59 protein-coding genes and 1 tRNA gene (1 of these 60 only partly in view) are annotated in these 55,917 nt (G+C 68.1%); 39 read left to right on the top strand and 21 right to left on the bottom strand.

Translation table 11 applies throughout. From position 1 onward, the window contains the following. Positions 1-476, bottom strand: the 5' portion of a protein-coding gene (locus tag MOQ72_RS04295; protein WP_242180655.1) for a cation:dicarboxylate symporter family transporter. Its footprint begins 868 nt before the window's first position; the window shows 476 of its 1,344 coding nt (coding positions 1-476); it begins with the start codon at positions 474-476; its stop codon lies beyond the left edge, outside the window. A gap of 93 nt (positions 477-569) precedes the next feature. Beyond that, positions 570-1,736 (bottom strand): mandelate racemase/muconate lactonizing enzyme family protein, encoded by a 1,167-nt coding sequence (locus MOQ72_RS04290; RefSeq protein ID WP_242180654.1) that lies wholly within the window; start codon positions 1,734-1,736, stop codon positions 570-572. Positions 1,737-1,846: 110 nt separating this feature from the next. On the opposite strand from MOQ72_RS04290, the gene MOQ72_RS04285 reads away from it, so the two are divergent. Both MOQ72_RS04285 and MOQ72_RS04280 read left to right on the top strand, forming a co-directional pair. Further along, positions 1,847-2,554, top strand: coding sequence for a GntR family transcriptional regulator (locus MOQ72_RS04285; protein ID WP_242180653.1), 708 nt, complete (start codon positions 1,847-1,849; stop codon positions 2,552-2,554). A 34-nt stretch (positions 2,555-2,588) separates the two neighbouring features. Continuing rightward, complete coding sequence (locus tag MOQ72_RS04280; protein ID WP_242180652.1) at positions 2,589-2,882, top strand: YciI family protein; 294 nt, start codon at positions 2,589-2,591, stop codon at positions 2,880-2,882. A 46-nt stretch (positions 2,883-2,928) separates the two neighbouring features. On the opposite strand, the gene MOQ72_RS04275 is transcribed toward MOQ72_RS04280, so the two are convergent. The 4 genes from MOQ72_RS04275 to MOQ72_RS04260 form a co-directional block, all read right to left on the bottom strand. Further along, positions 2,929-3,750 (bottom strand): ABC transporter permease, encoded by an 822-nt coding sequence (locus MOQ72_RS04275; protein WP_242180651.1) that lies wholly within the window; start codon positions 3,748-3,750, stop codon positions 2,929-2,931. Next, the gene (locus MOQ72_RS04270) at positions 3,710-4,519 is read right to left on the bottom strand and encodes an ABC transporter ATP-binding protein (protein WP_242180650.1); all 810 of its coding nucleotides are present in this window, start codon (positions 4,517-4,519) and stop codon (positions 3,710-3,712) included. Before MOQ72_RS04270 ends, MOQ72_RS04275 begins: the two co-directional genes overlap by 41 nt. Further along, positions 4,443-4,976: a MarR family winged helix-turn-helix transcriptional regulator gene (locus MOQ72_RS04265; RefSeq protein WP_242180649.1), complete on the bottom strand. Its 534-nt coding sequence runs from the start codon at positions 4,974-4,976 to the stop codon at positions 4,443-4,445. Before MOQ72_RS04265 ends, MOQ72_RS04270 begins: the two co-directional genes overlap by 77 nt. Positions 4,977-5,084: 108 nt before the next feature. Beyond that, positions 5,085-6,005 (bottom strand): LysR family transcriptional regulator, encoded by a 921-nt coding sequence (locus tag MOQ72_RS04260; RefSeq protein WP_242180648.1) that lies wholly within the window; start codon positions 6,003-6,005, stop codon positions 5,085-5,087. A 79-nt stretch (positions 6,006-6,084) separates the two neighbouring features. Here MOQ72_RS04260 and MOQ72_RS04255 point away from each other — a divergent pair, with 79 nt between their 5' ends. Both MOQ72_RS04255 and MOQ72_RS04250 read left to right on the top strand, forming a co-directional pair. After that, complete coding sequence (locus tag MOQ72_RS04255; protein WP_242180647.1) at positions 6,085-7,317, top strand: MFS transporter; 1,233 nt, start codon at positions 6,085-6,087, stop codon at positions 7,315-7,317. Between the two features lie 132 nt (positions 7,318-7,449). After that, a complete protein-coding gene (locus MOQ72_RS04250) occupies positions 7,450-8,295 on the top strand; it encodes an NmrA/HSCARG family protein (RefSeq protein WP_242180646.1) in 846 nt (281 codons plus the stop codon). A gap of 236 nt (positions 8,296-8,531) precedes the next feature. Here the strand turns inward: MOQ72_RS04250 and MOQ72_RS04245 are convergent, their stop codons facing one another. After that, the gene (locus MOQ72_RS04245; RefSeq protein ID WP_242180645.1) at positions 8,532-9,017 is read right to left on the bottom strand and encodes a carboxymuconolactone decarboxylase family protein; all 486 of its coding nucleotides are present in this window, start codon (positions 9,015-9,017) and stop codon (positions 8,532-8,534) included. Positions 9,018-9,250: 233 nt separating this feature from the next. Between MOQ72_RS04245 and MOQ72_RS04240 the strand changes: the two genes are divergently transcribed. After that, positions 9,251-10,192 carry an RNA polymerase sigma-70 factor gene (locus MOQ72_RS04240; protein WP_242180644.1) on the top strand — a complete coding sequence of 314 codons (942 nt, stop codon included), beginning with the start codon at positions 9,251-9,253 and terminating at the stop codon, positions 10,190-10,192. A 350-nt stretch (positions 10,193-10,542) separates the two neighbouring features. Here the strand turns inward: MOQ72_RS04240 and MOQ72_RS04235 are convergent, their stop codons facing one another. The 3 genes from MOQ72_RS04235 to MOQ72_RS04225 all read right to left on the bottom strand — a co-directional run bounded on the left by MOQ72_RS04235 (position 10,543) and on the right by MOQ72_RS04225 (position 12,703). After that, positions 10,543-10,890, bottom strand: a complete 348-nt coding sequence (locus MOQ72_RS04235; RefSeq protein ID WP_242180643.1) for a hypothetical protein — start codon at positions 10,888-10,890, stop codon at positions 10,543-10,545. A gap of 240 nt (positions 10,891-11,130) precedes the next feature. Then, positions 11,131-12,057, bottom strand: a complete 927-nt coding sequence (locus MOQ72_RS04230; RefSeq protein WP_242180642.1) for a carotenoid biosynthesis protein — start codon at positions 12,055-12,057, stop codon at positions 11,131-11,133. A 13-nt stretch (positions 12,058-12,070) separates the two neighbouring features. Continuing rightward, the gene (locus MOQ72_RS04225; protein WP_242180641.1) at positions 12,071-12,703 is read right to left on the bottom strand and encodes a TetR/AcrR family transcriptional regulator; all 633 of its coding nucleotides are present in this window, start codon (positions 12,701-12,703) and stop codon (positions 12,071-12,073) included. 79 nt (positions 12,704-12,782) lie between these two features. On the opposite strand from MOQ72_RS04225, the gene MOQ72_RS04220 reads away from it, so the two are divergent. Further along, complete coding sequence (locus MOQ72_RS04220; RefSeq protein WP_242180640.1) at positions 12,783-13,868, top strand: lipocalin-like domain-containing protein; 1,086 nt, start codon at positions 12,783-12,785, stop codon at positions 13,866-13,868. Between the two features lie 164 nt (positions 13,869-14,032). Here the strand turns inward: MOQ72_RS04220 and MOQ72_RS04215 are convergent. After that, positions 14,033-14,105 (bottom strand) — tRNA-Arg (locus MOQ72_RS04215). A gap of 238 nt (positions 14,106-14,343) precedes the next feature. Between MOQ72_RS04215 and MOQ72_RS04210 the strand changes: the two genes are divergently transcribed. Next, positions 14,344-15,261, top strand: coding sequence for a cation diffusion facilitator family transporter (locus MOQ72_RS04210; RefSeq protein WP_242180639.1), 918 nt, complete (start codon positions 14,344-14,346; stop codon positions 15,259-15,261). 94 nt (positions 15,262-15,355) lie between these two features. Here MOQ72_RS04210 and MOQ72_RS04205 read toward each other — a convergent pair whose 3' ends face one another. Together MOQ72_RS04205 and MOQ72_RS04200 are read right to left on the bottom strand one after the other, a co-directional pair. Beyond that, entirely contained in the window at positions 15,356-16,033 is a 678-nt protein-coding gene (locus MOQ72_RS04205) for a DUF305 domain-containing protein (protein ID WP_242180638.1), read from the bottom strand. Between the two features lie 3 nt (positions 16,034-16,036). Further along, positions 16,037-16,822: a thioredoxin-like domain-containing protein gene (locus MOQ72_RS04200; protein WP_242180637.1), complete on the bottom strand. Its 786-nt coding sequence runs from the start codon at positions 16,820-16,822 to the stop codon at positions 16,037-16,039. A gap of 214 nt (positions 16,823-17,036) precedes the next feature. On the opposite strand from MOQ72_RS04200, the gene argS reads away from it, so the two are divergent. The 6 genes from argS to rho all read left to right on the top strand — a co-directional run bounded on the left by argS (position 17,037) and on the right by rho (position 26,053). Then, positions 17,037-18,698 carry an arginine--tRNA ligase gene (gene argS, locus MOQ72_RS04195; protein WP_242180636.1) on the top strand — a complete coding sequence of 554 codons (1,662 nt, stop codon included), beginning with the start codon at positions 17,037-17,039 and terminating at the stop codon, positions 18,696-18,698. A gap of 64 nt (positions 18,699-18,762) precedes the next feature. After that, complete coding sequence (lysA, locus tag MOQ72_RS04190) at positions 18,763-20,181, top strand: diaminopimelate decarboxylase (protein WP_242180635.1); 1,419 nt, start codon at positions 18,763-18,765, stop codon at positions 20,179-20,181. Then, positions 20,182-21,486, top strand: a complete 1,305-nt coding sequence (locus tag MOQ72_RS04185) for a homoserine dehydrogenase (RefSeq protein WP_242180634.1) — start codon at positions 20,182-20,184, stop codon at positions 21,484-21,486. 20 nt (positions 21,487-21,506) lie between these two features. Further along, positions 21,507-22,571 carry a threonine synthase gene (gene thrC, locus MOQ72_RS04180; RefSeq protein WP_242180878.1) on the top strand — a complete coding sequence of 355 codons (1,065 nt, stop codon included), beginning with the start codon at positions 21,507-21,509 and terminating at the stop codon, positions 22,569-22,571. Further along, positions 22,568-23,482, top strand: a complete 915-nt coding sequence (gene thrB / locus MOQ72_RS04175; RefSeq protein ID WP_242180633.1) for a homoserine kinase — start codon at positions 22,568-22,570, stop codon at positions 23,480-23,482. The genes thrC and thrB overlap by 4 nt, the downstream gene beginning before the upstream one ends. A gap of 882 nt (positions 23,483-24,364) precedes the next feature. After that, positions 24,365-26,053, top strand: coding sequence for a transcription termination factor Rho (gene rho / locus MOQ72_RS04170; protein ID WP_277953548.1), 1,689 nt, complete (start codon positions 24,365-24,367; stop codon positions 26,051-26,053). A 174-nt stretch (positions 26,054-26,227) separates the two neighbouring features. Here the strand turns inward: rho and MOQ72_RS04165 are convergent, their stop codons facing one another. After that, a complete protein-coding gene (locus MOQ72_RS04165) occupies positions 26,228-26,791 on the bottom strand; it encodes a hypothetical protein (protein WP_242180631.1) in 564 nt (187 codons plus the stop codon). Between the two features lie 97 nt (positions 26,792-26,888). Here MOQ72_RS04165 and rpmE point away from each other — a divergent pair, with 97 nt between their 5' ends. From rpmE to prmC, 3 genes are all read left to right on the top strand, one after another. Continuing rightward, complete coding sequence (gene rpmE / locus MOQ72_RS04160) at positions 26,889-27,110, top strand: 50S ribosomal protein L31 (protein ID WP_242180630.1); 222 nt, start codon at positions 26,889-26,891, stop codon at positions 27,108-27,110. Positions 27,111-27,205: 95 nt separating this feature from the next. Next, positions 27,206-28,273, top strand: coding sequence for a peptide chain release factor 1 (gene prfA, locus MOQ72_RS04155; RefSeq protein ID WP_242180629.1), 1,068 nt, complete (start codon positions 27,206-27,208; stop codon positions 28,271-28,273). A 215-nt stretch (positions 28,274-28,488) separates the two neighbouring features. Then, positions 28,489-29,370, top strand: a complete 882-nt coding sequence (gene prmC / locus MOQ72_RS04150) for a peptide chain release factor N(5)-glutamine methyltransferase (RefSeq protein WP_242180628.1) — start codon at positions 28,489-28,491, stop codon at positions 29,368-29,370. Positions 29,371-29,669: 299 nt separating this feature from the next. On the opposite strand, the gene MOQ72_RS04145 is transcribed toward prmC, so the two are convergent. Continuing rightward, positions 29,670-30,539 (bottom strand): alpha/beta fold hydrolase, encoded by an 870-nt coding sequence (locus MOQ72_RS04145; RefSeq protein WP_242180627.1) that lies wholly within the window; start codon positions 30,537-30,539, stop codon positions 29,670-29,672. A gap of 196 nt (positions 30,540-30,735) precedes the next feature. On the opposite strand from MOQ72_RS04145, the gene MOQ72_RS04140 reads away from it, so the two are divergent. The 12 genes from MOQ72_RS04140 (at position 30,736) to MOQ72_RS04085 (ending at position 41,132) form a co-directional block, all read left to right on the top strand. Continuing rightward, the gene (locus MOQ72_RS04140; protein WP_242180626.1) at positions 30,736-31,386 is read left to right on the top strand and encodes an L-threonylcarbamoyladenylate synthase; all 651 of its coding nucleotides are present in this window, start codon (positions 30,736-30,738) and stop codon (positions 31,384-31,386) included. A gap of 145 nt (positions 31,387-31,531) precedes the next feature. Then, on the top strand, positions 31,532-32,698 hold the full coding sequence (locus tag MOQ72_RS04135; protein WP_242180625.1) for a glycosyltransferase family 4 protein: 1,167 nt from the start codon (positions 31,532-31,534) through the stop codon (positions 32,696-32,698). Further along, on the top strand, positions 32,698-33,177 hold the full coding sequence (locus MOQ72_RS04130; RefSeq protein ID WP_242180624.1) for a Cg1360 family ATP-synthase-associated protein: 480 nt from the start codon (positions 32,698-32,700) through the stop codon (positions 33,175-33,177). Before MOQ72_RS04135 ends, MOQ72_RS04130 begins: the two co-directional genes overlap by 1 nt. Before the next feature lie 274 nt (positions 33,178-33,451). After that, positions 33,452-34,231: a F0F1 ATP synthase subunit A gene (atpB, locus tag MOQ72_RS04125; protein ID WP_242180623.1), complete on the top strand. Its 780-nt coding sequence runs from the start codon at positions 33,452-33,454 to the stop codon at positions 34,229-34,231. Positions 34,232-34,288: 57 nt separating this feature from the next. Next, positions 34,289-34,546, top strand: coding sequence for an ATP synthase subunit C-like protein (locus tag MOQ72_RS04120; protein WP_242180622.1), 258 nt, complete (start codon positions 34,289-34,291; stop codon positions 34,544-34,546). A 32-nt stretch (positions 34,547-34,578) separates the two neighbouring features. Beyond that, entirely contained in the window at positions 34,579-35,142 is a 564-nt protein-coding gene (locus MOQ72_RS04115; RefSeq protein ID WP_308197846.1) for a F0F1 ATP synthase subunit B, read from the top strand. Between the two features lie 31 nt (positions 35,143-35,173). Beyond that, entirely contained in the window at positions 35,174-36,004 is an 831-nt protein-coding gene (locus MOQ72_RS04110) for a F0F1 ATP synthase subunit delta (protein ID WP_242180621.1), read from the top strand. A 67-nt stretch (positions 36,005-36,071) separates the two neighbouring features. Continuing rightward, positions 36,072-37,718, top strand: coding sequence for a F0F1 ATP synthase subunit alpha (gene atpA, locus MOQ72_RS04105; protein WP_242180620.1), 1,647 nt, complete (start codon positions 36,072-36,074; stop codon positions 37,716-37,718). A gap of 10 nt (positions 37,719-37,728) precedes the next feature. After that, on the top strand, positions 37,729-38,655 hold the full coding sequence (locus MOQ72_RS04100) for a F0F1 ATP synthase subunit gamma (RefSeq protein ID WP_242180619.1): 927 nt from the start codon (positions 37,729-37,731) through the stop codon (positions 38,653-38,655). 1 nt (position 38,656) lies between these two features. After that, the gene (gene atpD / locus MOQ72_RS04095) at positions 38,657-40,090 is read left to right on the top strand and encodes a F0F1 ATP synthase subunit beta (protein ID WP_242180618.1); all 1,434 of its coding nucleotides are present in this window, start codon (positions 38,657-38,659) and stop codon (positions 40,088-40,090) included. 226 nt (positions 40,091-40,316) lie between these two features. Beyond that, positions 40,317-40,682: a F0F1 ATP synthase subunit epsilon gene (locus MOQ72_RS04090; protein ID WP_242180617.1), complete on the top strand. Its 366-nt coding sequence runs from the start codon at positions 40,317-40,319 to the stop codon at positions 40,680-40,682. 12 nt (positions 40,683-40,694) lie between these two features. Beyond that, on the top strand, positions 40,695-41,132 hold the full coding sequence (locus tag MOQ72_RS04085; RefSeq protein ID WP_242180616.1) for a DUF2550 domain-containing protein: 438 nt from the start codon (positions 40,695-40,697) through the stop codon (positions 41,130-41,132). Positions 41,133-41,228: 96 nt separating this feature from the next. Here MOQ72_RS04085 and MOQ72_RS04080 read toward each other — a convergent pair whose 3' ends face one another. Further along, entirely contained in the window at positions 41,229-42,134 is a 906-nt protein-coding gene (locus tag MOQ72_RS04080; protein WP_242180615.1) for a LysR family transcriptional regulator, read from the bottom strand. Between the two features lie 71 nt (positions 42,135-42,205). Here MOQ72_RS04080 and MOQ72_RS04075 point away from each other — a divergent pair, with 71 nt between their 5' ends. Next, the gene (locus MOQ72_RS04075; RefSeq protein ID WP_242180614.1) at positions 42,206-42,682 is read left to right on the top strand and encodes a GNAT family N-acetyltransferase; all 477 of its coding nucleotides are present in this window, start codon (positions 42,206-42,208) and stop codon (positions 42,680-42,682) included. Between the two features lie 29 nt (positions 42,683-42,711). After that, positions 42,712-43,182: a GNAT family N-acetyltransferase gene (locus MOQ72_RS04070; RefSeq protein ID WP_242180613.1), complete on the top strand. Its 471-nt coding sequence runs from the start codon at positions 42,712-42,714 to the stop codon at positions 43,180-43,182. Here the strand turns inward: MOQ72_RS04070 and MOQ72_RS04065 are convergent. Next, a complete protein-coding gene (locus MOQ72_RS04065) occupies positions 43,179-43,751 on the bottom strand; it encodes a cob(I)yrinic acid a,c-diamide adenosyltransferase (RefSeq protein ID WP_242180876.1) in 573 nt (190 codons plus the stop codon). The two genes, MOQ72_RS04070 and MOQ72_RS04065, sit on opposite strands and share 4 nt — an antisense overlap. Positions 43,752-43,934: 183 nt before the next feature. Between MOQ72_RS04065 and murA the strand changes: the two genes are divergently transcribed. The 6 genes from murA to MOQ72_RS04035 all read left to right on the top strand — a co-directional run bounded on the left by murA (position 43,935) and on the right by MOQ72_RS04035 (position 48,708). Next, the gene (gene murA / locus MOQ72_RS04060; protein ID WP_242180612.1) at positions 43,935-45,191 is read left to right on the top strand and encodes a UDP-N-acetylglucosamine 1-carboxyvinyltransferase; all 1,257 of its coding nucleotides are present in this window, start codon (positions 43,935-43,937) and stop codon (positions 45,189-45,191) included. 91 nt (positions 45,192-45,282) lie between these two features. Further along, positions 45,283-46,191, top strand: a complete 909-nt coding sequence (gene ehuB / locus MOQ72_RS04055) for an ectoine/hydroxyectoine ABC transporter substrate-binding protein EhuB (RefSeq protein ID WP_242180611.1) — start codon at positions 45,283-45,285, stop codon at positions 46,189-46,191. 22 nt (positions 46,192-46,213) lie between these two features. Then, positions 46,214-46,927 (top strand): ectoine/hydroxyectoine ABC transporter permease subunit EhuC, encoded by a 714-nt coding sequence (gene ehuC / locus MOQ72_RS04050; protein WP_242180875.1) that lies wholly within the window; start codon positions 46,214-46,216, stop codon positions 46,925-46,927. Continuing rightward, complete coding sequence (gene ehuD, locus MOQ72_RS04045; RefSeq protein WP_242180610.1) at positions 46,928-47,578, top strand: ectoine/hydroxyectoine ABC transporter permease subunit EhuD; 651 nt, start codon at positions 46,928-46,930, stop codon at positions 47,576-47,578. It abuts the gene before it with no gap. Between the two features lie 13 nt (positions 47,579-47,591). Then, complete coding sequence (ehuA, locus tag MOQ72_RS04040; RefSeq protein WP_242180874.1) at positions 47,592-48,356, top strand: ectoine/hydroxyectoine ABC transporter ATP-binding protein EhuA; 765 nt, start codon at positions 47,592-47,594, stop codon at positions 48,354-48,356. Positions 48,357-48,390: 34 nt separating this feature from the next. Further along, positions 48,391-48,708 carry a putative quinol monooxygenase gene (locus tag MOQ72_RS04035; RefSeq protein WP_242180609.1) on the top strand — a complete coding sequence of 106 codons (318 nt, stop codon included), beginning with the start codon at positions 48,391-48,393 and terminating at the stop codon, positions 48,706-48,708. On the opposite strand, the gene MOQ72_RS04030 is transcribed toward MOQ72_RS04035, so the two are convergent. Then, on the bottom strand, positions 48,709-49,248 hold the full coding sequence (locus MOQ72_RS04030) for an NUDIX domain-containing protein (protein WP_242180608.1): 540 nt from the start codon (positions 49,246-49,248) through the stop codon (positions 48,709-48,711). It abuts the gene before it with no gap. 521 nt (positions 49,249-49,769) lie between these two features. Here MOQ72_RS04030 and MOQ72_RS04025 point away from each other — a divergent pair. Further along, positions 49,770-51,401, top strand: coding sequence for a glycoside hydrolase family 13 protein (locus tag MOQ72_RS04025; RefSeq protein WP_242180607.1), 1,632 nt, complete (start codon positions 49,770-49,772; stop codon positions 51,399-51,401). Positions 51,402-51,405: 4 nt separating this feature from the next. Here the strand turns inward: MOQ72_RS04025 and MOQ72_RS04020 are convergent, their stop codons facing one another. After that, positions 51,406-52,818, bottom strand: coding sequence for an amino acid permease (locus MOQ72_RS04020; RefSeq protein ID WP_242180606.1), 1,413 nt, complete (start codon positions 52,816-52,818; stop codon positions 51,406-51,408). A 121-nt stretch (positions 52,819-52,939) separates the two neighbouring features. On the opposite strand from MOQ72_RS04020, the gene nucS reads away from it, so the two are divergent. Next, positions 52,940-53,599 (top strand): endonuclease NucS, encoded by a 660-nt coding sequence (gene nucS / locus MOQ72_RS04015; protein WP_242180873.1) that lies wholly within the window; start codon positions 52,940-52,942, stop codon positions 53,597-53,599. A 280-nt stretch (positions 53,600-53,879) separates the two neighbouring features. Here nucS and MOQ72_RS04010 read toward each other — a convergent pair whose 3' ends face one another. Beyond that, positions 53,880-54,662 carry an SDR family NAD(P)-dependent oxidoreductase gene (locus MOQ72_RS04010; protein WP_242180605.1) on the bottom strand — a complete coding sequence of 261 codons (783 nt, stop codon included), beginning with the start codon at positions 54,660-54,662 and terminating at the stop codon, positions 53,880-53,882. 121 nt (positions 54,663-54,783) lie between these two features. Between MOQ72_RS04010 and MOQ72_RS04005 the strand changes: the two genes are divergently transcribed. Then, complete coding sequence (locus tag MOQ72_RS04005; protein ID WP_242180604.1) at positions 54,784-55,335, top strand: TetR/AcrR family transcriptional regulator; 552 nt, start codon at positions 54,784-54,786, stop codon at positions 55,333-55,335. Positions 55,336-55,345: 10 nt separating this feature from the next. Here the strand turns inward: MOQ72_RS04005 and MOQ72_RS04000 are convergent, their stop codons facing one another. Further along, a complete protein-coding gene (locus MOQ72_RS04000; protein ID WP_242180603.1) occupies positions 55,346-55,537 on the bottom strand; it encodes a hypothetical protein in 192 nt (63 codons plus the stop codon). Positions 55,538-55,917: the final 380 nt, after the last annotated feature.

Raw genomic sequence — 55,917 nt, 5'->3', positions numbered from 1 at the left:
CTGGTGATCGCGCCGAAGAGGGTGTCGGGGATCAGGCTCGAAACGAATCCGGTGAAGGTCGCGTGCTGCTCGGTGGCCTCCGAGGGAACCGCCCCGGCATCGAGGGTCGCCGGGTCGATGTGCATCCCGGCGCCGGGCTTGAAGATGTTGGCGACCACCAGCCCGATCAGCATGGACACCAGCGACAGCACCAGGAAGTAGCCGATCGCCTTGACCCCGATGCGGCCAGCTTTGCGGAGGTTGTCCATGGACGCGATGCCGGTGGTCACCACGCAGAACACGACCGGGATCACGATCATCTTGACCAGTGCGATGAACCAGTCGTTGAGCGGTTTGAGGGCGGCTCCGACATCGGGCAGCAGGAGGCCGACGGCAACGCCGAGGACCGCTGCCAGCACGACCTGGAACCACAACTCGCGGAGAAGTTTGCCGAACCGGGACCGTTGCGGGCGGTCGGCGGCAATCGTGGACGACATCGCGGATGCTCCCTTGGCACGACGTTGTGAGAGTTGAAGCGGGACGAAGAAGTTGGAACCTCAGCGGCGGTGTTGCGGGGGAAGAACGGACGCTCAGCTGTGCAGCTCGCGCAGCACCCGGTGGAACGCTGCCTTGCCCTCCAATCCGATTCCGGGCATCTCGGTCAGCCCCACGTAGCTGTCGCGGACGACCGCGTCGTCGGCGAAACCGCCGGTGGGCTGGAACTCACCGGGGTAGGACTCGTTGCCGCCGAGCTTGAGCGCCGCGGCGATGTGCAGCGAGAACTGGTGCCCGCCGTGCGGGATGCAGCGGCGCGAGGACCAGCCGTGCGCGCGCAGCATGTCCTGGATCCGGAGGTATTCGACCAGCCCGTAGCTCAGCGCCGGGTCGACCTGGATGAAGTCGCGGTCGGGGCGCAGACCCCCGTAGCGGATCAGGTTGCGCGCGTCCTGCAGCGAGAACAGGTTCTCGCCGGTGGCCAGCGGCCCGCCGTAGTGCTCGGCGAGGATCGCGTTGAGCTGGTAGTCCAGCGGGTCGCCGACCTCCTCGTACCAGAACAGGCCGTACTGCTCGATCGCGCTGCCGTACTCAAGCGCGGTCGCCAGGTCGAACCGGCCGTTGACGTCGACGGCGAGCCGGGAACCATCGCCGTCGAGAACTTCGAGCACCGCTTCGATCCGCTTGAGGTCCTCGGCGAGGTCGGCCCCGCCGATCTTCATCTTGACGACCCGGTAGCCCTGGTCGAGGAAGCCCCGCATCTCGTCCTGCAGGTCGCGCAGGCCCTTGCCGGGGGCGTAGTAGCCGCCAGCGGCGTAGACGAACACCGAGTCGTCGGGCTGGCCGTCGCCGTAGCGCTCGGAGAGCCAGCGGTAGAGGGGCTGACCGGCGATCTTGGCGGCGAGGTCGAACAGCGCCATGTCGAGGACACCGACTGCCACGGACCGTTCGCCGTGACCGCCCGGCTTCTCGTTGCGCATCATCACGTCCCACGCGCGGGTCGGGTCGAGTTGACCGTCTTCGGCGAGCAGCGTCTCCGGTTCGGCGCCGAGCAGGCGGGGGATCATCCGGCGACGGAGGATCTCACCGGCGCTGTAGCGGCCGTTGGAGTTGAAGCCGTAGCCGACCACCGGTTCGCCGTCGCGCACCACGTCGCTGACGATCGCCACGATCGAGCAGTCCATCGCGCTGAAGTCGATCCAGGCGTTGCGGATCGAGGAGCTGATCGGGACGACGCCCTCGTGGACAGAGACGATCTTCATCGAACGATCTCCTCGTAATTTATAATCTGTTTTATAAGATGCGACGGATGCTACGATCGCGCCGACCGTGAACACAAGCCCCAGTTCGGAGACGGAGGCGGCCGGAGGCGATGACCAGCACGAACGTCTTCTCCAGCAAGAGCGACGTCGCCTACGTCGAGCTCCGCAAGCTGATCCTCACCGGTGTCCTGCTGCCCGGTTCACGGCTGGCCCAGCACGAGCTCGCCGGATCGCTGGACATGAGCATCACTCCGCTGCGCGAGGCGATCCGCAGGCTCAGCAGCGAAGGTCTGGTCGACCTCGACGCCCACCGGGACGCCCGGGTCGCCCGGATGAGCGCCACCGAGGCCCGCCAGTTGTTCGAGGTCCGCCTCTCCCTCGACCCGAGCGCCGCCGAGCTCGCCGCGACCCGCCGCACGGACGAAGACGTCGCCGCGATGCGAACCGCCGTCAAGCGACTGCTGCCCGTCACGCGCACCTGGGGTGAGGAGGCGCTCACCGCGCACCGGGAGTTCCACCGCGCCCTCTACCTCGCCTCGCACAACGACGTGCTGATCCGGCTGCTGGACGACCTGTGGGACAAGTCCGACCGCTACCGCCGCGTCGGACTGGAACTCCCGCCCGGCGACGAGCCCCGCACCAGGGATCTTGAGGAACACCACCAGATCCTCGAACTCGTCCTCGCCGGAGACGGACCCGGCGCCGCGCAGCTGATGCGCGACCACATCACGAGGAGCCTGACCGCCTCGGCGATAAATGAGCTGGAACAGCGCGAGAACACGCCGAGCTACGCCTACTTCCACCCGGCGCCGGACTGAAAACCCACCAACACCAGGTCGAAAGGACTCACCCGTGACCGTCTTCGCCGTGACCTACCGCTACACCGACGACCCCGCCGCCCGCGACGAGTTCCGCCCGGAACACCGCGACTACCTGCGCGGCCTCGCGGACCGCGGCATCGTCGCGGTCTCCGGTCCCTACGGCGCCGACGAGCAGGCCGGTGCCCTGCTGGTGTTCAAAGCCAGCAGCAAGGACGAGGTCTTCGCGCTGGTCGAGAAGGATCCGTTCAAGATCCGGGGCCTGATCGCGGAGGTCGCCGTCACCGAGTGGGAGCCGGTGATCGGGCCGCTGGCGAAGGAGTTCTAGTCGTGAGTGGTAATGGCTGCTAGAGCGACCATTGCCACTCACGACCTCACCGGGCCAAGCGCCCCAGCAGGGCCGAAGCGATGCTGATCATCACGCCCGCGGCGATGACCAGGACGCCGAAGTCGAGCGCCAGGTGCGCGGGTGTGCCGATCAGCAGCCCGCGCAGCGCGTCGACCTCGTAGCCGAGCGGGTTGGCGTAGTTGATCACCTTCAGCCATTCGGGCATCAGATCGGCCGGGTACAGGGCGTTGGAGGCGAAGAACAACGGCATGGTGATCGCCTGCCCGATCCCCATCAGCCGATCCCGCGACAGCACCAGCCCGGCGATCGTGATGGACAGGCAGCAGAAGAACGCCGAGCCGAGCACCACCACGACGGCCATCGCGACCAGCTTCAGCGGGTTTCCGGTGAGACCAACACCGAGGAGCGCGGCCAGCACCAGCACCACGAGCGCCTGCACCAGCGCGCGCACCCCGGCGGCGAACGCCTTGCCGGTCACCAGCGCGACCCGCGGCGTGGGGGTGACCAGCAGCTTCGCCAGCACACCAGCGTCCCGTTCCCAGATGATCTGGATGCCGTAGAAGATCGCGATGAACAGCGCCGACTGCGCGAGGATGCCCGGCGCGAGGTAGTCGAGGTACGGGGTGTCGCCGGTGGGGATCGCCCGCAGCCTGGTGAACACCTGACCGAAGATCAGCAGCCACAGCGCTGGCTGGATGGCCCTGGTGAGCAGTTCGGACCGGTCATGCCGCAACTTCTGCAACTCGACCAGGCACATCGCCGCGGTGCGCGACAGCACCAGCCCCGGCAGGCTCCGCCGCACCGGTTCAACCGAGGCGGCTTGAGGTACGTCGAGTCGAGCGGACATTTCGCATTCCTTCCCCTGTCTCGGCGTCGAAGGCGTCGTCGCTGATCGTGCGGAAGACGTCGTCGAGAGTGGCCTCCGGTCCCACCGAAGCTCTGAGCTCGGCCGGAGTTCCCTGCGCGCGAATCCGGCCGCGGTGCATCAGGGCGATCTGCTCGCAGTGCTGGTCGGCCTCGTCCATGTAGTGCGTGGTCACCAGCACGGTCATCCCGGTCGCGGCGCGGATCTCCTGGATCCGCTCCCACACGCTCTCCCGGCCGATCGGGTCGAGGCCGATCGTCGGCTCGTCCAGCACCAGCAACTTCGGCCCGCTCACCAGTGCCTGTGCGAGTTCGAGGCGGCGCACCATGCCGCCCGAGTAGGTGCTGGCCTGGCGTTCGGCGGCATCGGTGAGCCCGACGGCCTCCAGCGCGGTGCGGACCGCGGACCGCCGTTGCGCGCGGGGCACGTCGAAGAGCCGGGCGAACAGGGCGACGTTCTCCCGCCCGGTCAGGGTGCCGTCCGCCGACAGCTGTTGCGGCACATACCCGATCAGCCGTCGCGCCGCGAGCCGGTGGCGCGCCACGTCGACGCCGAAGATCTCGACCGTGCCCGCCGCGGTGGGCAGCAGCGTGGTGATCGCCCTGATCGTGGTGGTCTTGCCCGCACCGTTGGGGCCCAACAGCCCGAACACCGCCCCGGCGGGGACGGCCAGGTCAATCCCGTCCACCGCGACGTGTTCGCCGAACGTCTGTCGCAGCCCCGTGCAGCGCACCGCCATCGGCTCGGTCATCGGCACTACTCCCTTCCAGGCCGTCGACCAACGCGTTCAACCCGCGCAAGGCACCGGCAACCGCCTCTTGATCCACTGTGGACAGATTGGCGAAGGCTTCGCGGACGAGGTCGGTCCTCGCGTGCCGCCAGGTCACGAGCCGATGCGCGGCGGCATTGGTCAGGCGCAGCCGGACCGCGCGGCGGTCGTCCGGGTCGGTTTCGCGGTGCAGCATGCCGATCCGGACGAGCTGGTTGACCAACGTGCTCACGGAGTTCGCCGCCAGGCGCAGTTGCACGGCGGCAGCAGCCACGCTGATGCCGGGTCGCTGCTCGACGACCCGCAGCAACTCGATCTGGGCGCCTCGCGGGTGCGGCCCCGGCAGCTCGTCGCGCAAGCTGCGCCGCACCACCCGGCGCAGCGCCGTGGTCACGGTCATCAGCTCGTCGGCGACGGTCTGCGGGTCCAACTCGCTCACCCGCCAAGAATAGCTCTCATTGAGAGGTATTTGGCGGTTGCTTGCGCCACAGCGCGGTTCCCAGCCGGGAAGACGTCACCTCGCGGCTCAACGCCAGCCGCCGCTCCTTCAGCGATTTGCCCTGGCCTCGTGCGGACTCCGTCCCTCGGATATCCGATCTGCCGGTATGTCCAGGGCATCCAGGAACGCGGCGGCGGCCGGTGACGGCCGCAGTCGGCTCCAGATCAGGTGCTCCACCCGGGTGGGTGGATCACGGAGTTCGACCACGTGCAAGTCGGCGAGTTGGGGCACGAAGGCGGCGGGCATCATGCCGATACCCAGGCCCAGCCGGACCATCCGCGCCAAGAGGTCCGCGTTCGCTATCTCGAAGGCGACCGCACGGCTGACCCCCGCAGCGGCGAACGCCTCATCAGACTGAGCGCGTGCGGCCGTACCGGCGGGAAAGTCGACGAACACCTCGTTCGACAGCCGGTGCAGATCCACGTCGGCCTCGTCGGCCAGCGGGTGGCCGGGCGCCATCACCGCGACCAGCTCACCCCGCGCCAAGGCGCGCCCCCGGACGCCCTTCGGCTGGACGTTCGGCGGCAGTCCGAGGAACGCGAGGTCCATGGTGCCCTGCCGTACCTGTTCGACCAGTTCGTCGCTCGCCCCCACGCGAAGCGTGATCCGCACCTGCGGATGGCGCACGTGAAAGCTCTTCAGCGCGTTCGGCAGGTCGACTGCCGTGACGGTGGGAATGGTGCCGATGGCTAGTCGGCCGCGAAGCTCCCCTGATGCCGCCGCCACCTCGGCGCGAGCCCGTTCCGCCGCGTCGAGCGCCTGCCGGGCCGCGGGCAGGAACGCTTCGCCAGCGGGGGTCAACTTGACCTGGCGGCTGGTGCGGTCGAAGAGCCGGGCGCCCAGCTCCCGTTCCAACCGGGCGATCTGGTGACTCAGTGCGGACTGGACGACCCGGCAACGCTCGGCGGCACGGGTGAAGTTCGCCGTCTCCGCCACTGCGACCACATAGCGCATTTGCTGCAGCTCCACGAATCCATCGTGAATCACGATCGCTGGGTTGACAAAGATGCGTTGGACTCATTGATCCGCGAAGTCCGAGGCTAAGGGCATGACAAACGCAACCGGGCCAACGACTCCGCGCCGTACGCAGCACAAGGCCACCGAGGCGCAAGACGGCCACCCGCCGTTGAGCCGCGGGCTGCTGCTCCTGATGGCCGCGGCCACGGGACTCTCGGTTGCGAACAACTACTTCGCCCAGCCACTGCTGGCCCTGCTCAGCCGGGAGTTGCAGCTCAGCACCACGATGGCCGGACTGATCGTGACGGCCGCGCAGGTCGGTTACGGGCTGGGGCTGATGCTGCTCGTCCCGCTCGGCGACCTGGTGGAACGCCGCAGGCTCGCCGTCGTGCTGTACGCGGCCACCGCCGTGTTCCTGCTGATCTCGGCAACGGCACCCAACGGAACCCTGCTGCTCGCCGGAACGGTGCTCACCGCGTTTACCTCGGTGGCGGCCCAGGTCGTGGTGCCGTACGCCGCCACGCTCGCGGCACCGGGGCAGCGCGGTCGCGTGATCAGCACGGTCATGACCGGCCTGATGCTGGGTGCACTGCTGTCCCGTGCGGTCTCGGGAGGGCTTGCCGAGCTCGGCGGCTGGCGAACGATCTACTGGGTGAGCGCGATTCTGATCGCCGGAGTGGCAGTGCTGCTGTGGCGCTTCCTGCCGCCCCTGCGCACCCCGATCGGGCTGTCGTACCCGGCGCTGCTGCGCTCAACGATCGCGCTGTTCCGCTACGAGCCCGTGCTGCGGTGGCGGGCCGGTATCGCAGCCCTTTCGCTCGCATCGTTCAACGTGCTGTGGACGGCGCTGACCTTCCTGCTCGCCGGTCCGCAGTACGGGTGGTCCGAGGCGGGCATCGGGCTGTTCGGGCTGGTGGGTGCGGTGGGCACGGTGACAACGATGATGGCCGGTCGGCTGGCGGACCGCGGCTACGTGCAATGGGTCACCGGGCTCGGCACCGCCGCGCTGGCCGCGGCCTGGTTGCTCATCGGAGCGGGCGAGAGCTCGCTCGGGTGGCTCGCGGGCGGCATGATCGTCCTCAACGTGGCACACCAGGCGGTGCTCAACAGCAACCAGAACGTCATCTACGCGCTACGCCCGGAGATCCGCAATCGGCTCAACTCCGCGTTGACGACGGCCTTCTTCGCTGGCGGTGCCGCGGGCTCGGCGCTTGCCGCGGTGGCGTGGGTGCGTGGCGGCTGGACGGCAGTGAGCGTCCTGGGTGGCTTGCTGGCCTGCGGGACTTTCGTGCTGTGGGTGCTGGAACGCCGAGGGGTCCGCTGAGAACCATCACCGTATTCGTCAGCGGTCGGAAACGTGGGCGGTCAAGTGGTGGTCGGGGCACTGTTGCGCGGCCAAGAGACCACCGGGATGACGTTCCCGCGGAACCGGCTTCACCACTGGAAGGATTTCGCAATGTCGAACAAGAAGACCATCCTGGTCACGGGCGCGACTGGCGGCCAGGGCGGCGCCGTTGCCCGCAGGCTGCTCGACGACGGCTGGGCGGTGCGCGCCCTGGTCCGTGACCCGGACAAGCAGGGGGCCAAGGGCCTAAAGGCGCTCGGCGCGGAACTTTTCACCGGCGACCTCGACGACCCGGAGTCGCTGCGCGCGGCAGCGCAGGGCGTGCACGGCGTCTTCAGCGTGCAGCCCGCCGACTTGGCCGACCCGCACCCCGGAGTCGAGGTGCGGCAGGGCAAGAACGTCGCCGACGCGGCCAAAACCGCGGGCGTCGCGCACCTGGTCTACAGCTCCGTTGGCGGCGCCGAGCGCAACTCCGGCGTGGCGCACTTCGAGACCAAGGCGGAGATCGAGGCGCACATCGGTGCCATCGGCGTGCCCGCGACGGTGCTGCGGCCGGTGTTCTTCATGGAGAACTGGTCGTACATGGTGCGGGAGGCGGACAACGGTGCGCGGGTCGGTTCGATCGCGCTGGACGCGGACACGTCGCTGCAGATGATCGCGCTGGTCGACATCGGCCGGATCGCCGCGGACGCGTTCGACAAGCCGACTGAGTTCATCGACAAGAAGATCGAGATCGCGGGCGACGAGCTGACCGTGCGGCAGATCGCCGAGGTGTTCACCAAGGTCGACGGCATCCCGACTCGCCTCGATCGGCAGCCGATCGAGGAGCTGCCAGCCGAAGCGGCGAACATGTTCGACTGGTTCAACGAGAAGGGGTACCAGGCCGATATCGCCGCGCTCCGCGAACGGTACCCGGAGCTGCTGACCCTCGAAGCGTGGCTCGGGAAGAACCGGTAGGCGATAGGGGATCGGATGCCGTTCCCGATGCCGAAGTTGTCAGCAGTGGCGTTGCGGCGAAAGGCATCTCGTCGCGGCGCACATGAGAGTCCAATTTGGACATACGAGCGCGCGACAGGTACTCGCGCACCGCGGCCCACGTCAGCCTTCCCGGACGGCGGGCAGTTCAGAGTCGCGGTAGCCGCGTGCCCGGCCCGGATCGAATGATCCTGGGCCGGGCCGGATTCGTCGGCCGATCAGTTGAACGCGGCGGCGAATGCGCCGGGTTCGTAGGAACCGCCCTGCTGGTGCACGATGACGGCGAGCCGGTTGGCCGCGTTGACCAGGGCGACCAGGGCGACCAGCGCGGCGATCTGGTCGTCGTCGTAGTGCTTGCGCACCTGGGCCCAGGTCTCGTCGGACACGCCGTGGTAGGCGTCGGCGAGTCGGGTGCCCTCTTCGGCGAGCGCCAGCGCGGTCCGCTCGGCCTCGGTGAACACGGTGGACTCGCGCCAGGCGGCGACCAGGTTGAGCCGTACCGAGGTTTCACCGGCGGCTGCGGCCTCCTTGGTGTGCATGTCGACGCACCAACCGCAGCCGTTGATCTGGCTGGCGCGCAGCGCCACCAGCTCCTGCGTGGACTTCGGCAGCGGCGACTGGTGGATCACCAGGCTGGCGTTGGCGAACCGCTTGGCGAACTTGACGGCGATCTCGTTGTCGAACATGTTGAATCGGGGTTCCATGACTTCGTCCTCACTCGTGGTGTCGCACTGGACGAACACGAGATGCCGGTGACCCGACCCCTGTGACAGCACGGCTACGTGACGCCCGCCACAGTCAGATGGGTACACGACACTGCCTCGCCGTCACGGAATTCGGCGCCGGACGACAAGGAATGGCTACCGTCTCGATGTCACACAACGGCGGGGTCCGGCATCTGATGGGCGACGCAGTCGAGAGTGAACAGGAGCCACTCATGGCCAGCACGCCGCAGACCACACCCGACGATCGCGGCAGGGGCAGCAGTCGCGACGACCGCCCGGACCTCGCCACCGAGGTGTTCCTCGCCCACCGCAACCTGCTGTTCACCGTCGCCTACGAAATGCTCGGCTCGGCCGCCGACGCGGAGGACGTCCTCCAGGAGACCTGGCTGCGGTGGGCGGGCGTCGATCTCGGCACAGTGCGGGAGCAGCGGGCGTACCTGGTCCGGATCACCACCCGCCAAGCGCTCACCCGGCTTCGGACGCTCGGCCGCCGCAGGGAGTCCTACGTCGGCCCCTGGCTGCCCGAGCCGCTGCTCACCTCGCCCGATGTGGCCGAGGACGTCGAGCTGGCCGACAGCGTTTCGATGGCGATGATGCTGGTGCTGGAAACGCTCACGCCGACCGAGCGGGCGGTGTTCGTGCTGCGCGAGGTGTTCGATCTGGCCTACGACGAGATCGCCGAAGCCGTCGACAAGAGCCCGGCCGCGGTCCGCCAGATCGCGCACCGGGCACGGGCCCACGTCGCGGCGCGTCGGCCGCGCGGGGTCGTTTCCGCGGCCGAGACCCGATACGCGCTCGATGCGTTCCAGCGGGCGGCGGAAACGGGAGATCTGCAGAGCCTGCTCGACATCCTCGCGCCGGATGTCGTCTTGCTGGGTGACGGTGGCGGAATCAAGCAGGCGATCCCGCGGCCCATCGTGGGGGCCGACAAGGTGGCCAGCGTGCTGGTCGCCGGGCTGGGCAGGATCGCCGACACGGCGTCGCTGCGGCCAGCACAGGTCAATGGCTACCCGGCGCTGGTACTCCGGCTCGATGGCGAGATCGACACCGTCGTGGCGGTGCGAATCGACGACGGCCTCATCACCGGGCTCTACGCCGTGCGCAATCCTGAGAAGCTGTCACACATGCAGCGCGAGACAACCCTGCGCCGCTGAACCCGTGTCCACACCTTGTTCAGAGGATCAGCAAATCGGCCCCTGGCGGCGTAATGCCTGCTCAGGGGCCGGGATTAGTGGGTTCTGGAAAGCGCCCTCGGCAGAGCACACAGCAGATGGGAACAGCTCCGACCAGGGGTTTCTTGGGAGGACGTCTGGTCGTTGAGCGCCGGGTGTCGCTTGATCGGAGTAACGGCGCAGTCCCCGCCAACCTGACGACGATGACGAGCCGCGGCAGGTGGATCGCTCGTGATCCGGCGGCTTCGTCACGCGGAGCAGTACCGACGACCCGTTGATCCGGAGCCGATCTCCGCGGTCACGGACTGGGTGAGCGCGGAACTGAGGGCAGGTCAGGAGGCGGGCACAGAGGCGGCGCTGCTGGTGAAGATCTGCTCCACCGTCAGCCCGTCCGGTGACGGCGCCTGGTTCTTCACGGGAACGCGTCCCTCGGCGCGCATGTCCTCGGCCAGACCGGGATCACGCGGGTCGCGAAGGTGTCGCCGTCGACGCCGACGACGCACATGCCGACGGACGTGCACCCGTAACCGGGCCGTCGTACCAGTGCTGCAGGTAGAAGACGTACCGGCCCTTGGCAGGCTCGTCGCCACGTCGGACAGCGCGGTCTCCGGCGAGCGGGAGAACTCCACGACCGCCTGGGAGACACTGGCCTTGCTGGACTTCTCGACGTTGATCGCCATGTTCGACGTGCGGTGGGCGGGCGGAGGCCAGCACCGCGAAGATACTCAGTTTGCCCATACCGGCACGATGTCAGCGGACGCTGACAAGTCGGTGACACGGGGATCGGCGCCACGCAGGCGCGACAGCTGGTCAAGATCGTTCGGTCCGAGTTCCAAAGAAGCGTCGGCGCGCGACGTCGAGGATCTTGGCGCGAGTCTCCGGCTTTCCATGCCTGCGTCCCCGCGGCTCGGGTGAATTCATCACCGTTGAGACAGCAGGGCTCGATCGATGTCGTCACCTCCGTGGTCTGCTCGATGGACGGTGTTGCTCTCCGGCGTCGATGCCGTTGTGGTGGAGCGTCGTTGGGCGATGCGCAGCAGCGCGAGGAGGGTCATGAAGAGCATTCCGTAGACGGTGAGCAGCACCGAGGTCTCGTAGATGTCGGCGGTGCGCCAGATCGCGCCGGTGGCATCGGTGACAGTGGTGCGCTCGGCGGTGAAGAAGGTGACGAAGTAGGAGACTGTCGTTGCCGCGTAAAGCAATACTGCTTGCAGGTCGCTGACGGTGGTTCGGTCCGGCTGTGCGACCGGGCCGCGGCCGCGCAGGTAGAGGGCGAAGACCTGCATGAACAGGTAGACGGTGAGGGTCCAGCCGAGGAAGTTGACCAGTGGGACGCCGAAGAAGCCGCCGCCGTTCTCCCAGATCCAGGCCTGGTTGATGGTGGACGTGGTGGGGTCGAACGCCAGGTCCCAGGCGGTCATGGTGAACGCGCCGATGATGGGGGTGCCGAGGGTGGTCAGCCAGGGCGAGTTTCGGCGCACGTCGCCGAGGAGCGCGGTGGCCACGATCCAAGCGAGGTAGCCGGTGGCCAGGTAGGCCGGGCCGATGAACCACGGGACCTGGAAGATCTTGCCGTCGCCGGTGTAGTGGTAGTGGCCGAACGGGAAGCCGGTCTGGATGCTGAGGTTTTCCAGGATGTTGCTGATGATCAGGCCTGCTGCGACGAAGACGCCGATGGCGCGCCAGCCGTAGCGGTGCGCGCCGTGCAGGAGCACGAACCCGACTTGGACCACGATCACCGGCAGCCGTGCGCCCGCACCAGGGAGGAAGGCCGCGACGAGCAGGCCGGCGGCGATGGCGGCGGTGAGGATCCACAGGGTCCTCGATGAACGTTGGATAGCGGACATGTGGCGACTCCAACTACTTGGTGGGTTGCGTGAGCAGTCCATTGAGGACCACCGTGCTGAGCAGTTCGTGGTCGTCGGCGTCATCGGGCCGGTCGAACAGTCGGGCCAGCGGTGTCTGGCTGTACATGGCCAGCGGCTTGGTGACGGCGAAGTGGAACAGGTAGAACGGGATGTCGCGCAACACCCCCTGCTGGACAAGTCGGTCGAAGACCGGCCGCGCCGCGTTGTTGAGCGGACTCATCAGCGTGTGGAGGTAGGCCAGGCGCGGTGAGTCGCGGGCGGCTTCGTAGTCGACGACCCGGCCGAGGTGTGGATGGCGGGCACTGACCTGGTGGAAGGCGCGCACGCTGGCGATCAGCCGGGCGAGGTCGTCAGTCGGTTGCTCTTTGGCGAAGGCCGCCATGACCTCCTCCTTCACCTGGGCGACAGCGGCGTCCATGACCGCCTGCCAGAACGCTTCCTTGGTGGCGTACCGGTCGTGGATGAAGGTGTGCCCCATGCCCAGGTGCTCGTTGAGCTGCCGCACGGACACCGCCTCGTAACCCAGTTCCGCGAACGCCTCAAGGCCGCGCTGCAGGATCTCCGCTAGATCGGGCAGTTGCGCGTCAGCAGCCGGGCGGCCCGGCGCACGCCGTGCTCTCGCCACCGAACCTCCTGTAGTCGTCTGAACAGTGCTAACCTTAATCCGACAGCTGCCGGATTACAAGGAACCGGAGGGCAGCACGATGAACGCCACACCTTCACGCCTCGGCTCGACCGCCGAGGACTACGAGCGGATCGGGATCAGCCCCGACCACGTCGCACTGTGGGAGGACGGGACACGGACCGGCGGCGAGGCGGGAACCTACGAGTGGTGGTACTTCGACGCCCACCTCGACGATGGCGCCAAACTCGTCGTGGTCTTCCACACCAAGAACTTCACCGACATCGCCAAGCCGCTCGCGCCGACGATCCGCATCGACCTCGACCTGCCCGACGGCACCAGCCACAACAAGATCGGGAAGTTCGCGCCGGAGCAGTTCTCGGCTTCCCGCGAGCGGTGTGACGTGCGCATCGGCGACAACGTGTTCAGCGGCGACCTGCACAGCTACAAGATCGTCGCGGAGGCGGACGGCATCGCCGTCGAAATCAGCCTCACCGGCCACGTCCCGGCCTGGCGGCCCGCCACGGGACACATGTACTACGGGGCCGACGACGAGCACGAGTTCAACTGGCTACCCGCCGTACCGCAGGGCAAGGTGCAGGCGACCTACCGCGTCAACGGCACGTCGACCGAGGCATCAGGTGTGGGGTACCACGACCACAACTGGGGCAACGCACCGATGACCTCCTTGGTCAACAACTGGTACTGGGCCCGCGGGCAAGCCGGTCCCTACAGCGTCATCGCGTCCTACGTGACAGCGGAACAGAAGTACGGCTACGCCGAGATCCCCATCTTCATGCTGGCCGAGAACGGCAAGGTCATCGCCGACGACGCCGGCAAGGTGACCTTCGAACGGCTCGGCGCCTACACCGACACCACCACCGGAAAACCGGTCGCCAACCTCACCCGCTACACCTGCACCGACGGCGACGACAGCTACGTCGTCACCTTCACCCGCCACCGCGACCTCACCGCCAACAAGCTGATCAACGAGATCGACGGCCCCAAGAAGCTGGCCGCCAAGATCGTCGGCTTCGACGGTGCCTACCTGCGCTTCACCGGCGAGCTGCGGATCGAACACCGCCATGCGGGCAGGATCGTGGACAGCCACACGGATTCTGCGATCTGGGAGCTGATGTACCTCGGCAAAACCCGGATCGGCCAATAGCGGGCGTCCGATGCCGGCAGCGTGTTCGGCGTGCGCTCGTCGGCATCGGTAGACCCCGGACGGCATGAACCTGCGCACGTCGTCCAGAAAAAATTATGCCCGGTAGCGACATACTGCTACCGGGCACAACAGTCCTGAACTGCAGAAACGCTTGATCAAATCGGCGCCCTCGGCAGGACTCGAACCTGCGACACCTGCCTCCGGAGGGCAGTGCTCTATCCGCTGAGCTACGAGGGCTTGTCGCTGCGGACGATCGTCAGCCTAGCGCATCGGCGGCACAGCCCTCGGCGGGGGGCGACTTACCCCAACCCACCGTTCACCACCACTTCGCGGCCCGGTGAGAGCAAGGGAACCTTCCTGTCACGGTTGACAGGAAGGTTCCCTTCCTCGCGTCATGGGCTCGGCCGCCGCGCTTGACACCTGCAATCATGCATATTTCACTATATGTCAGGGGTCGACGTGAGGAGGACAGCCGATGGGTCAGGGGCACGGGCACGGTACGGCCGCTGATGCGGTCAGCGCATCCGGCCGCTACGTGCGGCGGTTGGCTGCGTCGTTCGCGATCCTGCTCGCGTTCTTCGTGCTCGAAGCACTCGTCGGGTTCTACACGTCCTCGCTGGCACTGCTGTCCGACGCCGGACACATGCTCACCGACGTGCTCGGCGTGGGTATGGCGCTGGCCGCGATCACGGCTGCGCGTCGACCGGTCGAGGGCAAGCGGACCTTCGGGCTGTACCGCATGGAGGTGCTGGCCGCGCTCGCCAACGCCGTGCTGCTGTTCGCCGTCGCCGGTTACATCCTCTACGAGTCCATCGCCCGGTTTCAGGAGCCGCCGGAGATCGCCGGTGTGCCGATGATGTTGACCGCCGCAGCCGGGTTGGTCGCCAATCTCGTGGTCTTCGCACTGCTGCGGCGGGGCGCCAACGAGAGCCTGAACGTGCGCGGGGCCTACCTGGAGGTTCTCGCGGACACCATCGGTTCCGTCGGCGTGCTGATCGGCGGCGCGGTGACCTGGGCGTTCGGCTGGTACCTCGCTGACCCGATCGTCGCGGTCGCAGTCGGGCTCTTCGTGCTACCGCGCACCTGGAAGCTGGCACGCCAAGCCCTGCGGATCCTCGTCCAGCAGGCTCCCGAAGGAGTCGACGTGCGGGAACTCCGGGCCGACCTCGCCGCGCTGCCGTCGGTCACCGAGGTGCACGACCTCCACGTGTGGACCCTCACATCCGGCATGGAGGTCGCCTCAGCCCACCTGACCACCGACGCGGCCGCCGATCACGGCGGCGTGCTGGTGGCGGCGCAGCGCCTGCTGGCCGAGCGCTACCGCATCGACCACGCCACCCTGCAGGTCGAACCCGCCGAATGCGCCAAGCGCTGCCAAGCCCTGACCTGGTGACCGCCGCCGGATGTGACAGGAAGGTTCCCATGCTCACGTCAGCGGGCGTGGGTGTCCCTGGGGTTGGGGTGACAGGAAGGTTCCCTTGCTGCGGTCAGCCGAGGGGTTGGGCGCCTCGTTCGGTGAGCATGGTGCGCATGAGGGTGCTCTCGTTGCTCTGCGAGCCGAGGATGTTCTTCGCCAGCTCGCGCACCGCTGGGAGCGCCGCGTGCACCGAGGCGTACTCGGCCATCTCGGCGCCGCCTTGGTGGTGCCGCAGCATCAGTTGCAGGAAGTAGACGTCGAACTCCGGTCCGCGCAGCGACTGCAGGCGGGACATCTCCGCACTGGTGGCCATGCCGGGCATCAGCCCGCCCGACGGTGCACCGGTCGCAGCGGCGTTGTGGTCGTGGCCGCCGTCCGGGGTCATCCACTGCATCAGCGGGCCGGTGGCCTGCGCGGGTTGGCCCCACAGGCTCAGCCAGCCCTGCATCCGACCGATCTGATCGCGCTGGTTGGTTTCGATGTCGAACGCCAACTGCCGCACTGCGACGTCCGTGGCGCGCTCGCGCGCCAGCGTCGCCATGGTCACGGCCTGCTGGTGGTGCATCGTCATGTCCTGCGCGAACCCGATGTCCACCGCGGTCGGCTGCGGTTCGGCGCGGTCGAAGGACGGCACCCGGATCAGCAGACCGAGCGCCGCCCCCAACAACAGCAGTGCCAGCGCTGCCGCGACTGCCACGAAGATCCGCACCGGCAGCGATCGCCGGGCGGCAGGTGCGTCACCGGACACCGCTCACTGGCCCATCTCGCCGGTGGCCGCCGTGGCGCCGCGGCCGTCCATGGTGACCGCGTCCGGGCCCGGCGGTGCGGCGTCGAACTTCGGCGGGTTGTTCGTGTCGAACGCGCCCGGGTATGCCTGGCAGGAGCCGCCGACCTCGGGGTAGACGCCGTTGTTGTTCAACCGCAGCGCGGTGATGAACTGGTCGATGCGCGCGTCGTCAGCGTTGTCGACCTTGAGCTGGTGACCCCAGGACTGCAGCGAGATCGCGCTGTCCAGGCCTGGATACGGCGACATCATCGTGTACGGCTTGCCCTCGACCCGCGCCTTGAGCCGCGCCAGGCCTGCCTCGTCGACCCGATCCGGGTTGTAGGCGATCCACACCGCGCCGTGCTCCAGCGAGTGGACCATGTTCTCGGTGCGCACCGCCTCCGGGTAGACCACGCCGGTGCAGTCGGCCCAGATGCCGTCGTGCGGGCCGCCGAAGGGCGGGGTGTGGTCGTAGGCCACGCGCTGGTCCGAGCGGATGTGGACCTGCCCCTGGTAGTTGACGATGGTGATGCCGGGGATCGTCTTGGACGGGTCCGGGTTCTGCGGGGACGGCTTGAACGCGGCGGTTGCCGCCTCCGCCGCCGCTTGGGCCTGCCGGACGGACTCCTGCGCCGACCACCGGCTGTACGCGTACCCGAAGATCACGGCCGCGAACACCGCTACGACGGTGACTCCGGAGATCAGCATCCAGGGGATCGACCGCTGATGCACCACGGCGCCGCGCACCGCTTTGCTCTTCCTGTTCGCCATGCTGTTCGCAAACCTCGTCTCGCCAAGAAACACCGGGTGGACCCGGCACGCCAGTCTAGAGATTGCGGGCGCGGCGGGTGACCGCTCGTCCAATGCTCGCCACCACACGTTCTCACATCTGCGTGATGGTTCGATCACACGGCGTGTCGTGTCCGCCGCTGGCCTGCCCAACCCGTTCGCTGAACAGCGGTGACGCTTCCTTAGACTGCATAAGGTGACTCCCGCCGCGCTCGCAGAACTGGTTCGCAACACCGCCGTCGAGGTGCTTTCCGCCCGCAACCTGGACACCTCCGTGCTGCCCGAGGCGGTGACGGTCGAGCGACCCCGCAACCCGGCGCACGGCGACTACGCGACCAACGTGGCGATGCAGGTCGCGAAGCGGCTCGGCGTATCGCCCCGGGATTTCGCAGGCTGGCTGGCCGAGGCGCTGACCGGGCAGGACGCCATCGACGCCGCCGACGTCGCCGGGCCGGGCTTCCTCAACCTGCGGCTGGCCGCCGACGCGCAGGGCCAGATCGTGCGCGAGGTCCTCAACCGGGGCGCGGACTACGGGCGCGGCCAGCGGTACGCGGGTCTGAACGTGAACCTGGAGTTCGTCTCGGCCAACCCGACCGGTCCCATGCACCTGGGCGGCGCCCGGTGGGCGGCGGTCGGCGACGCGCTCGGTCGAGTGCTGGCCGCGCAGGGCGCCGCGGTGACCCGCGAGTACTACTTCAACGACGCGGGCGCGCAGATCGACCGGTTCGTCCGGTCCCTGATCGCCGCCGCGCAGGGCGAGCCCACCCCAGAGGACGGCTACGGCGGCGACTACATCGGCGAGATCGCCGCCGCGGTGCTCAAGGCCGAGCCGAACGCCCTGGAACTGCCCGCCGAGCAGCGCCACGAGACGTTCCGCCGCATCGGCGTGGGCTTGATGTTCGATGAGATCAAGCAGAGCATGCACGAGTTCCGCACCGACTTCGACGTGTACTTCCACGAGGACTCGCTGCACACCTCCGGTGCGGTGGCCGAATCCGTCGAGAAGCTCAAGAAATCCGGTCACCTGTACTTCTCCGACGGCGCCTGGTGGCTGCGCTCCACCGAGTACGGCGACGACAAGGACCGGGTGCTGATCAAAAGCGACGGCGAGCCCGCCTACATCGCCGGTGACGTCGCCTACCTGCGCGACAAGCGCAACCGCGGCTTCGACCTGTGCATCTACGTGCTGGGCGCCGACCACCACGGCTACATCGCCCGGCTCAAGGCCGCCGCGGCGGCGCTCGGCGACGACCCGGCCGTGGTCGAAGTCCTCATCGGACAGCTGGTGAACCTGGTGCGCGACGGCAAGCCGGTGCGGATGAGCAAGCGCGCGGGCACCGTTGTCACGATGGAAGATCTGGTCGACGCGGTGGGGGTGGACGCCGCCCGCTACTCGCTGGTCCGGTCCTCCGCGGACTCCGCAGTGGACATCGACCTGGACGTGATCAGCAAGCGCACCAACGAGAACCCGGTCTTCTACGTGCAGTACGCGCATGCCCGGCTGTCCTCGTTGCAGCGCAACGCCGCCTCGCTCGGCATCGAACGAGGACCGGTGGAAGAAGCCGACCTGTCGCTGCTCACCCACGAACGTGAGGGCGACCTGATCCGCACCCTCGGCGAATTCCCGCGCGTGGTGCTCTCGGCCGCCCAGTTGCGGGAACCGCACCGGGTGGCCCGCTATCTGGAGGACGTGGCCGCCGCCTACCACAAGTTCTACGACGCGTGCCGCGTGCTGCAGCCCGGCGACGACCAGGTGAGCCCGTTGACCATCGCCCGGTTGCAGCTGTGCGAGGGGACCCGCCAGGTCATCGCGAACGGTCTCGCGCTGCTCGGTGTCAGCGCTCCGGACCAGATGTAGTGCCCGCGAGGAGATGAACGTACCAATGGCCTGTCGAGCGGCAGGCTGCGCGAAGGAGCTGTAGATGCGCGCCCATCCCGCCGGGCCCCGGCACGCCGACGTCGTGCCACCCGGCAACACCGCAGGACCCGTTCCGGCCAGCGCCGAAGAGCTCGACCTGCTGCACCCGCAGGTGTGGCCGCGCAGCTGCGAGCGCGGCACCGACGGCGTCGTCCGGTTCGCCGGGATCGACATCCGCGAACTCGTCGAACGCTTCGGCACGCCGCTGTTCGTGCTCGACGAAGACGACTTCCGATCCCGTTGCCGCGACTACGCCGACGCCTTGGGCGACCCGGCGGCGGTGCACTACGCGTCGAAGGCGTTCCTGTGCACCGAAGTCGCGAAGTGGGTCGCCGAAGAGGGCCTGAGCCTGGACGTGTGCAGCGGCGGTGAGCTGGCCGTGGCGCTGCGCGCCGGATTCCCGCCGGAGCGGATCACCTTCCACGGCAACAACAAGTCCGTCGCCGAGCTGACCGCCGCGGTCGAAGCAGGGGTCGGTTCCGTCGTGCTGGACTCGTTCCACGAGATCGCCCGGCTGGACCACATCGCCACCGAGCACGACGTCCAGCAGCACGTGCTGGTGCGCGTCACCGTCGGTGTGGAGGCGCACACCCACGAGTTCATCGCGACCGCGCACGAGGACCAGAAGTTCGGTTTCTCGCTGGGGGGCGGGCAGGCCGCCGAGGCGGTGCACCGGGTGCTGAAGACCGACTCGCTGGTGCTGGCCGGTCTGCACAGCCACATCGGCTCGCAGATCTTCGACGTGGACGGTTTCGAACTCGCCGCGCACCGGGTGGTCCGGCTGCTGGCCGAGCTGCGCGAGGAGCACGGCGCCGACGCGCTGGCCAGCGCGTCCACTGTGGATCTCGGTGGCGGGCTGGGCATCGCCTACACCGCCGAGGACGATCCGCTGCCGCCAGCCCAACTGGCCACTCGGCTGCACGAGATCGTCGGCAAGGAAGCCGACAACGCGGGCATCCCGGTGCCGAAGATCGCCGTCGAGCCCGGCCGCGCGATCGTCGGGCCGGGCATGGTGACCGTCTACGAGGTCGGCACCATCAAGGACGTGGCGCTCGGCGGCGACGTGCAGCGGCGCTACGTCAGCGTGGACGGCGGGATGAGTGACAACATCCGCACCTCGCTCTACGACGCCGTCTACGACGCCCGGCTGGTCTCCCGAAGCGCCGAGGCGCCCGCCGTGCTGTCCCGCATCGTGGGCAAACACTGTGAATCCGGTGACGTAGTGGTGCGCGATTGCTGGCTTCCAGAGGACATTGCTCCAGGAGACCTGCTCGCGGTGGCCGCCACCGGCGCGTACTGCTACGTGATGGCCAGCAACTACAACCGCCTGCCCAAACCGCCCGTGGTGGCGGTTCATGCTGGTCAGGCGCGGTTGCTGCTGCGCAGGGAGACCGAGGACGACCTGCTCCGGCTGGAGGTGTGAGTGATCCAGGACCGTGAACCGATCAGGGTCGCGCTGTTGGGGTGCGGAACCGTGGGCACCGAGGTGCTGCGGCTGTTGCAGGACCAACCGGAGGAATTCGCCGCGCGAACCGGGGCACCGATGCTGGTGACCGGGGTGGCGGTGCGCCGCCCGCACAAGCACCCGGGAGTGCCCCAGCACCTGCTCACCACGGACGCCCAGGCGCTGGTGGACGGCGATGTCGACGTCATCGTCGAGCTGATCGGCGGCATCGAACCGGCCCGCTCGCTGCTGCTGAGCGCGCTGAGGTCCGGCAAGTCGGTGGTGACGGCCAACAAGGCGCTGCTTGCCGAGCACGGCTCCGAGCTCTACGCGGCGGCCGACGCCGCGGGCGCCGACATCTACTTCGAAGCGGCGGTCGCCGGGGCGATCCCGCTGCTGCGGCCGCTGCGCGAGTCGCTGGCCGGGGACCGGATCAACCGCGTCATCGGCATCGTCAACGGCACCACGAACTACATCCTGTCCGCAATGGACTCCACCGGCGCCGGTTACTCCGAAACGCTGGACGAGGCCGGTCGGCTGGGTTACGCCGAGGCCGACCCGACCGCCGACGTCGACGGGTTCGACGCCGCCGCGAAGGCCGCCATCCTGGCGTCGCTGGCCTTCCACACCAGGGTCACCGCCAGCGACGTGCACCGCGAGGGCATCTCGGCGGTCACGCCCGGCGACATCGCGGCCGCACGCACCCTGGACCGCACGGTCAAGCTGCTGGCCATCTGCGAGCGGGTGGTCGACGAGGACGGCACCGAATCGGTGTCCGCCCGCGTGCACCCGGCGATGATCCCGCGCAGCCACCCGTTGGCGGGGGTGGGCGACGCGTTCAACGCGGTGTTCGTGGAGGCCGAGGCCGCCGGTCAGCTGATGTTCTACGGGCAGGGCGCCGGGGGTGCGCCGACGGCCAGCGCCGTTCTCGGCGACCTGGTCGCGGTGGCTCGTAACCTGGTTGTGGCGGGCAAGGGACCGCGGGAGTCCGCGCACGCGCAGCTGCCGATGCGCCCGATGGGCAAGACCCCGACCCGCTACCACATCAGCCTCGACGTGGCCGACAAACCGGGCGTGCTCTCGCAGGTCGCGGCCACGTTCAACGAGCACGATGTGAGCATTTCGGTGGTGCGTCAGCAGGGTCGGGGCGCGGAGGCCAGCCTCGTGGTGGTCACCCACACCGCGCCCGACGCGGCATTGAAGTCCACTGTGGACAAGATCGCGCAGCTCCCGGTGGTGCGCGAGGTGGTCAGCGTGATGCGCGTGGAAGGTGAACCGTCGTGACGAACATCCAGGGCGTGCCGGTGCGATCGGGTGCCGGGTGGCCCGGTCTGATCGAGGCTTACCGGGACCGGGTTCCGGTCCCGGACGGGGCGCGCATCGTGACCCTGCAGGAAGGCAACACCCCGTTGGTGCCCGCGCACCACCTCACCGAACTCACCGGCAGCACCGTCTACCTGAAGGTGGAGGGCGCCAACCCCACCGGCTCCTTCAAGGACCGCGGCATGACCGTGGCCATCACGCACGCGCTGGCCGCCGGTAGCAAGGCCGTCATCTGCGCGTCCACCGGCAACACCTCCGCCTCGGCCGCCGCCTACGCCGCCCGCGCCGGGCTGACCTCAGCGGTGCTGGTGCCGCAGGGCAAGATCGCGATGGGCAAGCTCGCCCAGGCCGTGGTGCACGGCGCGAAAATCCTTCAGGTGCAGGGCAACTTCGACGACTGCCTGGAGTTGGCCCGCAAGACCGCCGCCGAACACCCGGTGACGCTGGTCAACTCGGTCAACCCGGTGCGGCTGGAGGGCCAGAAGACCGCCTCGTTCGAGATCTGCGACGTGCTCGGACGGGCGCCCGACGTGCACTGCCTGCCGGTCGGCAACGCTGGCAACATCACCGCGTACTGGAAGGGCTACACCGAGTACGCCAGCGACGGTGTCGTCGGGACGACGCCGCGGATGTTCGGCTTCCAGGCCGCTGGCGCCGCGCCGCTGGTGCACGGCCAGCCGATCGCCCAGCCGGAGACCGTCGCGACCGCGATCCGGGTCGGCAGCCCGGCCTCCTGGACCGGCGCGGTACGCGCCAAGGAGGAATCCGATGGCCTGTTCGCCGCCGTGACCGACGAGGAGATCCTCGCCGCCTACCGCCTGCTGGCCGCCAGGGAAGGCGTGTTCGTCGAGCCCGCCTCAGCCTCCAGCGTCGCCGGACTGCTGGCCACCGCGGCCGACGGCCGGTTGCCGACCGGATCGGTCGTGGTGTGCACGGTGACCGGGCACGGCCTGAAGGACCCGGACACCGCGCTGTCCGGCATGGTCGAGGTCGAGCCGCTGCCGGTGGACTCCGGTGCGGTGGCCACCGCACTGGAACTCGCATGACCGGGCTGCCCTTTTCGGCCGTCCGGGTGACAGTGCCCGCATCCACCGCGAACCTCGGCTCCGGATTTGACACCCTCGCGATGGCGTTGTCCTTGTACGACACCGTTTCCGCGCGGGTCGTCGACGGCACCGCGGGTTCGGCGCGGGTAGCAGTCGTTGGCCAGGGCGCCGATGCGGTGCCCACCGACGAGCGTCACCTGGTGGTGCGAGTCATCCACAAAGCCTTGGCCGAACTGGGTTTCCCGGCCCCGGCGCTGCGGTTGCACTGCCAGAACGCGATTCCGCACGCCCGCGGGCTGGGTTCCTCCGCGGCGGCCATCGTCGCCGGGGTCGCCGCGGGCTTCGGGCTCGCCGGATTCGACTTGCGGGACAAGGAAAATGCTGACCGCGCGCTGCAGTTGGCCGCGGTCTGGGAAGGGCACGCGGACAACGCGGCGGCGAGCCTGCTGGGCGGATTCGTCATCGCCTGGCAGGAATCCGGGCGATTCCACGCCGTCCGCACGCAGCCGCATCCCGACTTGGCACCGATCGTCCTTGTCCCCCAAGCGGAGTCGGCAACACACACCACGCGCGGTCTGCTCCCGGAACAGGTCCCGCACGCCGACGCCGCGTTCGCGGCCAGCCGCGCCGCCCTGGCGGTGCACGCCATTACCAGTGATCCGTCGCTGTTGCTGGCCGCCACCGACGACCGGCTGCACCAGGACTACCGCGAGCCAGCCTGGCCGGAGACGATCGCGCTGGTCCGCCGGTTGCGCGCGGCGGGCATCCCGGCGGCGGTGTCCGGCGCGGGCCCGACAGTGCTGGCGTTTCCGCCCGGTGGAGTGCTTCCCGGTGATGTTGCGGCGAACGGTTTTGACGCGGTGCGCCTTCCGGTCGATCAGACCGGTGTGCGGGTCGTGCCGCAGACCTGACCGGAGCCGTCAACCGGGACGAAAGCCCTGTTCACGGCCCCGGAACAGGAGCCTTGCGGCGGGGTGGTACAAAGGAGGTGTCGTCGGCGGCTGACAGTGGCACACACCAGACGTGGTCGACGGCACGACCGACTAGGGCGTGCCACGCGCCCAGGGGGTTGTTGCACCTGAACTATGGGGCGTCTACCCTCAAGGTCAATCAGTCACCGCGCCCAGGGCGCCGGTGCCGTGTCCGGAACATCGTTTTCCGGGGCGCATCTCCCGCCGTGAATTGAACTCCGCCCGACACGGGTGGAGATCAACCTAGGTGGGTTCGGCATCGCGGTGACCGAGGCAGGAGTTGTCAACTCAATTGAGTTCGCTTCGGGACGATTCGGTGGTACACATCGTTGCCGATGTCGGGTTGGGGGCCTTAAGTTCCACAGGTGTGGCCTCCGAGGTGACCATTACGCCGCCCGACGACCTGGAGCTACCCGGTTCACCACCGGGGCACGAGTTGAGTCGGGGATTCCTGGAATGAGGCGGCAGCAGGGCGTGCATCGGCACGTGTGGATCGGAGTGGATGCGTCGCACATGGACCACGCGAGCCGGGTACCTCCCACCGCCCGGTGCTGCTGGTTCCCCGAGCCATGGCCGAAGTCGGCCGCGCCGCGTGCGTGGAGCAAATCCGACCGGCAAAAGGGCTGGTAGCACACACCGGCCGCCCGCACTCCAGAGCGGGCGGGCAATCCGCTGGGCCGCGTAGGAGGCGCGGTCCGGTCAGGAAGGACATTCGTGAGCAACACCGAACTGTTGAGCAGCGAGGCGACCAACGCCTCTTCGGCTGGCCAGCAGGAATCCGAGGCCAACGGCACTCCGCGGCGACGCGGTGGACTATCCGGCATGGTTCTTGCCGAACTGCGCCAACTCGCGGGGGAACTGGGGATCGAGACTGGTGGTCTGCGCAAGGGCGACCTGATCGCCGCCATCAAGGAGAAGCAGGGCGGCACCACGGCGCCGCGGTCCCGCACTCCCAAGAAGAGCCCGGTCCGCGTCGACGAGACCGCGGTCGCCAAGGCCCACCAGCCTGCGCTCGACGAGGCCGAGACCGACACCGCCACGCGGGAGGCCCCGGCCGAGCCGAGCAACAACGGAACCTCTCCCACCCGCGGCCGCGCCCGTCGGCAGCAGGCGGCCGAGCCCGCTGGCGAGGACGACAACCGGCGCGGCGGCAACCGTCGGCGCCGCTCGTCCGGGCGCAGCAACGCGGCCACCGAGTCGGGTGCCGAGGAGCAACGCGCCACCGAGCGCAAGCCGGACAACCGCCAGGACCGGGACAACCGCCAGGACGAAGACGACGAGGGTGGTCGTCGCGGTCGTGGCCGCCGGTTCCGGGACCGCCGCCGCAACCGCGGCCGCGGCGAGGGCGGCGAGCCGGAGGTCCGCGAGGACGACGTGCTGCTGCCGGTGGCGGGCATCCTGGACGTGCTGGAGAACTACGCCTTCGTGCGCACCTCCGGCTACCTGGCTGGCCCGAACGACGTGTACGTGTCGCTGTCGCTGGTCCGCAAGTACGGGCTGCGTCGCGGGGACGCCATCAAGGGCGTCATCCGGCAGCCGCGCGAGGGCGAGCAGCAGCGGCAGAAGTTCAACCCGCTGGTGCGGGTGGACTCCATCAACGGCTTGGAGCCGGACGCGGCCAAGAACCGCCCCGAGTTCCACAAGCTGACCCCGCTCTATCCGAACGAGCGGCTGCGCCTGGAGACCGAACCGCACAACCTGACCGGCCGGATCATCGACCTGGTGATGCCCGTCGGCAAGGGGCAGCGCGCGCTGATCGTCTCACCGCCGAAGGCCGGTAAGACGATGGTGCTGCAGGCGATCGCCAACGCGATCACCACCAACAACCCCGAGTGCCACCTGATGGTCGTCCTCGCCGACGAACGGCCGGAAGAGGTCACCGACATGCAGCGCTCGGTCAAGGGTGAGGTCATCGCCTCCACCTTCGACCGGCCGCCGTCGGACCACACCACGGTTGCGGAGCTGTCCATCGAGCGGGCCAAGCGGCTCGTCGAGATGGGCCACGACGTGGTCGTCCTGCTGGACTCGATCACCCGGTTGGGGCGTGCCTACAACCTGGCGGCCCCGGCGTCCGGGCGGATCCTCTCCGGTGGTGTGGACTCCACGGCGCTGTACCCGCCGAAGCGGTTCCTGGGCGCGGCCCGCAACATCGAGAACGGCGGCTCGCTGACCATCTTCGCCACGGCGCTGGTGGAGACCGGATCCACGATGGACACGGTCATCTTCGAGGAGTTCAAGGGCACCGGTAACGCGGAGCTCAAGCTGGACCGCAAGCTCGCCGACAAGCGGCTGTTCCCTGCGGTCGACGTGGACTCCTCCAGCACCCGCAAGGACGAGATCCTGCTCTCGCCGGACGAGCTGGCCGTCACGCACAAGCTGCGCCGGGTGCTCGCCGCGCTCGACGCGCAGCAGGCACTGGAACTCTTGCAGGACCGGCTGCGCAAGACGCGCACCAACATCGAGTTCCTGATGCAGGTCGCCAAGACCACTCCGGGCAAGGACGACGACTGACGCCAGTCCCACCCGACCACAGGGCCCGCGCCGACCACCGGCGCGGGCCCTGTCACGTTCCGGGGGTGTGACGAGAGCAAGGGAACCTTCCTGTCACCCCGAACACGGCCGACCCCGCACTGACCGGAGCATGGGAACCTTCCTGTCACGAAAATGACAGGAAGGTTCCCTTCCTCATGTCACCGGGGCTTGGGCGCATTCTGGTGCGTCTCGATCTTGGTAGGCGCGGATCAGCAGCACGGCCAGCAGTGCGGCGGCGACCGGACCGATGGTGAGGGCGGCGAAGACCGGTAGTTGCAGCCCGTCCGTGGCGAGGGCGCAGGCCACCATCAGCAGCGGGTAGGTGAACCTGAGACCACGGCGCTGCCACTGGAAGCTCCAGCGGACGTGGCTGCCGCTGAGCAGGCTCAACCCGGCGGCGAACCCGAACAGCAGCGGGGCCGACAGACTCAGGTCGTCGTTGGGGGCCGGGTTCTGCTCGAACAGCAGATCCAGCAGGGCGGCGACTCCGGCGACGCTGCCGAGGAAGAGCAGCGGAAGGGACACCCACGACCGAACCGTGAGCGTTCCCAACACCGAACACAGCAGCACCCGTCGAGGATGAGCGGCCAGCCGGACCGCATGCACCCCCGGACCCATCCGGCTCGGCAGGCGGTCCCTCTGCTGCGCCGGGCGGTAACGCAGGCGCGCCGAGCGGCTGCCCGGAATACCGGACGGACCCCCTGCGTTGCAGGTCACGAGCCTTGGTCTGGCAGAATGCAAGGCTGATCCGGCACCGGTTCACCGCGCGGCAGCGGCCGCGTGGACCCGGCGGCCAAGAAGAGAGGACAAGCCGTTGAAGAGTGGAATCCACCCCGAGTACGTGGTGACGCAGGTGAACTGCGGTTGCGGCAACAGCTTCACCACCCGCAGCACCCGCACCACCGGCCAGATCACCGTCGAGGTTTGCTCGAACTGCCACCCGTTCTACACGGGCAAGCAGAAGATCCTGGACACCGGCGGTCGCGTGGCCCGTTTCGAGGCCCGCTACGGCAAGCGCCAGAAGACGCAGAAGTAGCTGCGCCGACGGCGCCCGTCCCGCGAGCACCGCGGGACGGGCGCCGTTGTTGCGTTTGGTGTCCGAATGTCCGCAGCATGTGAAGGGGGTCGCCGGTGGAGACGTCGAAGCTCGAAGGGCTGCTAGCCGAGTACGTGGAGCTGGAGCAGCGGCTGGCCGATCCCGGCGTGCACGCCGACCAGACTAATGCCCGCAAGCTCGGGCGCCGCTACGCCGAGCTCGCGCCGGTCGTGCGCACCGCGCGGGAACTCGACCAGGTCCGGTCCGACCTCGACACCGCCCGCGAGTTCGCCGCTGAGGACGCGACGTTCGCCGAGGAAGCCGATCGCCTCGCCGACTCGATTCCGGAACTGGAGGCGAAGCTCACCGAGCTGCTGCTGCCGCGCGACCCGCACGACGGTTCCGACGTGGTGCTGGAGGTCAAGTCCGGCGAGGGTGGTGAGGAGTCAGCGCTGTTCGCGGGCGATCTGCTGCGCATGTACCTGCGGTACGCCGAGCGCCAGGGCTGGCGGGCCGAGGTGCTGGACACGACCGAATCCGATCTCGGCGGCTACAAGGACGCCACGGTCGCGATCAAGGCCAAGAGCGGCGACACCAGCCCGGATGGGGTCTGGTCGCGGTTGAAGTTCGAAGGTGGCGTGCACCGCGTGCAGCGCGTGCCGGTCACCGAGTCGCAGGGCCGGGTGCACACCTCGGCAGCCGGGGTGCTGGTGTACCCCGAGCCGGAGGAGGTCGAGGTCGAGGTCGACGAGAAGGACCTGCGCATCGACGTCTACCGGTCATCCGGGCCGGGTGGGCAGAGCGTGAACACCACCGACTCGGCGGTGCGGGTCACCCACTTGCCGACCGGCATCGTGGTGTCCTGCCAGAACGAGAAGTCGCAGCTGCAGAACAAGCAGCGCGCCATCCAGGTGCTCAAAGCCCGGTTGCAGGCCATCGCCGAGGAAGAAGCCGAGCGGGAGGCTTCGCAGGCCCGGCGCAGCCAAGTACGCACAGTGGACCGTTCCGAGCGGATCCGGACCTACAACTTCCCGGAGAACCGCATTTCCGATCACCGGGTGAACTACAAGGCGTACAACCTGGACCAGGTCCTGGACGGTGACTTGGACGCCGTGCTCGCCGCGCTGCTCACCGCTGACCGGCAAGAACGTCTGGGGCTTTGAAACAGGGCGGCAGGCGAAATCGCGGATTCAACGCGACGGTCGATTTCACCTGGTCGAGGTCCTTACGGCAATACCCCGCTCCGGGGTCCGACACCCTGCGCGAGCGGGGTGTCCGCGTCAGCGCGAATCGCAACGGCGGACCCAATCGGCTGGCGGCGGTCAAGCGAACCAAGGAGTTGGGACCTCCCCGCCCGCGTGTTCTCTAAGCTGACGATGTGACCCGACAGCCCCTGCGCCTGGCCATTCTCGAAGCGGAACGCATGCTTTCCGCAGCGGGTGTGGCAAGCCCGCGCACCGATGCCGAACTGCTGGCGGCGCACCTGCTCGGGGTCGAACGAACCAAGCTGATGATGGTGCCGTTGGTGGATCCACCAGTGGTGCAGGCGTTGCACGACCTGGTGCGGCAACGCGCCGCGCGGGTGCCACTGCAGCACCTGACCGGGAACGCATCGCTCGGGAACGTGACGCTCAGCGTCGGGCCAGGCGTGTTCGTGCCCCGCCCGGAGACGGAACTGCTGCTCGCCTGGGGATTGGCGACGCTGGAAGGGGTGGACCAGCCGACCGTGGTCGACCTCTGCACCGGGTCAGGGGCACTCGCGCTCGCCGTGGCCAACGCCCGACCGGACGCCGCCGTGCACGCCGCGGAGAAAGAGCCCGTCGCCCTGGCTTGGGCCCGCCGCAATGCCGACCAGCAGGCCCAAGCCGGGGACACGCCGATCCACCTGTACGCGGGGGACGTCACCGATCCGATGCTGCTCATGGAGCTGGAAGGCACGGTCGACCTGGTGCTCTGCAATCCGCCGTACGTACCGGAGGGCACGCCGGTGCCGCCCGAGGTCCGCAAACACGATCCGCACGAAGCGGTGTTCGCCGGGCGCGACGGCCTGGACGTGGTCCGCCACGTGATCGCAAGCGCGGCCCGGCTGCTGCGCCCCGGCGGCGGTGTCGCCATCGAACACGACGACACCCACGGCGGCTCGGTGCCCGCCCTGCTGTCGGCCCGCCGCGTTCTCAGCGACGTCCAAGACCACACCGATTTGGCAGGCCGCCCCCGCTTCGCCACCGCCCGCCGCACCCGGACTGAGCCGACCGCCTGACGCGCCTCCCGCGAGGGAAAGCATGGGAACTCCCGTGCCAAAAGTGACAGGAAGGTTCCCATGCTCGCGGCGTCACGGCTGGGGCGCGTGTGACAGGAAGGTTCCCTTGCTCGCATCCGTCGTGCCGCTGGTGACAGGAAGGTTCCCTTGCTCTGGTCACCGGGGTGGTGGGTTTGGTCAGAGGGCACGCGGATTGGTGTGCCGGGGTGGTCGTCAGGCAAGCGGCGGCAGCCGCTTCCCCCACTCCCGCAACCGGCACCGCTACCGGCACCGCCATGCAAGCCGATCCGCGCACTCTGTTAGTTGTGGGTGTTGACGAACTCCCGTAGTAGGGCGTTGAACTCGTTGGGCTTTTCCCGGTTGGGCCAGTGGCCGGTTTCCGGGATCACTCGCAGCGCTGAGCCGGGGATCGCTCCCGCCGCGTCTCGGGCGGCCGTGACCGGGACGATCGCGTCGCGTTCGCCGTGGATGACCATGACCGGGCATTGGATCTGGCTGAGGTGCGGCAGGTGGTTGATGCGCATCGCCCGTCGGTCGATGGCAGCCTCGTGCCAGTCGGCGAACACCGAGCCCCGCGCCGCTGCTTCGGCGCTGACCTCGTCGACAATGGACTCCAGGTCGGGCACGGCTTGTCCGTCGGCGAAGAACAGTCGGTTGACGGCCTGGCGCACCAGCGATCGGTTCAGCCGCAGCAGTTTCGCGGCCAGCGGCCCGGCGAGCCGCGTCCGCAGCAGCAGGTAGGTCAGCAGGTGGCGGGGCAGCTTGTGCTGCATGCCGGTGCTGTCCACGAGCACCAGTCCGCGGACCCGCTGCGGGTTGCGCAGCGTGAAACCGGCCGCGATGCTGCCGCCCATCGACAGGCCCACCAGGGTGGCCTCCGGCACCCGCCAGGCGTCCAGCAGCCAGCGCAGCATCTCTTCGAAGGTGCGCTGGTCGGCGCGGCCGCGCCACGGCATGCTGCCGCCCTGGCCGGGCAGGTCCGGCGCGAACACCCGGTGGTCGGCCGCCAGCACACCGATGGCGTGGCGCCAGCTCAGCAGGGCGTTGTCCGGACCGCCGCCGTGCAGCAGGACGATCGCCGGGCCGCTGGACCCCGCCCGGTAGAAGCGGATCTTGCCAGCCGGGAATTCGATCTGGTCGACCTCGACACCCTGAGGTGGGGCGGTCATGCTCTCTCCTCGTGCTCACTCGATGCTGTACCCGCGTCCGGCAGACGTTCCGAGCACCGCCGAAGTTGCTCGTCCCCCGAACACACCCAACGGATCTCGGTCGAGCGCCCAGGTGTTACTGGTGATGAATATTCCCCGATGGTGATCTGCTGCACCACTCGAACGGGCCGCTCGCGGGCGTGCCAGGATTCGGGGTGTGAGCACCGTCTATGACTGCACTCTTCCGGACAGTCGCGAATCCGGTCTAGCCGCCGCGGCCAACGCGGTTCGCGCGGGTGGGCTCGTCGTGCTGCCCACCGACACGGTTTACGGCATCGGCGCGGACGCCTTCGACGCCAACGCGGTCGGCGCGCTGCTGGCCGCCAAGGGGCGCGGCCGGGACATGCCGGTGCCGGTGCTGGTCGGCTCCTGGTCCACTGTGGATGGTCTGGTGATGTCGGTTCCGCAGCAGGCGCGCGCGTTGATCGAAGCGTTCTGGCCTGGCGGGCTTTCGCTGGTCCTGCCGCAGGCGCCGTCGCTGTCCTGGGACCTCGGTGACACCCGGGGCACGGTGAACCTGCGGATGCCGCTGCACCCGGTGGCCCTGGACCTGCTGCGCGAGGTCGGCCCGATGGCGGTGTCCAGCGCGAACCGCACCGGTCATCCGCCAGCCGCCAACGCCGCTGAAGCCCGCGACCAACTCGGCGATTCGGTGCAGGTCTACCTCGACGCCGGTCCCTCCGGGGAGCCGGTGGCCTCCACCATCGTCGACCTCACCCAGAGCGCGCCCCGGGTGCTGCGGGAAGGCGCGGTGAGCCTGGCTGAGCTGTCCGAAGTGCTCGGTGTGGAGCTCGAAGCGGACCGGTGAAAGCCGCATCGGCGCGTGCCGATAGCGTTAGTGCTCGGATCCGCAACGTGGGCAGCGATGAGGAGCGCCGGGCTTGAACAATCCGTTCTGGGGGCTGGAATTCGAAATCCCGCGGGCTTCGGCTCGGCGCGGGTGAGCCACCGGTATGGGCAACGCATCTTGGGCTCCGGCCGGGCTTCCCGCCCGTGAGTACCTGCTCGTCCTGCTCACCGCCGCCGCGGTGACCTTCCTGCTAACTGGACTGGTCCGGCTGCTGGCGATCCGGGTCGGCGCGGTCGCCTACCCCCGCGTGCGCGACGTGCACGTCACGCCGATGCCGCGGATGGGCGGGGTCGCGATGTACGGCGGGGTGCTGGCGGCGATGTTCCTGGCCGCCAACCTGCCCGCGCTCTCCCGCGGCTTCGACTACTCCAACGACGCTTGGGCGGTGATCGCCGCTGGCGGGCTGATCGTGCTGGTCGGCGCCTTGGACGACCGGTTCGAGCTGGATTCGCTGACGAAACTGGCCGGGCAGGTCACCGCCGCCGGGATCCTGGTGCTCTCGGGTGTCCAGTGGTACGTGTTCTGGGCGCCGTGGGGAGGCACCGAAGGGCACGTCGGGCAGCTGATGCTGTTGGGCAGCAACCAAGGACAGCTGCTGACCGTGCTGCTGACCGTCGCCATGATCAACGCGATGAACTTCGTGGACGGGTTGGACGGACTGGCTTCCGGCATCGGCCTGGTGTCGGCCACCGCCACCTTCGTGTTCTGCCTCGGCGTGCTGAACCGCCAGAACGGCGACGTCACCGCCTATCCGCCAGCGCTGATCGCCGCCGCGATCGCCGGGGCATGCCTGGGTTTCCTGCCGCACAACTTCCAACCGGCGAAGATCTTCATGGGCGATTCGGGCTCGATGCTGATCGGCCTGATGCTGGCCACCGCCAGCACGTCCGCGTCCGGCCGGATGGACTACTCCGTCACGAGCGCCACCGACACCATCGCGCTGCTGTCCCCGCTGCTGGTGGTGACGGCGGTGCTGTTCGTGCCGCTGCTCGACTTGATCATGGCCGTGGTGCGGCGCACCAGAGCGGGTAAGAGCCCGTTCCACGCCGACAAGATGCACCTGCACCACCGACTGCTGGAAATCGGACATTCACAGCGCCGCGCCGTTCTGCTGATCTACCTGTGGGCGGCCGTCATCGCCTTCGGCGCGGTGTCGTTGACCCTGTTCAACGCGGTCGTGGTGGCCTGGGTCGTCGGCCTCGGGGTGCTGTTGGCGGCTATCATCTCGGTGATTCCGCGGATGCGAGCCCGAACCGATCGAGAGTCCTGATGAGCGACGAAGTCACCCCGCAGACCACCGCAGACAACCCGGCCGAGCAGGCCGAGCCGGTCAACCCGCACGGCGAAATCGTGCGCAAGCTGGCGTCGGCGATGCTGCGCACCGCCGTGTGGCCAGGGGCCGCGACCGTGGTCGTCGGGGCGATCGTCGCCACCGTCCTGGTCGGGGTGTCCGGCCTGGTCGGCGCGTTGATCGGCGGCGCGGTGGCGTTCGCGTCGTCGCTGCTGACGATCTGGTTGATGCGGACCACCGGCGGGCTCAACCCGGCGTTCGTGATGGTCGCCGCGCTCGGTGGCTACATCGGCAAGATGATCGTGCTGCTGGTGGTGATGACGTTGCTCGGCGGGATCGAGGCGATCCACCGGGAATCGCTGGCGTTCACCATGCTGGCCACCGTGATGGTGTGGGCCGGTGCCGAGGTGGTCGCCTTCAAGCGCACCAAGATCCCTACGATCGTGCCCGGCAACTGAACCGTTTCGGTCGAGTTTCCGGGCCGGTCCGCCACTAGGCCAGACGGGTGGTAGCGGACCGGCATGTCGGGTGGCTACCTACCTGTTGGTATCGTCCCGCGGCAGAAGCCTTCCCTGCACAGCGTGGATCTGTGGACTCGATAGAGGTCCCATGATCCCACTCGGGCGGGGAGGGCCCCTCTGCGTGCCAGATCGCGTATCAGGTACGTTAAGTGCAAAACGTGACGATTCCCCCGGCTGAGTGAAGTTGCCGGGAGAACCGGAAGGAGCCCACTTGGGCGCGCTGATGCTGGCCGAGGGCGGAACGTTCCAACCGCCGGGTGCCGATGCCTTTGTCCTTCCGCCGATCTTCGGCGGAGTCACCAAGCCGATGGTTCTCGTCGTGCTCTCGGCGATCATCGTGGGCGCCTACTTCGTGATCGCCACCCGCAACCTGAAGCTGGTTCCGGGCAAGGGGCAGTTCGTGGCGGAGTTCGTCTACGAGTTCAGCCGCAACAAGATCGCGCGGGAGCAGATCGGCGCCAAGGACTTCCGTCCGTTCGTACCGCTGATCTTCACGCTGTTCACGTTCATCCTGGTGAACAACCTCTTCGGCATCATCCCGATCATCCAGTTCCCCACGATGTCGCGCATCGGTTTCCCGATCGCGCTGGCGCTCATGGTGTACCTGGTGATGCACGCGGTCGGCTTCGCGCGGCACGGTTTCCTCGGCTACTTCAAGCACATCATGTTCCCGCCCGGAGTGCCGAAGGCGATCTACGTCCTGCTGGCACCGATCGAATTCCTGCAGAAGTTCCTCTTCCAACCGCTGGCACTGGCAATCCGAGTGTTCGCCGCGATGTTCGCCGGGCACCTCATCCTGCTGGTGTTCACCCTGGGCGGCGAGTTCCTGCTGCTGCAGGCGAGTGCCGGGTTCAAGCCGGTTTCGATCGTCGGATTCGCCTTCGCCATCGCCCTGACGTTCGTCGAAGCCCTGATCCAGGTGCTGCAGGCGTACATCTTCGCGCTGCTGGCCGCCAACTTCATCGGTGCGGCGATGGCCGAAGGCCACTGAGAAGGACCAAGACCTCCGATCCGCGCCGAGAAGCGGACCGAGTGAAAGGTAGTGAAAGTGCAAAACATCGTTCTTGCGCAGGCTGCTGAGGCCGCGGTCAACATCAACCCCGGTCTGGCCGCGATCGGCTACGGCCTGGGCGCTGTCGGCCCGGGTATCGGCGTCGGCCTGATCTGGGCGGCGGTCATCAACGGCACCGCTCGCCAGCCGGAGTCCCAGGGCCAGCTGATGGGCATCGCCTGGGTCTCCTTCGTTCTGGTCGAGGTGCTGGCGCTGATCGGTCTGGTCGTCTACTTCATCGCGTCCGCTGCCTGAGTAGACGGCTCAACGCGTAGGGAGACGTTGTGGTGAAGACGCAGATGCTGCTGGCGGCCGAAGGCGAGCACAACCCGATCATTCCGGCACCGTCGGAGATCGTGATCGGGCTGATCGCGTTCCTGCTGCTGCTGTTCGTGCTCTGGAAGTACGCGATCCCGCGCTTCGAGAAGATCTACGCGGAGCGCAGCGAACGGATCGAAGGCGGTATCGCCAAGGCCGAGGCCGCGCAGGCCGAGGCCCAGCGGACGCTGGAGCAGTACAAGTCGCAGTTGGCCGAGGCCCGCGCCGAAGCGGCTCGGATCCGCGACGACGCCCGCGCCGAAGGCCAGCAGATCCTGGAAGAGATGCGCACCCAGGCGCAGACCGAGTCCGAGCGGATCGTCAGCCAGGGCCAGGCCCAGTTGGCGCACCAGCGGGCGCAGATCGTCGCCGAACTGCGGTTGGAACTCGGCCGCCACGCGGTCGACCTGGCCAGCCGGGTGGTCGGCGAGTCCCTGGAAGACGAGGCGCGTCGGCGGGGCACCGTCGACCGGTTCCTCGACGAGCTGGAAGCCACCTCGGCCCCGGCATCGTCCGAATCGGCCACGACCTAACACGATCGGACCGAGTGAAAGGCGCTGAGAGTTGAGCACCCTCGTGAACGCCGCGAGCCGCGAGGCACTGGCAGCCACCGAGCTGCAGTTGCTGCAGGCCACCGATGGGGCCCAGGCCGCGGAGATCACCGGGCTCGCCGACGAGCTGTTCGGCGTGGCCGCCCTGCTGGGCCGCGAGTCCACGCTGCGGCGGGCGCTCGCCGACGCCTCCACCGACCCGCGGTCCAGGGAGAACCTGGCCCGCGGGCTGTTGGCGGACCGGCTCGGCGCGCGGGCGCTGCCGGTCGTGGTCGAAGCCGTTGCGGCCCGTTGGTCCAGTCCGAAGGACCTGGTCGCCGGGCTGGAACGATTGGCCCGCGTCGCATTGTTGGTGCAGGCTGAGCGGGCCGGTCGGCTCGACGCCGTCGAGGACGAGCTGTTCCGGTTGGGGCGCATCATCGGCTCCCAGGTGGACCTGGAGCGGCTGCTGTCGGACCCGACCGGCGACGAAGCGGGCAAGCACGCGGTCGTCGACCAGCTCATCGAGGGCAAGGTCGAGCCGGTCACCCTGAACCTGGTCCGCCAGCTGGTGGCCCGGCCGCACGGTCGGCGGGTCAGCGAGGGGCTGGAAGAGCTGGCCGAGCTGTCGGCTAAGCGCCGCGAACGCTCGGTGGCGCACGTCCGCTCTGCCATCCCGCTGAGCGAGGAGCAGCAGCAGCGGCTGTCGCGCACCCTGCAGCGGATCTACTCGCGGCCGATCGCCCTGCACCTGGAGATCGACCCCGAGGTCGAGGGCGGGCTGCTGATCCGCGTCGGCGACGAAGTCATCGACGGCAGCATCACGGGACGCCTGCAGTCCCTTCGACGCGACCTCGCCGACTAGCCGAAGGCTCGGCGACGCGCCGAACACCAACTCCCTTCCACGAACGAACCGAGGGCAGGAACGAGACATGGCGGAGCTGACGATCTCGTCGGACGAGATCCGCAGTGCGATCGAGAAGTACGTCTCCAGCTACTCCCCGGAGGTCAGCCGCGAGGAGGTCGGGGTCGTCACCGATACCGGTGACGGCATCGCCCATGTCGAGGGTCTGCCTTCGGTGATGACCGAGGAACTGCTGGAGTTCCCCGGCGGCATCTACGGTGTCGCGATGAACCTGGAAGCTCAGGAGATCGGCGCGGTCATCCTGGGTGAATCCGAGAAGATCGAGGAAGGCCAGGAGGTCAAGCGGACCGGCCGCGTCATGTCGGTGCCGGTCGGCGACGGCTTCCTCGGCCGCGTGATCAACCCGCTGGGCGAGCCGATCGACGGGCTCGGCGAGGTCGTCGCGGAGCGGCAGCGCGCGCTGGAACTGCAGGCCGCCACGGTCGTGCAGCGCCAGGGTGTGAGCGAGCCGCTGCAGACCGGGATCAAGGCCATCGACTCGATGACCCCGATCGGGCGCGGCCAGCGGCAGCTGATCATCGGCGACCGCAAAACCGGCAAGACCACCGTCGCGGTCGACACGATCATCAACCAGAAGAGCAACTGGGACAGCGGTGACCCGGAGAAGCAGGTCCGCTGCATCTACGTGGCGATCGGGCAGAAGGGCTCCACGATCGCCGGGGTGAAGCGGTCCCTGGAGGACGCCGGGGCGATGGAGTACACCACCATCGTCGCCGCGCCCGCCTCCGACGCGCCGGGCCTGAAGTGGCTGGCCCCGTACGCCGGTTCGGCCATCGGCCAGCACTGGATGTACCAGGGCAAGCACGTCCTGATCGTCTTCGACGACCTGACCAAGCAGGCCGAGGCGTACCGGGCGATCTCGCTGCTGCTGCGTCGCCCGCCGGGCCGCGAGGCATACCCGGGTGACGTCTTCTACCTGCACTCGCGTCTGCTGGAGCGCTGCGCGAAGCTCTCCGACGAGATGGGCGCCGGTTCGATGACGGGGCTGCCGATCATCGAGACCAAGGCCAACGACGTGTCGGCCTACATCCCGACCAACGTCATCTCCATCACCGACGGGCAGTGCTTCCTGCAGTCCGACCTGTTCAACTCCGGTCAGCGCCCGGCCATCGACGTCGGCATCTCGGTGTCCCGCGTCGGTGGTGCCGCGCAGATCAAGGCGATCCGGAAGGTCACCGGCTCGCTGAAGATCGACCTGGCCCAGTTCCGCGAGCTGGAGGCGTTCTCCGCGTTCGCCTCCGACCTGGACGCCGCGTCGAAGGCGCAGCTGGAGCGCGGTGCCCGGCTGATGGAGGTCCTCAAGCAGGGGCAGGGCGACCCGCTGCCGGTCGAGGAAGAGGTCGTCTCGCTGTTCCTGGGCACCCAGGGACACCTCGACTCGGTGCCGGTCAGCGACGTGCGGCGGTTCGAATCGGAGTTCCTGGCGCACCTGCGGCGCACCCACGAATCCGTGCTGAAGGACATCGTCGAGACCAAGCAGCTCTCCGACGACGGTGTCAAGTTCATCGTGGAATCGGTGGAGGACTTCAAGAAGCAGTTCACCGCTGCCGACGGTTCCGCGGTCACGCCCGAACAGCCGGAGGCGGAAGCGCTGGCGGCCGACGAGGTGGGCCAGGAGACCGTGAAGGTCAACCGACCCGCTCCGAAGAAGTGACCGGATAGCCATGGCGCAACTTCGGGAACTGCGAAACCGCATCCGGTCGGTCAAGTCGACCCGGAAGATCACCAAGGCGCAGGAGCTGATCGCTACCTCGCGCATCATGAAGGCGCAGGCCAGGGTGGAGGCGTCTCGTCCGTACGCGACCGAGATCACCAACGTCCTGACCGCGCTGGCCGATGTGAGCACGCTGGATCACCCGCTGCTGACCGAGCGTTCCAACCCGAAGCGGGCCGGTGTGCTGGTCGTGACCAGTGACCGCGGCTTCTGCGGCGCCTACAACGCCAACGTGCTGCGGGCCGCCGAAGAACTGCAGGCGCTGCTGCGCGAGCAGGGCAAGAACCCGGTGCTGTACGTCATCGGCCGCAAGGGCGAGGCGTACTACCGCTTCCGGCAGCGCCCGGTCGAGGCGAGCTGGACCGGCTTCACCGACCGGCCCGACTACGCCGATGCCGCGGAGGTGGGCGAGACGCTGGTCAAGGCGTTCCTGGCGGGCGCCGACGACTACCTCGACGACGGAGGCGGGGACGGTACTCTGGGTGTGGATGAGCTGCACCTGGTGCACACCGAGTTCGTCTCCATGCTCACCCAGAAGCCGACGGTCAGGCGGATCGCACCGCTGGAGGTCGAGTACGCCGAAGAACCGGTGAAGACCCTGCGGTCGACGTACGAGTTCGAACCGGACGCGGAGGTCCTGCTGCGGGCCTTGCTGCCGAAGTACATCAAGACCCGCCTGTTCGCCGGTTTGCTGGATGCGGCGGCGTCCGAGCACGCGGCCCGTCGGACGGCGATGAAGTCGGCGACGGACAATGCGGACGAACTGATCCGCAACCTCAGCCGTGAGGCCAACCAGGCTCGCCAGGCCCAGATCACCCAAGAAATCAGCGAGATCGTCGGTGGTGTCGAGGCGCTCTCGTCAGCAGGAAGTGAGTGACATGACTGCTACTGCCACTAGCACTGCTACGGGCACTGGCCGCGTCGTCCGGGTCCTCGGCCCGGTCGTCGACGTCGAGTTTCCGCGAGACCAGGTGCCGGACCTCTTCAACGCGCTCACCGCGGACATCACCGCGGAGGGCATGGCCAAGACGCTGACGCTGGAAGTAGCCCAGCACCTGGGCGACAGCGTCGTGCGGACGATCTCGATGCAGCCCACCCAGGGGTTGGTGCGCGGCGTCGCCGTGACCGACTCCGGGGCTGGTATTTCGGTACCGGTCGGCGACGTGGTCAAGGGCCACGTGTTCAACGCCCTCGGCCACTGCCTCGACGAGCCGGGCTACGCCTCGGACGCCGAGCGCTGGACGATCCACCGCAAGGCACCGGCCTTCGACAAGCTCGAAGGCAAGACCGAGATGCTGGAGACCGGCATCAAGGTGATCGACCTGCTCACCCCGTACGTGCAGGGTGGCAAGATCGGTCTGTTCGGTGGTGCCGGGGTCGGCAAGACGGTGCTCATCCAGGAGATGATCCGCCGGGTCGCCAAGAACTTCGGTGGTACTTCGGTGTTCGCCGGTGTCGGGGAACGCACCCGTGAGGGCAACGACCTCTGGGTGGAGATGGCGGAGTCCGGCGTGCTCGCCGACACCGCGCTGGTCTTCGGCCAGATGGACGAACCGCCGGGCACCCGTATGCGGGTGGCGCTGTCCGCGCTGACGATGGCGGAGTACTTCCGGGACGTGCAGAACCAGGACGTGCTGCTGTTCATCGACAACATCTTCCGGTTCACCCAGGCGGGCCAGGAGGTGTCGACCCTGCTGGGCCGGATGCCTTCCGCGGTGGGTTACCAGCCGACGCTGGCCGACGAGATGGGTGAGCTGCAGGAGCGGATCACCTCGACGCAGGGCCGTTCGATCACCTCGATGCAGGCGATCTACGTGCCCGCGGACGACTACACCGACCCGGCTCCGGCGACGACCTTCGCCCACCTGGACGCGACGACGGAGCTCTCCCGGCCGATCTCGCAGAAGGGCATCTACCCGGCGGTGGACCCGCTGTCGTCCAGCTCCACCATCCTCGACCCGGCCATCGTCGGCGAGGAGCACTACCGGGTGGCGCAGGAAGTCAAGCGGATCCTGCAGAAGTACAAGGAACTGCAGGACATCATCGCCATCCTCGGTATGGACGAACTGTCCGAAGAGGACAAGGTGACGGTGCAGCGGGCGCGGCGCATCGAGCGCTACCTGTCGCAGAACTTCTTCGTCGCCAAGCAGTTCACCGGCCAGGAAGGCTCCTTCGTGCCGTTGAAGGAGACCATCGAGGCGTTCGACAAGCTGTGCAAGGGCGACTTCGACCACTACCCGGAGCAGGCGTTCCTGTCCATCGGTGGTCTCGACGACCTGGAGCAGGCGTACAAGAAGCTCACCGAGCAGTGAGTGGCGGACCCCGCTGACGGGGTCGGCGCACCGGCGACGGGGTCGGGGTCCCACGGGCCCCGGCCCCGTCGCCGATGAAGTGCTCCAGGCTCGTGGTCCGGTGCGACGTCCGAGATCCTGCGGCGGCGCGAGCGTGGTGAGAAGACCGATGGCCAGCCCAGCCAGTCACGATCGCCCTGGTGGCATTGGCTAGACTGCGGGCACACACCCGACAAAGGAGACGCGCGTGGCCAACATGTCCGTCCAACTGGTCGCCGTCGAGCGCCGCCTGTGGTCCGGGGAGGCGACTGCCGTGGTCGCGCAGACCACCGAGGGAGAAATCGGCATCCTGCCCGGACACGAGCCGCTGCTCGGTGAGCTGATCGAGGGTGGCGTGGTGCGCATCACCACCACCGAGAAGGAGACCGTCACCGCGGCGGTGCACGGCGGGTTCCTGTCGGTCACCTCGGATGGGGTGAGCGTGCTCGCTGAGACCGCGGAGCTCGCCGACGAGATCGACGTGGCGCAGGCCCGCGAGGACGTCAAGAGCGCTGATGAACAGGCCCGAGCACGGGCGCTGAGCCGATTGCGAGCAGCTGGCCACTCGGCCTGATCCGGGCCTCGCATGGGTTCCCCGGTCGTATTGTTCGTGGTGGCGTTCGGGCTGCTGCTGGTCGCGGCCCTGATCGTCGGGGTGCTCGCGTGGCGGCGGCTGAGAGAACTGCGGGTCGGGGGCATCGATGTGGCGTTGCGCGCTCACAAGGACGGCAGCGGCCGCGGCTGGCATCTGGGTGTCGCGCACTACCGGGGCGAGGAATTCGCCTGGTACCGCGTGCTGAGCCTGCGGTCCGGGCCGAACTGGGTGATCAACCGGCGGGATGTGGAGATCGCGCGGCGCCGTGAACCGTCGGTGGCAGAGGCGTACGCGATGCCCACCGGGTCGACGGTGCTCGACCTGACCGGCCCGAAACTCGAACTCGCGATGGGCCGGGACGCGTTGACCGGCTTCCTGTCCTGGCTCGAATCCGCTCCACCGGGACGATCGGTGCCTTGGGCATCTTGACCGGCAGCGGGGTCCACAACGGACCCCGCTTTTTTGTGCCCGTGTGTCAGCAAGGGAACCTTCCTGTCACGTGGCTGACAGGAAGGTTCCCATGCTTCACCGCCGTTGGACGAGTTCGGCGCAGATGTCGTGGAGCAGTTGGCGGAAGACGTCGGTCAGCGGCGCGTGGCGGGTGCTGGTCGGCACTGCCGCGTGGATGCGGCGGTGCAGCCCGGATGCCAGCGGCCGGTGCCGTGTGCCCGGAGGGTCGGTGACGGCGAGGCGGGGGACGAACGCCACCGCCACTCCGGCCGAGACCACTGCCTGGGCGACGGCGTAGGACTCGAACTCGAAGGTCACGTTCGGCGTGAATCCCTCTGCGCGGGCCGCGGTTTCCAGTTGGCGGCGGTTCGGCAGGCTGCGCGGGGCGCATGCCCACGCGTCGCTCCGGAAGTCGCGCAGCCGAGGCGCGAGCCGTCCGGCCAGCCGGTGATCACCGGGTAGCACGGCGTGGATCGGATCGTCCAGGAGGTGAACGAGTCGCACGCCCGGTGGCACGTCGAGTGCTTCGTCGTATTCGCCGACCAGTGCCAAGTCGAGCTGGTGCGCGGCGACCCGTTCGATGCCCTCCGCGGGGCCGAGATCGACAACGGACAATTCGGCTTCTGGGTGCCGGTGTCGCAACGCGGCCAACGTTTCCGGTAGCAGGGCGAGCCCAGCGGTGGGAAAGGCGCCGAGGCGCAACTGGTTGCGGTGCTCGTCGCGAAATCGCGCGGCGTCATCGGTCGCGTCACCGAGCGCCGCGGCGATGCGCTCGGCTTGTTCGGCCAGGCGGTTGCCCAACGGCGTCAGGCGGACACCATGGGCGTGCCGTTCGACGAGTTGGGCGCCCACCTCGTCCTCCAGGCGAGCCAGCTGTTGGGACACCGCCGGAGGAGTGCGCCTCAACTGCTCAGCGGCGCGGGTGACGCTGCCCTGTTCGCGGAGGGCCAGCAAGATGAGCAGGCGCGACGGATCAAGCATGAAGTTCTACTTTACGCGCCCTAAAGTTGCGTAACTGGAAGTGAATCAATGATCGGGGGGAGACTGGTGGCGTGACGAAGCAAGCCAGTTTCACGATCGAAGCAGAGCCCATCGACAGCCCAGCTGCCCAGTACGCCCTCGGGGAGTACGTCGCGGAGTTGGGCCGCCGCTTCCCGGAAGGATTCGACACCAGCCGCGCCGCCCCACCCGCGAAAGGCGACTTCACCCCGCCGGTTGGGGAGTTCTTGGTGGTGCGCGTGGACGGGCAGGTGCTGGGCTGCGGCGCACTACGCACCGAGCCAGGCGGCATCGGCGAGATCCGCCGCATGTGGATCGCGCCCGAACTGCGCGGCAAGGGCGCCGGTCGGGCACTGCTCGCGGCACTGGAGGAACGCGCGCGACAGCACGGTTGCGCTCTGGTGCGCCTGGACACCGCCGCTGAACTCCACGAGGCCCGCGCGCTGTACGCGTCGTCCGGTTACCGGGAAGTCCCGGCCTACAACGACAACCAATATGCGAAGCACTGGTTCGAAAAAACCATGCGTTGATCGGATCAGGGCCGTCGTAGGCTGCGGAAATGCGCATCGAGACGGTTGGTTACGACCACCCCGACTCCAAGAAGTTGATCGACGCCCTGCAACTGGAGTACGTGGTCCGCTACGGCGAGGAGGATGTGACGGTGGTGGACCCCGTCGAGTTCCAGCCACCCAACGGCCTGTTCCTGGTGGGCTACCGCGACGGCCTGGCGGTCGCCTCCGGCGGGTGGCGGATCCACGACGGCAAGGAGTCCGGGTTCCGCGACGGTGACGCGGAGATCAAGCGGATGTACATCGTTCCCGAGGCGCGCGGCAACGGGTTGGCCCGGCGGCTGCTCGCGGAGTTGGAGACCACCGCCTCCTTGGCCGGTCGCAAGCGCTTGGTGCTGGAAACCGGCACGCGCCAACCAGAGGCGATCAGCCTCTACACCTCCTCCGGTTACACCGAGATGGAGAAGTTCGGTGTGTACCGCGACGACCCGCTGAGCAGGTGCTTCGCCAAGGACCTCTAGGCGTTGCCGCCGGGCTTCCAGAGGATGTCGCCGTCCGGATTCGCCACGCGCGCGAGGATGAAGAGCAGATCCGACAGTCGGTTCAGGTATTTCGCGGGCAGTGCTGAGGTGCGCTCGCCATCGGCTTCCTGCAACGCCCACGCCGACCGCTCCGCGCGTCGAGCCACGACCCGGGCCTGGTGCAACAGCGCGCCGCCGGGGGTGCCGCCGGGCAGGATGAACGAGTCCAGCTTGCCCAGCCGGGAGTTGAACTCGTCGCACCACTTTTCGAGGCGGTCGACGTATGCCTGGGTCACGCGCAGCGGCGGGTACTTCGGGTTCTCGACCACTGGCGTGGACAGATCGGCGCCCACGTCGAACAGGTCGTTCTGCACCGCCCTCAGCACCTCGATGACGTTGTCGTCGAACCGCGCGGTGGCCAACGCGACACCGAGTACCGAATTCGTCTCGTCCACATCGGCGTAAGCGACCAGACGCGGGTCGGTCTTGTGCACTTTGGAGTTGTCCGACAGGCGAGTGGTGCCCGAATCACCGGCCCGCGTGTAGATCCTCGTGAGGTGGACTGCCATGCCGACAGCGTAGGCGGCCCCGGCCGGTGCGGCGGCCAGCAGTGACAGGAAGGTTCCCATGCTGCACGTGTGCGGGGCGGCGGAGCCGAGCACGGTGGCCTTTGGATGACAGGAAGGTTCCCATGCTCGCGCGGCCGCACCCGCTCTGACGGTGGCGGGGGTTGGGTCGTAACCTCGTTCCTCGTGAGTGAGCACTTCCGGGTACACGGCGGAGCGCGCCTCGTCGGCGAGGTCGACGTGGTCGGGGCGAAGAACAGCGTGCTGAAGCTGATGGCGGCGGCGCTGCTGGCGGAGGGCACGACGACGATCGTCAACTGCCCGGAGATCCTCGACGTTCCGCTGATGGCCGACGTGCTGCGCAGCCTCGGCTGCGAGGTGTCGATCAACGGCGGCACGGTGCGCATCACGACTCCGGCGACGATCAGCCACGAAGCGATCTCGCCGTCGATGGGCAAGCTCCGCGCGTCGGTGTGCGTGCTGGGGCCCCTGGTCGCCCGATGCCGTCGCGCGGTGGTGACGCTGCCAGGCGGCGACGCGATCGGTTCGCGGCCGCTGGACATGCACCAGAACGGCCTCCGGCAGCTCGGCGCCAGCAGCCACATCGAGCACGGCGCGGTGGTGGCCGAGGCGGAGAACCTGCGCGGCGCCCAGATCTGGCTGGACTTCCCCAGCGTGGGTGCGACGGAGAACATCCTGATGGCCGCGGTGCTGGCCGAAGGCACCACGGTGATCGACAACGCGGCGCGGGAGCCGGAAATCGTCGATCTCTGCGTGATGCTTCAGCAGATGGGCGCCAAGATCGAAGGCTCCGGCACCTCGACGCTGACGGTGCACGGCGTGTCCGCGTTGAAGGCCGTCGAACATCGCGTGATCGGCGACCGGATCGTCGGTGCGACCTGGGCGTTCGCCGCCGCTGCCACTCGCGGTGACATCACGGTGCGGGGCGTCGACCCCCGGCATGTGAACCTGGTGCTGGAGAAGCTGCGCAGCGCGGGTGCCGAGGTGACCACCGCCGAGGAGAGCTTCCGGGTGGTGTTGCCCGGCCGCCCGCACGCCGTGGACTTCGTGACGCTGCCGTTCCCGGGATTCCCGACCGATCTGCAGCCGATGGCGCTGGCGCTGTCCGCAGTGGCTGACGGCACCTCGATGATCACCGAGAACCTGTTCGAATCCCGCTTCCGGTTCATCGAGGAACTGGTGCGGATGGGCGCCGATGCGCGCACCGACGGGCACCACGCGGTGGTGCGCGGCCTGGACAAGCTGTCCAGCGCCCCGGTGTGGGCGACCGACATCCGGGCCGGTGTGGGGCTGGTGCTGGCGGGGCTGTGCGCGGATGGTGTGACAGAGGTGTGGGATGTCTTCCACATCGACCGCGGCTACCCGAACTTCGTGGAAAATCTGTGCGCCCTCGGCGCTGATATCGAACGAGTGACCGACTGAGCCGTTCCACTACCGGTTTCGTGATGCAAATCACAACTTTGGCCCTGACCATAGGCGGAGACCCTGCTCCCGCTTTGAAGGGGCGATGGTCATGGCGAACACGGGGTGGACGCGTCGGGACTTCCTGAAGGGCTCGGGTGTCGCCGCAGGTGCGTTGGTCCTGGGTGGCGGCGTGCTCACCGGGTGCACTCGCACCGGCGGCGGTGGTGCCGGTGGTGATCCACTGGCCGCGGCCCGCAGCTCGGGCACCATCCAGGCTGGCATCGCTGGTGAGGCGCCCTACGGGTTCACCGACCAGACCGGCAAGGTCACCGGCGAGGCGCCGGAGGTGGCGCGCGCGGTGTTCCGGAACCTGGGCGTCAACAACGTGCAGGCGTCGCAGGTCGACTTCAACCAGCTGATCCCGGCCCTGAACGCGGGCAAGTTCGCCGTGGTCGCGGCTGGCATGTTCATCACCCCGGAGCGCTGCAGGAACGCCGCGTTCTCGGTCCCGGACTACGTCGCCCCGACCGCGTTCCTGGTGCCCAGGGGAAACCCGGAAGGCGTCGCCACTTTCGAAGATGTCGTGCGCAAGAAGCTCAACCTCGCAGTGCTCAGCGGCGCGGTTGAGAAGAGCTACGCGCAGCGGCTGGGCGTGCCGGACTCCCAGGTGCAGGTCTTCGACACGCAGAACGCGCTGTTGCAGGCAGTGACCGACAAGCGCGTCTACTGCGCCGCGTTGACCAACATCTCGCTCAACGACGTGGTGCGGAAGAGCCCCGGCGCACCGGTCGAGGTGACCAGGGGATTCACGCCGGTGATCAACGGCAAGGCCGAGGTGCAGGCGGGAGCGTTCGTGTTCCGCTCAGCGGATGCCGCGCTGCGCGAGGCGTTCAACGCGGAGCTGACGAAGCTGCACAACAGCGGCGAATGGGTCCGGATCACCGAACCGTTCGGCTTCACCCAGGACAACCTGCCACCGGCCGGAGTGACCACGGACACGCTGTGCGCCGGTGGCTGAGCACGGCGTGGCGGGAGGCGGCATGTTCGCGAACTTCTCGCACTTCCTCTCGGTCCTGCTGCAAGGCGTGCCCGCGACGGTGATCGCGACTTTGTGCGGCATCGCGCTGTGCATCGTGCTGTCGTTCATCGCTGGGCTCGGCATGCTGTCGCCGTGGCGGTGGGTGCGGGTCATCGCGCGCGTCTACGTCGAGGTCTGGCGCGGCACGTCCGAAGTGGTCCAACTGTTCTGGATCTTCTTCGCGTTGCCGTTGCTGGTCGGCTTCGAACTGCTGCCGCTTTGGGCGGGCATCCTCGTGCTAGGTCTCAACCACGGCGCATACGGCGGCGAGATAGTGCGGGGCGCGGTGCAAGCGGTGCCGAAAGCGCAGTACGAATGCGCGGTCGCGCTGAACTTCAGCGCGGTGCAGCGGATGTGGCGGGTGATCCTGCCGCAGGCGATGGTGGAGATGATCCCACCGTTCAACAACCTGTTCATCCAACTGCTGAAGAGCAGTTCGCTGCTGTCCCTGATCTTCGTGCACGATATCGCCTACCAGGGCCGGGATGTCCTCGAACCGAACTTCACCGGCCAGACCGCGCTGATCTACCTGCTGATGCTGGCGCTGTACCTGGTGCTGTCGGTGCTGATCACGACGGTGATGCGCGTCCTGGAACGGCGTGCCGCGGCGGCCGTCGGCCGCACGCCCGTCGAACCGGCGCAGGCCCTGGGCCGGGTCGAAGGCGGGGCGGTGTAGATGATCTGGGACTGGGAGTTCACCGGGCGCATCATTCCGGACATCCTCGGCGGTCTGGTGGTGACCTTCGAGGCGACCGTGTTGGGCTCGATCGTGGCGTTCGTGCTCGGTCTCGTGCTGGCCCTGCTGCGGCGTTCGCGGATTCGGCTGGTCAGCCGGGCAGTTTGGCTGTTCATCGAGTTCGTCCGCAGCACGCCGCTGTTGGTGCAGCTGTACTTCCTGTTCAACGTGCTGCCGGACATCGGCCTGCGGTTCTCCTCGCTGACCACCGGGGTGATCGGGCTCGGCGTGCACTACGCCTGCTACACCGCCGAGGTCTACCGAGCCGGGATAGAAGGTGTGCCGCGCGGCCAGTGGGAGGCGGCGACGGCGCTGAGCCTGCCCACTCGCAGGGTGTGGACGAGCGTGATCCTCCCGCAGGCGATTCCGCGGGTGCTGCCCGCGCTGGGCAACTACACGATTTCGATGTTCAAGGAAACGCCACTGCTGCTAGCGATCGGGGTACTCGACTTGGTGGGAGCGGCGCAGGAGGCCGGATCGGACGCCTACCGGTACGTCGAGCCGCTCACCCTGGCGGGCATCTGCTTCCTGCTGCTGAGCTACCCGTCATCGCTGTTGGTGCGGAGGTTGGAACGCCGTGTTGGGATCTGAGAACGGCCAGCACATGATCCGGTTCGACCGGGTGATCAAGCGGTTCGGCGACAACGTGGTCCTCGACGAGTTGGACTTCGCGGTCCAGCCGGGCGAGCGGGTCACCCTGATCGGGCCGAGCGGATCGGGCAAGACGACGATCCTGCGGTTGCTGATGACCTTGGAACGGGTCGACGGCGGCAGGATTCACGTCGGGGGCGAGTGCCTGACCCACGTGCGCCGAGGCGAGCGCCTGGTGATTGCCGACGAGAAGCACCTGCGGACGGTGCGGAAGCGAATCGGCATGGTGTTCCAGCAGTTCAACCTGTTCCCTAACATGCGGGTGCTGCGCAATGTCACCGAAGCCCCGATCCACGTACTCGGCCAGTCCCCGGCGAACGCCGAGCGACGCGCACGGGAACTGCTGGAAATGGTCGGCCTGGCCGACAAGATCGATGCCTATCCGACGCAGCTGTCCGGTGGCCAGCAGCAGCGCGTGGCGATCGCCCGCGCGCTGGCGATGAGCCCGGACGTGCTGCTGCTCGACGAGATCACTTCGGCCCTGGACCCCGAACTGGCCGCCGAGGTGCTCGACGTGCTGCGAGATCTCGCGAACACGAGCGACATCACGATGCTGTGCGTGACGCATGCGATGAAGTTCGCCCGCGACGTCTCGGACCGGGTGCTGATGTTCGACCGCGGCAAGATCATCGAGGACAAACCGCCCGACGAGTTGTTCGAGAGGCCGGAGCAGGAGCGGACGCGCAAATTCTTGCGGTCGGTGTTGGAGGAAGCCTGACGAGTTGTCGGCTGCGGCGGCTAGAGTTCAGCCGATGTCAGAGAAGTACGGCCGGTTGATGGCCTTCACCGCGAAGCCGGGCAAAGGTGGCGAGCTCGCAGCCGTGATGTTGCAGGTGGCCAAAGGTCTGCGGGAGGTGCCGGACTGCGAGCTCTACGTCATCAGTCAGGATTCCGATGACCCGGACACGGTGCGAGTGGTCGAGGCGTGGGCGGATGAAGCCAGCGCCGATGCCGCGCTGGCCGCGGCCGCGCAATCCGGTGGGGACGTCAGCATCGAAAGCGTGCTCGGAATGCTGGCGAAGCCACCGGAGCGCGTTGATGTGACCACGCTCGGTGGCGTCGGGCTGTGATCAGCCCGGATTCCGGCGTTCGTGCAGGAGCAGCAGGGTGTAGGCGGCGATCGACTGGGCATCGGTGATCTCCGCTGCTGAGATCATCTTCTCGAACTCGGTCCTGGGGAACCAGCCGGTCCGCATGTCCTGCTCCTCCAACTCGCGTGCTGGCTCGCCCGGTGTGAGACCGGTTGCCAGGAACACCCGGCCGCGCTGACTGGACATACCAGGCGCCACGTCGAGGGTGCCGATCTCGACGAGCTTCGCGGCCCGCAGCCCGGTTTCCTCCCGCAGTTCCCGCGCGGCCAGTTCGGTTGGCTCGACGTCGAGCCGGTTCGGCGCGGTGCCCTGCGGAAACTCCCAACGCCGCAGGTCCAGCGGGTAGCGGAACTGCTCGACGAGGTGAAGCCGATCGCCGTCGAGCGGAATAACCAGTGCGTAATCCGGCTTGTCGATGACGCCGTAGATCCCCTCGGACCCGTCGGCCCGGCGAATGCCGTCCTCGCGAACGACCATCCAAGGGTTGGCGTACACCTCGCGGCTGCTCGTCTGCTGCATGCGGCCATGGTGCCGGACACCGGGCACGATCGGTCGACACGGCCCGGTCATGCCGCAGGCGTGCTCGCATACCCGCGCGGGGGGCGGAGATGCTGTTCGATGATCGCGCGGTTTTGGATGGCAGGGCCTCGGAACACGACGCCACCGCCGACTGCGGTGGCGTCTCCGCAGTCGGGTACTGGGTGTTCGTCAGTGCAGTCATGCCACAATCATCCCGTACTCGAACAACTGTTTGCATTCTTTTTTCGATCGCTTGATCAGGTGAACATGCACGTCCGAGTGCGAAATCCAAGCCCTGCAACGGCAAACGCCAAGCCCGCCACCCGGCCGCGCAACCCGAGGAGCCCACTCCAGATCGGATCGAGCACCGCACGGCCGCATCGAGGACACGCCCTCCGAAGCGCGAGCAAGACCGGTTTGACATCCGAAACGCAGCCCGCACACTCGACGAGCGCGGGGATGGCCACATAGAACCGGGCAGGTCGAGATGCGCCGCGCCGACATCCAGCCGAGGAGGGAGCGTGCCAGAGACCTGGTGGCGAAGCGCGGTCACCTATCAGATCTACCCCCGCAGCTTCGCGGACACCAACGCCGACGGCATCGGCGATCTCCCCGGAATAACGTCCAAGATGGACTACTTGGCCTGGCTGGGCGTGGACGCGATCTGGCTGACTCCGTGCTACCGGTCGCGCTGGCTCGACGGCGGTTACGACATCACCGACCACCGCGACATCGACCCCGCGCTGGGCACCCTGCGAGACTTCGACCGAATGCTGGCCGCCGCGCACGAGCGCGGCATCCGGGTGCTGATCGACATCGTCCCGAACCACACCTCCGACCGGCACGAGTGGTTCCAACGGGCGCTGGCCGCCGAACCCGGTTCCCCGGCGCGCGATCGCTACATCTTCCGCGACGGCAAGGGACCAGCCGGTGAAAACCCGCCGAGCAACTGGGAATCCCGCTTCGGCGGCCGTGCCTGGCACAGGGTGGCGGACGGCCAGTGGTACCTGCACCTGTTCACCCCGGAACAACCCGACCTCAACTGGGAAAACCCCGAGGTGCGCGCGGAATTCCTGGACATCCTGCGCTTCTGGGGGCGTCGTGGTGTCGACGGTTTCCGGATCGACGTGGCCGCGGCCCTGATCAAAGACCTGCGCGAGCCGTTGCGCGACGTGGTCGGCGGGGAAGGCAGCAGCGGGCTGGACGACTTCGCCGCCAACCCCGACCACCCGTTCCTGGATCGGCCCGAGGTGCACGACGTGTACCGGGAGTGGAACCGGGTGTTCCACGAGTTCGATCCGCCGCTGATCGGGGTCGCCGAGGCGTGGGTGCGCGGTGACCGGCGGGTCCGCTACATCCGGCCGGGCGAGCTGCAGCAGGCGTTCAACTTCGAGTTCCTGCGGGTTCGCTGGAATGCCGCCGAGTATCGGCGGATCGTGGCGGAGTCGATCGCCGGGGCGCGCTCGGTGGGGACGGTCGCGACCTGGGTGCTGGCCAACCACGACGTGGTGCGACAGGTGTCGGCGCTGGGGCTGCCGGACGACGTCGACCTGCGGGTCTGGTTGGCCACCAACGGCACCGAACCGTCGACCGATCTTGAGCTGGGCACCCGGCGGGCTCGCGCGGCGATCTTGTTCGCGCTGGCGCTGCCCGGTTCCGCATACCTCTACCAGGGCGAGGAATTGGGGCTGCCGGAGGTCGCGGACCTACCCGCGGGGGTCTTGCAAGACCCGAAGTGGGTGCGCTCCCAGCACAAGGAGAAGGGCCGCGACGGTTGCCGGGTGCCGCTGCCGTGGACGAGGACCGGGGTGGCCTTCGGTTTCAGCAGCGCGGCACCTTGGCTGCCGCAACCCGCCGACTGGGGCGAGTACGCGGTCGAAGTGCAGCGGGATGACCCCGACTCGATGTTGGAGCTCTACCGAACGGCGTTGCGCGTCCGCCGGGAGTTCGGCGGCGACGAGACATTCCGCTGGGACGACCAGTACAACATCGGGGACGTGCTGGCGTTCCGCCGGGCGGACAGCATCCTCGTCCTGGTCAACACCGGCGCCACCGCCATCCCACTCCCGGACGGCGAAGTCCTGCTGTCGAGCGTCCCGCTGGAAACGAGCACTCTTCCTGCCAACACGACCGCCTGGCTGCGTCCGCGCTGACCGCTCACTTCGTCGGCTCGGTTTGGGGGTGGTTGAGCTTGGATCTGCGGCGGCCGTAGCCGAAGTACACGACGAGGCCGACCACGGTCCAGATCGCGAAGGTCAGCCAGGTGATCGCGTCGAGGCCGACGATCAGGTACACGCACAGGGCCAAGCCGAGCAGCGGCACCAACGGCATCAGCGGAGTGCGGAAGCTGCGCGGCAGTTCGGGCCGGGTGCGGCGCAGCACCAGCACACCGATGTTGACCAGCCCGAAGGCGACCAGGGTGCCGATGCTGGTCGCCTCGGCGAGCTGGTCGAGCGGCACCACGGCGGCGAGCAACGCCACCACGATGCCGACCACCAGCGTGTTGCGAGCCGGTACGGCACGCCGGTTCACCTGGGACAACATGCCGGGCATCAGCCCGTCGCGGGACATCGACACCAGGATCCGGGTCTGCCCGTACAGGACGGTGAGCACCACCGAGGCGATGGCGATCACGGCACCGAACGCGAGCACCACCGAAGACCAGCCCTGGCCGGTCACGATGCGCAGCGCGGTGGCCAGCGACGCATCGGATTCGCCGAGCACGCCGACGCCGACCGCACCGACTGCGGCGAAGGCGACCAACACGTAGACGGCGGTGACGATGCCCAGCGACAGGATGATCGCGCGCGGGAGGTCACGGGACGGGTTGCAGGCTTCCTCACCTGCGGTGGAGGCCGCGTCGAAGCCGATGAACGAGAAGAACACCGCGGAGGCGCCAACCGAGATGCCAGCGAAGCCCGCCGGGGCGAACGGGGTCATGTTCTGCGAGCGGAACGCGGTGATCGCCACGGCGAAGAAGAACACCAGCACGGCGATCTTGAGCAGTGTGGTGATCGTGGTAGCTCGCGCGCTCTCCCGCACGCCCAGCAGCAGCACGCCCATGGCGAGCAGCACGATCAGCGCTGCCGGGAAGTTGATCATTCCGCCGTCGCCGGGCGGCGCCGCGAAGGCGTCCGGGATGGTGGCGCCGATGGTGCCTTGCAGGAATTCGTTCAGGTAACCGCCCCACCCGACCGCGACCGCGGCGACCGACACCCCGTACTCCAGCAGCAGGCACCAGCCGCAGATCCAGGCGACCAGCTCGCCGAGCGTGGCGTAAGCGTAGGAATAGGCCGAACCGGACACCGGCACGCTGCCCGCGAGCTCCGCGTAGGACAGCGCGGAGCAGAGCGCGGCCACCCCGGCCAGCACGAACGAGACGACCACGGCGGGACCAGCTGCCGGTGCCGCTTCGGCGAGCACCACGAAGATCCCGGTGCCGAGCGTCGCGCCGACCGACAGCGCCACCAGCGGCACCAGGCCGAGGGTCCGGCGCAGTTGGGTGTGCGAGCCTTCGTCGGCGAGTTGCTCGGCGGGCTTGACGCGAAGCAAGGTTCGGGCGAATGACACGGGGCGTAACGGTAACTCGATGAGCGGGAAGATCGAGGTCCGAGGTGTCCGAACCGGTGATCTCGGCCGGTGCGCCACGGGGGTGCTCGACTTCTCGATCGACGCCCGTACTCTGTGCCGGGTGCGACTCGTCATTGCCCGCTGCAAGGTGGACTACGTCGGCCGACTCACCGCGCACCTGCCCATGGCGCAGCGCCTGCTGCTGGTGAAAGCCGACGGATCGGTGTCGGTGCACTCCGACGACCGGGCCTACAAGCCGTTGAACTGGATGAGCCCGCCGTGCTGGCTGATCGAGGATCCGGGCGTGTGGACGGTGCAGAACAAGGCCGGTGAGAAGCTGGTGATCACCGTCGAGGAGGTGCTGCACGACTCCAAGCACGAGCTGGGGGTCGAGCCGGGCCTGGTCAAGGACGGTGTGGAGGCGCATCTGCAGGAGTTGCTCGCCGAGCACGTCACGACCCTCGGCGACGGTTGGTCGCTGGTGCGTCGCGAGTACCCGACCGCGATCGGTCCGGTGGACCTGATGTGCCGCGACGCGGGAGGCGCGAGCGTGGCGGTCGAAATCAAGCGGCGCGGCGAGATCGACGGTGTCGAGCAGTTGACCCGCTACCTCGAACTGCTCAACCGCGACCCGCTGCTGGCACCGGTAGCCGGGGTGTTCGCCGCGCAGCAGATCCGGCCGCAGGCCCGCACCCTGGCCGAAGACCGCGGGATCCGATGTGTGGTCCTGGACTACGACAAGCTGCGCGGCATCGAATCGGACGAGTACCGACTGTTCTGATCGACGCCCGATTCGAGGTGTTCGTACCCGGCTGTAGGTGGCGGCATCGTCGACCAGCCGCCTGGTGAGCAGCTCGGGTGCTGGCGCACCTGTCGTTTTTCTAGCGCCTTCCAACCGCACGGGAACCTTCCGGCCGTTGAGTGACAGGAAGGTTCCCTTGCTGCGGTCAGTGCGGTGCCGCTGCGCGCTCAGCGGACCGGAAGGTTCCCGTTCTCCGATCGGCGTGCGGGCGCCCGACTGCGTGTGGGCGGTGGCAGGAAGGTTCCCTTGCTCGCATCCGTCAGGCGGTTTTGGTTGCGTTGGCGTCGATGAGGTGGTCGGCGCCTGCGGTGCTCGCCGCGTGTGGTGAGGCGAGGAAGGCGACCAGGGCGGCTACTTCCGCGGGCTCGATGAGTCGGCCGGTGGTCATGCCAGCTTCGGCGGGAAGTTGGGCGAGCAGCACGTCGAGTGGCACGCCGAGCGATTCGGCCAGTGCGGCTCCGTGCCCGTCCGGTGCATTCCACAGGGCCGTGTGCACCGGGCCGGGGGAGACGGTGTTGACCCGCACGCCTTTTGGTCCGACTTCCGCGGCTAGTGCCTTGCTGAAGGCGGTCAGCGCTGCCTTGGCGGTGGTGTAGGGCATCGGGCCGGAGTTCGGAACTCGGGCGCCGATCGAGGAGATGTTGATGATCCCGCCTTGGCGGCGCAGCAGGCTCGGTAGTGCCGCGCGGGTGGTGCGGATCGCGCTGAAGAAGTTCAGTTCGAAGGTCTGCTGCCAGTTGTCCTCGGTGAGGTCGGCGAATTCGGCGACCAGTCCACCGTCACCGCCGCCGACGTTGTTGATCAGCAGGTCGAGTTCGCCCACGGCGGTGCGGGCTTGTTCGACGAGGGCAGCCGGTCCGTCCGGTGTGGACAGATCGGCTGGGATGCCGATCGCGCCGGTCGCCTTGAGCTCCGGCGAGATGGTGCGTGCTGCCCCGACCACCCGCATGCCTTCGGTGATCAGCGCCGACGCGATCGCCAGCCCGATGCCGCGACTGGCTCCGGTCACGAGGGCGGTCTTTCCGGTCAGTTGCAGATCCACAGCGTGGCTCCTTTGTTGCGTCCCTTGCGATGCACCAGACGATATACATGCAACATTAATGTTGCAACTTTATCTGAAGATGGAACTGTGCTGTAGTCTTTCGTCGGGCGTGGGAGGTGCTGTGACACGAGCAATGCGCGCGGACTCCGAACGAACGGTGCAAGCGATCCTGGAAGCCGCCGAGCGCGTGCTCCGCGAACACCCGGCGGCATCGATGGAACAGATCGCCAAGGTCGCCGGAGTCGCCCGCACGACAGTGCACCGGCGCTTCGCCAGCCGTGATGCGCTGGTGGAGGCGATGACCGCCTGGGCGGCCGAGCAGTTCCGCGACGCGGTCGAGGCCGCGCGGCCCGACATCGCTCCGCCACTGGTGGCGCTGCACCAGGTGACCGCGAACGTGTTGCGCGTCAAGGTCGGCTGGGGATTCGCGATGAGCCGGTCGGGCACCGGAGACGTCGAGCGCATCCACGACGAGGTGCGGCAGAGTTGCATCCGACTGATCAGCCGCGCCAAGGAAGCCGGTGTGCTGCGCGAGGACGTCGACGTGGAGTGGGTGCGCCGGGTCTACTACGCGCTGATCCACGAAGCCGCCGAAGCGGGCAAGGCCGGTGCTGACACCGACGTAATGGCCGCGCGCGTCATCGACACGCTGCTGAAAGGTGTTGGCGCTTAACGGATTCGCGTCAGCGGCCGTCCGATTCGGCCTCGCAGCCGCACGGCCGCAGCCGCACGGTCGCTCCCGGGGTCAGCAGCCAGGCGAGATGCTGCAGGAACCCGTCCTGCTGTCGGCGCGTGGTTTCTGCGTCTTTCGTGGTCCGGTCGTTCGGGCTTTCCGCGAGTCCGGCGATGATCGCCAAGTCGATCCGGGCGTTCACAGCTCCTCCCCAGTGGCTGCGCATGTGCCTACAGTGACGATACCGTCACATTCTGTTGTCGGGGAGCGGATTTGCGCATATCACTCGCATGGCCCTGCATGCCCTGGATAGGTCGCTGTGGCGACCGGGTCGGGCGGCGCTGCTCGGCGGCACTCGCCTGATCGATTTAGAGTCGGGATCCAACGAATTGATATCGGCCTGCTGTGGTCCGGCGTGCTGTGCGGTACTGTCCGGCTGCGGTCGCAAGTGTGGTGGTTGTCGTTGGAATTTGTTGGATCTGGAGGTGGGGTGGCGGTGCAGCTAGCCCAGGGTCAGCTTCTCGATGCCAATGCTGTGGATTATGGGTTGTTGGCGTTGTATTTCGTGTTTGTGTTGGGTAT

It is taken from the genome of Saccharopolyspora soli, from assembly GCF_022678645.1.
GTDB lineage: Bacteria > Actinomycetota > Actinomycetes > Mycobacteriales > Pseudonocardiaceae > Saccharopolyspora > Saccharopolyspora soli.
The sequence above is the reverse complement of the archived record's forward strand: the minus strand, read 5'-3'. Positions and strand labels throughout refer to the sequence as shown.

Excerpts from the sequence above, each read along its gene's own strand:
- MOQ72_RS04290 (WP_242180654.1), bottom strand. The coding sequence starts at position 1,736 with ATGAAGATCGTCTCTGTCCACGAGGGCGTCGTCCCGATCAGCTCCTCG.
- MOQ72_RS04285 (WP_242180653.1), top strand. The coding sequence starts at position 1,847 with ATGACCAGCACGAACGTCTTCTCCAGCAAGAGCGACGTCGCCTACGTC.
- MOQ72_RS04275 (WP_242180651.1), bottom strand. The coding sequence starts at position 3,750 with ATGTCCGCTCGACTCGACGTACCTCAAGCCGCCTCGGTTGAACCGGTG.
- MOQ72_RS04270 (WP_242180650.1), bottom strand. The coding sequence starts at position 4,519 with ATGACCGAGCCGATGGCGGTGCGCTGCACGGGGCTGCGACAGACGTTC.
- MOQ72_RS04255 (WP_242180647.1), top strand. The coding sequence starts at position 6,085 with ATGACAAACGCAACCGGGCCAACGACTCCGCGCCGTACGCAGCACAAG.
- MOQ72_RS04250 (WP_242180646.1), top strand. The coding sequence starts at position 7,450 with ATGTCGAACAAGAAGACCATCCTGGTCACGGGCGCGACTGGCGGCCAG.
- MOQ72_RS04245 (WP_242180645.1), bottom strand. The coding sequence starts at position 9,017 with ATGGAACCCCGATTCAACATGTTCGACAACGAGATCGCCGTCAAGTTC.
- MOQ72_RS04240 (WP_242180644.1), top strand. The coding sequence starts at position 9,251 with ATGGCCAGCACGCCGCAGACCACACCCGACGATCGCGGCAGGGGCAGC.
- MOQ72_RS04235 (WP_242180643.1), bottom strand. The coding sequence starts at position 10,890 with ATGGCGATCAACGTCGAGAAGTCCAGCAAGGCCAGTGTCTCCCAGGCG.
- MOQ72_RS04230 (WP_242180642.1), bottom strand. The coding sequence starts at position 12,057 with ATGTCCGCTATCCAACGTTCATCGAGGACCCTGTGGATCCTCACCGCC.
- MOQ72_RS04220 (WP_242180640.1), top strand. The coding sequence starts at position 12,783 with ATGAACGCCACACCTTCACGCCTCGGCTCGACCGCCGAGGACTACGAG.
- MOQ72_RS04210 (WP_242180639.1), top strand. The coding sequence starts at position 14,344 with ATGGGTCAGGGGCACGGGCACGGTACGGCCGCTGATGCGGTCAGCGCA.
- MOQ72_RS04200 (WP_242180637.1), bottom strand. The coding sequence starts at position 16,822 with ATGGCGAACAGGAAGAGCAAAGCGGTGCGCGGCGCCGTGGTGCATCAG.
- lysA (WP_242180635.1), top strand. The coding sequence starts at position 18,763 with ATGCGCGCCCATCCCGCCGGGCCCCGGCACGCCGACGTCGTGCCACCC.
- thrB (WP_242180633.1), top strand. The coding sequence starts at position 22,568 with ATGACCGGGCTGCCCTTTTCGGCCGTCCGGGTGACAGTGCCCGCATCC.
- rho (WP_277953548.1), top strand. The coding sequence starts at position 24,365 with ATGGTTCTTGCCGAACTGCGCCAACTCGCGGGGGAACTGGGGATCGAG.
- MOQ72_RS04145 (WP_242180627.1), bottom strand. The coding sequence starts at position 30,539 with ATGACCGCCCCACCTCAGGGTGTCGAGGTCGACCAGATCGAATTCCCG.
- MOQ72_RS04135 (WP_242180625.1), top strand. The coding sequence starts at position 31,532 with ATGGGCAACGCATCTTGGGCTCCGGCCGGGCTTCCCGCCCGTGAGTAC.
- MOQ72_RS04130 (WP_242180624.1), top strand. The coding sequence starts at position 32,698 with ATGAGCGACGAAGTCACCCCGCAGACCACCGCAGACAACCCGGCCGAG.
- atpA (WP_242180620.1), top strand. The coding sequence starts at position 36,072 with ATGGCGGAGCTGACGATCTCGTCGGACGAGATCCGCAGTGCGATCGAG.
- MOQ72_RS04100 (WP_242180619.1), top strand. The coding sequence starts at position 37,729 with ATGGCGCAACTTCGGGAACTGCGAAACCGCATCCGGTCGGTCAAGTCG.
- atpD (WP_242180618.1), top strand. The coding sequence starts at position 38,657 with ATGACTGCTACTGCCACTAGCACTGCTACGGGCACTGGCCGCGTCGTC.
- MOQ72_RS04085 (WP_242180616.1), top strand. The coding sequence starts at position 40,695 with ATGGGTTCCCCGGTCGTATTGTTCGTGGTGGCGTTCGGGCTGCTGCTG.
- MOQ72_RS04080 (WP_242180615.1), bottom strand. The coding sequence starts at position 42,134 with ATGCTTGATCCGTCGCGCCTGCTCATCTTGCTGGCCCTCCGCGAACAG.
- MOQ72_RS04070 (WP_242180613.1), top strand. The coding sequence starts at position 42,712 with ATGCGCATCGAGACGGTTGGTTACGACCACCCCGACTCCAAGAAGTTG.
- MOQ72_RS04065 (WP_242180876.1), bottom strand. The coding sequence starts at position 43,751 with ATGGCAGTCCACCTCACGAGGATCTACACGCGGGCCGGTGATTCGGGC.
- ehuB (WP_242180611.1), top strand. The coding sequence starts at position 45,283 with ATGGCGAACACGGGGTGGACGCGTCGGGACTTCCTGAAGGGCTCGGGT.
- ehuC (WP_242180875.1), top strand. The coding sequence starts at position 46,214 with ATGTTCGCGAACTTCTCGCACTTCCTCTCGGTCCTGCTGCAAGGCGTG.
- ehuD (WP_242180610.1), top strand. The coding sequence starts at position 46,928 with ATGATCTGGGACTGGGAGTTCACCGGGCGCATCATTCCGGACATCCTC.
- ehuA (WP_242180874.1), top strand. The coding sequence starts at position 47,592 with ATGATCCGGTTCGACCGGGTGATCAAGCGGTTCGGCGACAACGTGGTC.
- MOQ72_RS04035 (WP_242180609.1), top strand. The coding sequence starts at position 48,391 with ATGTCAGAGAAGTACGGCCGGTTGATGGCCTTCACCGCGAAGCCGGGC.
- MOQ72_RS04030 (WP_242180608.1), bottom strand. The coding sequence starts at position 49,248 with ATGCAGCAGACGAGCAGCCGCGAGGTGTACGCCAACCCTTGGATGGTC.